Origin of the sequence: Gordonia jinghuaiqii (assembly GCF_014041935.1) — a bacterium.
In the GTDB taxonomy this organism is placed as follows: domain Bacteria; phylum Actinomycetota; class Actinomycetes; order Mycobacteriales; family Mycobacteriaceae; genus Gordonia; species Gordonia jinghuaiqii.
The window spans coordinates 5,118,252-5,175,922 of the sequence record NZ_CP059491.1 but is presented as its reverse complement, the minus strand read 5'-3'; the positions used below and the strand labels follow the sequence as shown (position 1 = coordinate 5,175,922).

47 protein-coding genes and 1 pseudogene (2 of these 48 cut by a window edge) are annotated in these 57,671 nt (G+C 67.1%); 19 read left to right on the top strand and 29 right to left on the bottom strand.

Translation table 11 applies throughout. The features are described from left to right. Both H1R19_RS23050 and H1R19_RS23045 read left to right on the top strand, forming a co-directional pair. A protein-coding gene (locus tag H1R19_RS23050) for a ParB/RepB/Spo0J family partition protein (RefSeq protein ID WP_188330597.1) crosses the window boundary here: on the top strand, positions 1-734 show its 3' portion. 319 nt of this gene lie to the left of the window's left edge; 734 of the gene's 1,053 nt are visible here — the last part of the coding sequence; the start codon falls outside the window, past its left edge; its stop codon occupies positions 732-734. Between the two features lie 147 nt (positions 735-881). Beyond that, positions 882-1,745 (top strand): hypothetical protein, encoded by an 864-nt coding sequence (locus H1R19_RS23045; protein WP_188330596.1) that lies wholly within the window; start codon positions 882-884, stop codon positions 1,743-1,745. Here the strand turns inward: H1R19_RS23045 and H1R19_RS23040 are convergent. The 6 genes from H1R19_RS23040 to H1R19_RS23015 form a co-directional block, all read right to left on the bottom strand. Further along, positions 1,690-2,868, bottom strand: a complete 1,179-nt coding sequence (locus tag H1R19_RS23040) for an N-acetylmuramoyl-L-alanine amidase (RefSeq protein ID WP_188330595.1) — start codon at positions 2,866-2,868, stop codon at positions 1,690-1,692. The genes H1R19_RS23045 and H1R19_RS23040 overlap by 56 nt on opposite strands. 262 nt (positions 2,869-3,130) lie before the next feature. After that, the gene (gene trxA, locus H1R19_RS23035; RefSeq protein ID WP_188330594.1) at positions 3,131-3,469 is read right to left on the bottom strand and encodes a thioredoxin; all 339 of its coding nucleotides are present in this window, start codon (positions 3,467-3,469) and stop codon (positions 3,131-3,133) included. A gap of 54 nt (positions 3,470-3,523) precedes the next feature. Continuing rightward, positions 3,524-4,540, bottom strand: a complete 1,017-nt coding sequence (gene trxB, locus H1R19_RS23030; RefSeq protein ID WP_188330593.1) for a thioredoxin-disulfide reductase — start codon at positions 4,538-4,540, stop codon at positions 3,524-3,526. A 166-nt stretch (positions 4,541-4,706) separates the two neighbouring features. Continuing rightward, a complete protein-coding gene (locus H1R19_RS23025) occupies positions 4,707-5,558 on the bottom strand; it encodes a hypothetical protein (protein ID WP_188330592.1) in 852 nt (283 codons plus the stop codon). Positions 5,559-5,772: 214 nt separating this feature from the next. After that, on the bottom strand, positions 5,773-6,339 hold the full coding sequence (gene sigM, locus H1R19_RS23020; RefSeq protein WP_188330591.1) for an RNA polymerase sigma factor SigM: 567 nt from the start codon (positions 6,337-6,339) through the stop codon (positions 5,773-5,775). 247 nt (positions 6,340-6,586) lie between these two features. Further along, positions 6,587-7,411: a TetR/AcrR family transcriptional regulator gene (locus H1R19_RS23015; protein WP_244970812.1), complete on the bottom strand. Its 825-nt coding sequence runs from the start codon at positions 7,409-7,411 to the stop codon at positions 6,587-6,589. Between the two features lie 115 nt (positions 7,412-7,526). On the opposite strand from H1R19_RS23015, the pseudogene H1R19_RS23010 reads away from it, so the two are divergent. Further along, positions 7,527-8,515: pseudogene (locus tag H1R19_RS23010) on the top strand (sterol desaturase family protein). On the opposite strand, the gene murJ reads toward H1R19_RS23010, so the two are convergent. The 3 genes from murJ to H1R19_RS22995 all read right to left on the bottom strand — a co-directional run bounded on the left by murJ (position 8,499) and on the right by H1R19_RS22995 (position 16,370). Further along, entirely contained in the window at positions 8,499-12,278 is a 3,780-nt protein-coding gene (gene murJ / locus H1R19_RS23005) for a murein biosynthesis integral membrane protein MurJ (protein WP_219851864.1), read from the bottom strand. The pseudogene H1R19_RS23010 and the gene murJ sit on opposite strands and share 17 nt — an antisense overlap. Before the next feature lie 179 nt (positions 12,279-12,457). Next, complete coding sequence (locus H1R19_RS23000) at positions 12,458-15,100, bottom strand: DUF6049 family protein (RefSeq protein ID WP_219851866.1); 2,643 nt, start codon at positions 15,098-15,100, stop codon at positions 12,458-12,460. A 67-nt stretch (positions 15,101-15,167) separates the two neighbouring features. Beyond that, positions 15,168-16,370, bottom strand: a complete 1,203-nt coding sequence (locus tag H1R19_RS22995) for an NUDIX hydrolase (RefSeq protein WP_188330588.1) — start codon at positions 16,368-16,370, stop codon at positions 15,168-15,170. Positions 16,371-16,623: 253 nt separating this feature from the next. Here H1R19_RS22995 and H1R19_RS22990 point away from each other — a divergent pair, with 253 nt between their 5' ends. Then, complete coding sequence (locus tag H1R19_RS22990; RefSeq protein WP_244971024.1) at positions 16,624-18,111, top strand: CCA tRNA nucleotidyltransferase; 1,488 nt, start codon at positions 16,624-16,626, stop codon at positions 18,109-18,111. Between the two features lie 18 nt (positions 18,112-18,129). On the opposite strand, the gene H1R19_RS22985 is transcribed toward H1R19_RS22990, so the two are convergent. After that, a complete protein-coding gene (locus H1R19_RS22985) occupies positions 18,130-19,041 on the bottom strand; it encodes a diacylglycerol/lipid kinase family protein (RefSeq protein WP_219850267.1) in 912 nt (303 codons plus the stop codon). 48 nt (positions 19,042-19,089) lie between these two features. On the opposite strand from H1R19_RS22985, the gene H1R19_RS22980 reads away from it, so the two are divergent. Beyond that, positions 19,090-19,674 (top strand): TetR/AcrR family transcriptional regulator, encoded by a 585-nt coding sequence (locus H1R19_RS22980; protein WP_188330586.1) that lies wholly within the window; start codon positions 19,090-19,092, stop codon positions 19,672-19,674. 45 nt (positions 19,675-19,719) lie between these two features. Then, entirely contained in the window at positions 19,720-21,261 is a 1,542-nt protein-coding gene (locus tag H1R19_RS22975; RefSeq protein ID WP_219850266.1) for a glycerol-3-phosphate dehydrogenase/oxidase, read from the top strand. Positions 21,262-21,294: 33 nt separating this feature from the next. Here the strand turns inward: H1R19_RS22975 and H1R19_RS22970 are convergent, their stop codons facing one another. After that, a complete protein-coding gene (locus H1R19_RS22970; protein ID WP_188330584.1) occupies positions 21,295-22,386 on the bottom strand; it encodes an aminotransferase class V-fold PLP-dependent enzyme in 1,092 nt (363 codons plus the stop codon). Between the two features lie 149 nt (positions 22,387-22,535). Between H1R19_RS22970 and H1R19_RS22965 the strand changes: the two genes are divergently transcribed. Continuing rightward, a complete protein-coding gene (locus H1R19_RS22965; protein ID WP_219850265.1) occupies positions 22,536-23,093 on the top strand; it encodes a hypothetical protein in 558 nt (185 codons plus the stop codon). Here the strand turns inward: H1R19_RS22965 and H1R19_RS22960 are convergent. Then, positions 23,071-24,366 (bottom strand): MFS transporter, encoded by a 1,296-nt coding sequence (locus tag H1R19_RS22960; RefSeq protein ID WP_223205443.1) that lies wholly within the window; start codon positions 24,364-24,366, stop codon positions 23,071-23,073. The two genes, H1R19_RS22965 and H1R19_RS22960, sit on opposite strands and share 23 nt — an antisense overlap. 187 nt (positions 24,367-24,553) lie before the next feature. Between H1R19_RS22960 and H1R19_RS22955 the strand changes: the two genes are divergently transcribed. Together H1R19_RS22955 and H1R19_RS22950 are read left to right on the top strand one after the other, a co-directional pair. Continuing rightward, positions 24,554-25,147, top strand: coding sequence for a YqgE/AlgH family protein (locus H1R19_RS22955; RefSeq protein ID WP_219850264.1), 594 nt, complete (start codon positions 24,554-24,556; stop codon positions 25,145-25,147). A gap of 156 nt (positions 25,148-25,303) precedes the next feature. Further along, positions 25,304-27,355, top strand: coding sequence for a CocE/NonD family hydrolase (locus tag H1R19_RS22950; protein ID WP_219850263.1), 2,052 nt, complete (start codon positions 25,304-25,306; stop codon positions 27,353-27,355). 68 nt (positions 27,356-27,423) lie between these two features. On the opposite strand, the gene H1R19_RS22945 is transcribed toward H1R19_RS22950, so the two are convergent. Beyond that, the gene (locus H1R19_RS22945) at positions 27,424-27,939 is read right to left on the bottom strand and encodes an NmrA family NAD(P)-binding protein (RefSeq protein WP_219850262.1); all 516 of its coding nucleotides are present in this window, start codon (positions 27,937-27,939) and stop codon (positions 27,424-27,426) included. Positions 27,940-27,983: 44 nt separating this feature from the next. On the opposite strand from H1R19_RS22945, the gene H1R19_RS23380 reads away from it, so the two are divergent. Next, the gene (locus H1R19_RS23380; protein ID WP_257865678.1) at positions 27,984-28,106 is read left to right on the top strand and encodes a hypothetical protein; all 123 of its coding nucleotides are present in this window, start codon (positions 27,984-27,986) and stop codon (positions 28,104-28,106) included. A 66-nt stretch (positions 28,107-28,172) separates the two neighbouring features. Here the strand turns inward: H1R19_RS23380 and H1R19_RS22940 are convergent, their stop codons facing one another. After that, on the bottom strand, positions 28,173-29,171 hold the full coding sequence (locus H1R19_RS22940; RefSeq protein ID WP_219850261.1) for a bile acid:sodium symporter family protein: 999 nt from the start codon (positions 29,169-29,171) through the stop codon (positions 28,173-28,175). Between the two features lie 30 nt (positions 29,172-29,201). Then, the gene (locus H1R19_RS22935) at positions 29,202-29,714 is read right to left on the bottom strand and encodes an SdpI family protein (RefSeq protein ID WP_219850260.1); all 513 of its coding nucleotides are present in this window, start codon (positions 29,712-29,714) and stop codon (positions 29,202-29,204) included. 113 nt (positions 29,715-29,827) lie between these two features. Here H1R19_RS22935 and leuS point away from each other — a divergent pair, with 113 nt between their 5' ends. Beyond that, entirely contained in the window at positions 29,828-32,740 is a 2,913-nt protein-coding gene (gene leuS / locus H1R19_RS22930; protein WP_188330577.1) for a leucine--tRNA ligase, read from the top strand. A 39-nt stretch (positions 32,741-32,779) separates the two neighbouring features. On the opposite strand, the gene H1R19_RS22925 is transcribed toward leuS, so the two are convergent. Further along, complete coding sequence (locus H1R19_RS22925; protein ID WP_188330576.1) at positions 32,780-33,109, bottom strand: TfoX/Sxy family protein; 330 nt, start codon at positions 33,107-33,109, stop codon at positions 32,780-32,782. Positions 33,110-33,181: 72 nt separating this feature from the next. On the opposite strand from H1R19_RS22925, the gene H1R19_RS22920 reads away from it, so the two are divergent. Then, positions 33,182-34,375 (top strand): acyl-CoA dehydrogenase family protein, encoded by a 1,194-nt coding sequence (locus tag H1R19_RS22920; protein ID WP_188330575.1) that lies wholly within the window; start codon positions 33,182-33,184, stop codon positions 34,373-34,375. 137 nt (positions 34,376-34,512) lie between these two features. On the opposite strand, the gene H1R19_RS22915 is transcribed toward H1R19_RS22920, so the two are convergent. Then, on the bottom strand, positions 34,513-35,382 hold the full coding sequence (locus tag H1R19_RS22915; protein WP_188330574.1) for an RDD family protein: 870 nt from the start codon (positions 35,380-35,382) through the stop codon (positions 34,513-34,515). A gap of 111 nt (positions 35,383-35,493) precedes the next feature. On the opposite strand from H1R19_RS22915, the gene H1R19_RS22910 reads away from it, so the two are divergent. Then, on the top strand, positions 35,494-36,486 hold the full coding sequence (locus H1R19_RS22910; protein ID WP_219850259.1) for a stage II sporulation protein M: 993 nt from the start codon (positions 35,494-35,496) through the stop codon (positions 36,484-36,486). Between the two features lie 161 nt (positions 36,487-36,647). Here the strand turns inward: H1R19_RS22910 and H1R19_RS22905 are convergent, their stop codons facing one another. The 5 genes from H1R19_RS22905 to H1R19_RS22885 all read right to left on the bottom strand — a co-directional run bounded on the left by H1R19_RS22905 (position 36,648) and on the right by H1R19_RS22885 (position 42,356). Beyond that, positions 36,648-38,231 carry a CotH kinase family protein gene (locus H1R19_RS22905; protein WP_219850258.1) on the bottom strand — a complete coding sequence of 528 codons (1,584 nt, stop codon included), beginning with the start codon at positions 38,229-38,231 and terminating at the stop codon, positions 36,648-36,650. Continuing rightward, positions 38,231-38,908 carry a DUF4956 domain-containing protein gene (locus H1R19_RS22900; protein ID WP_188330571.1) on the bottom strand — a complete coding sequence of 226 codons (678 nt, stop codon included), beginning with the start codon at positions 38,906-38,908 and terminating at the stop codon, positions 38,231-38,233. The genes H1R19_RS22905 and H1R19_RS22900 overlap by 1 nt, the downstream gene beginning before the upstream one ends. Positions 38,909-39,007: 99 nt before the next feature. Continuing rightward, complete coding sequence (locus H1R19_RS22895) at positions 39,008-39,928, bottom strand: polyphosphate polymerase domain-containing protein (RefSeq protein ID WP_219850257.1); 921 nt, start codon at positions 39,926-39,928, stop codon at positions 39,008-39,010. Between the two features lie 245 nt (positions 39,929-40,173). Beyond that, a complete protein-coding gene (locus tag H1R19_RS22890) occupies positions 40,174-41,562 on the bottom strand; it encodes a HAMP domain-containing sensor histidine kinase (protein WP_219850256.1) in 1,389 nt (462 codons plus the stop codon). A gap of 80 nt (positions 41,563-41,642) precedes the next feature. Next, the gene (locus tag H1R19_RS22885; protein ID WP_244970809.1) at positions 41,643-42,356 is read right to left on the bottom strand and encodes a response regulator transcription factor; all 714 of its coding nucleotides are present in this window, start codon (positions 42,354-42,356) and stop codon (positions 41,643-41,645) included. A 321-nt stretch (positions 42,357-42,677) separates the two neighbouring features. Between H1R19_RS22885 and H1R19_RS22880 the strand changes: the two genes are divergently transcribed. Next, complete coding sequence (locus H1R19_RS22880; protein ID WP_188330567.1) at positions 42,678-42,953, top strand: hypothetical protein; 276 nt, start codon at positions 42,678-42,680, stop codon at positions 42,951-42,953. Between the two features lie 27 nt (positions 42,954-42,980). Here H1R19_RS22880 and H1R19_RS22875 read toward each other — a convergent pair whose 3' ends face one another. The 4 genes from H1R19_RS22875 to H1R19_RS22860 are packed head-to-tail and all read right to left on the bottom strand — an operon-like array spanning position 42,981 to position 45,914. Further along, entirely contained in the window at positions 42,981-44,225 is a 1,245-nt protein-coding gene (locus H1R19_RS22875) for an alpha/beta hydrolase (protein WP_219850254.1), read from the bottom strand. Then, positions 44,222-44,467: a hypothetical protein gene (locus H1R19_RS22870; RefSeq protein ID WP_219850253.1), complete on the bottom strand. Its 246-nt coding sequence runs from the start codon at positions 44,465-44,467 to the stop codon at positions 44,222-44,224. The genes H1R19_RS22875 and H1R19_RS22870 overlap by 4 nt, the downstream gene beginning before the upstream one ends. Next, the gene (locus H1R19_RS22865) at positions 44,464-45,126 is read right to left on the bottom strand and encodes a VOC family protein (protein ID WP_219850252.1); all 663 of its coding nucleotides are present in this window, start codon (positions 45,124-45,126) and stop codon (positions 44,464-44,466) included. The genes H1R19_RS22870 and H1R19_RS22865 overlap by 4 nt, the downstream gene beginning before the upstream one ends. Positions 45,127-45,158: 32 nt before the next feature. Continuing rightward, positions 45,159-45,914: a maleate cis-trans isomerase family protein gene (locus H1R19_RS22860; RefSeq protein WP_219850251.1), complete on the bottom strand. Its 756-nt coding sequence runs from the start codon at positions 45,912-45,914 to the stop codon at positions 45,159-45,161. 264 nt (positions 45,915-46,178) lie between these two features. Here H1R19_RS22860 and H1R19_RS22855 point away from each other — a divergent pair, with 264 nt between their 5' ends. From H1R19_RS22855 to H1R19_RS22835, 5 genes are read left to right on the top strand one after another with little or no spacing between them, the layout of a single operon-like run. Beyond that, a complete protein-coding gene (locus H1R19_RS22855; RefSeq protein WP_219850250.1) occupies positions 46,179-48,287 on the top strand; it encodes a hydantoinase/oxoprolinase family protein in 2,109 nt (702 codons plus the stop codon). A 52-nt stretch (positions 48,288-48,339) separates the two neighbouring features. Then, on the top strand, positions 48,340-50,661 hold the full coding sequence (locus H1R19_RS22850; protein ID WP_219850249.1) for a hydantoinase B/oxoprolinase family protein: 2,322 nt from the start codon (positions 48,340-48,342) through the stop codon (positions 50,659-50,661). 11 nt (positions 50,662-50,672) lie between these two features. Continuing rightward, complete coding sequence (locus H1R19_RS22845; protein WP_244971023.1) at positions 50,673-52,418, top strand: (2,3-dihydroxybenzoyl)adenylate synthase; 1,746 nt, start codon at positions 50,673-50,675, stop codon at positions 52,416-52,418. Continuing rightward, a complete protein-coding gene (locus tag H1R19_RS22840) occupies positions 52,415-54,016 on the top strand; it encodes an FAD-dependent monooxygenase (RefSeq protein WP_219850247.1) in 1,602 nt (533 codons plus the stop codon). The genes H1R19_RS22845 and H1R19_RS22840 overlap by 4 nt, the downstream gene beginning before the upstream one ends. Continuing rightward, positions 54,013-54,780: a TetR/AcrR family transcriptional regulator gene (locus tag H1R19_RS22835; RefSeq protein WP_219850246.1), complete on the top strand. Its 768-nt coding sequence runs from the start codon at positions 54,013-54,015 to the stop codon at positions 54,778-54,780. Before H1R19_RS22840 ends, H1R19_RS22835 begins: the two co-directional genes overlap by 4 nt. A 35-nt stretch (positions 54,781-54,815) precedes the next feature. Here the strand turns inward: H1R19_RS22835 and H1R19_RS22830 are convergent, their stop codons facing one another. The 3 genes in view from H1R19_RS22830 to H1R19_RS22820 are tightly spaced (at most 44 nt apart) and all read right to left on the bottom strand, a layout consistent with a single transcriptional unit that may run on beyond the window. Next, positions 54,816-55,574: a MerR family transcriptional regulator gene (locus tag H1R19_RS22830; RefSeq protein WP_188330566.1), complete on the bottom strand. Its 759-nt coding sequence runs from the start codon at positions 55,572-55,574 to the stop codon at positions 54,816-54,818. A gap of 44 nt (positions 55,575-55,618) precedes the next feature. Beyond that, positions 55,619-57,112 carry a flavin-containing monooxygenase gene (locus H1R19_RS22825; protein ID WP_219850245.1) on the bottom strand — a complete coding sequence of 498 codons (1,494 nt, stop codon included), beginning with the start codon at positions 57,110-57,112 and terminating at the stop codon, positions 55,619-55,621. Further along, positions 57,109-57,671: the 3' portion of a ferritin-like domain-containing protein gene (locus H1R19_RS22820; RefSeq protein WP_219850244.1), read on the bottom strand. It continues 358 nt past the right edge of the window; 563 of the gene's 921 nt are visible here — the last part of the coding sequence; its start codon lies beyond the right edge, outside the window; its stop codon occupies positions 57,109-57,111. Before H1R19_RS22820 ends, H1R19_RS22825 begins: the two co-directional genes overlap by 4 nt.

Here is a 57,671-nt window from a genome sequence, read left to right as displayed (position 1 = left end):
AACTGGTGCATTCGATCCGCGAATTCGGGCTCATGCAGCCCATCGTCGTGCGCCGACTCAAGACGCCGACGGCCGACGGGGTCGGCTACCAGATCGTCATGGGAGAGCGCCGCTGGCGTGCCAGCCAGGAGGCCGGGCTCGAGGCGATCCCTGCGATCGTCCGCGAGACGCCCGACGGCGACATGCTCCGAGATGCCCTCCTGGAGAACATCCACCGAGCGCAGCTGAATCCCCTCGAAGAGGCCGCGGCGTACCAGCAGCTCCTCGAAGAGTTCGGCGTGACACACGAAGAGCTCGCGGCTCGACTGGGCCGGTCCCGGCCGCTCATCAGCAACATGATCAGGTTGCTCAAATTGCCGATCCCGGTGCAACGACGTGTCGCTGCGGGCGTACTGTCCGCCGGCCACGCCCGCGCCTTGCTGTCACTCGAAACCGGAAGCGAGGCCCAAGAGGCACTCGCCGCACGGATCGTCGCCGAGGGTCTGTCGGTCCGGGCGACCGAGGAGGCGGTGACGCTGGCCAACCGTGGCGACGGGCCGGACCCCAAGGCGCCCGCGCAGAAGCGGCGGCCGATGCAGATGCCGGGACTGCAGGATCTCGCGGAGAGACTGTCCGACAGTCTGGACACCAGGGTTACAGTCAGTCTAGGGAAGAGAAAAGGGAAGATCGTCGTGGAGTTCGGTTCGGTCGATGACTTGGAACGCATCGTTCAGTTCATCAATCCGAACAAGTGAATTTCACCCCGAGATTCCCTGTGCCGACGATACGCGGAAGTAATGTCACTGTGACGATTGATGCGCCAGATGGGCATGTGATCAGCAGAACCTGTTGGGGTGCATACACTTTCGACGTTTCCAGAGATTGTGCCGGAGCTTGCTGAGATGAGTGTGTCGATCACGCGCTTGGAACTCGGATCTTTCGAGTCACTCCCCCATCACACCCGTCGGTGTGTCTTCTGGGAAGTCGAAACCAGCGGAGAATCGAGTCATACGCGCAGATCCGCGTCGCAGACCTTCGCCGACCACGAACCGTACGAGAGTGAGTTCGACAAGGAAGCGTGGATCTCGGGGCTGCTACTTGAGTGGGGTGCGTGTGGTCAGGTCGCGATAGACTCCGCGACCCATTCGGTCATCGGGACAGCGTTTTACGCGCCCCCCAACCGTGTGCCGCGTTCACAGCACTTCCCCACCTCACCGGTCAGCCACGACGCGGTACTGCTCACGAGTATCCGAACGGAACCGGGACATGAGGAGGTCGCGAGCATCCTGCTCGACGCGGTACTCGGTGATCTGATCCGGCGCGGTGTTCGTGCCGTCGAGTCCTTCGGCATCGTGCGCAACGGCGTCGGCGCCACCCCCTCCGGCGTCGTCGGCACGGGAGGAGCACTGGCTGACGATCTGGAGTTCTGGACCGACGAGGCCATCGTCGAAGTCGCACGCGAGATACTCGACGATCCGCAGTCCGACCTGTGTACCTCGTGCATGATCGATGCGTCGTTCCTCAAGAACTCAGGATTCGACGTGGTGTCGTCTCATCAGCGCTTCCCGCGCTTCCGTCTCGAGCTCGACGAGGGCCTCGGATGGAAGTTCGAAGTGGAGAGCGCCCTGGAGAAGCTCGCCGTGATGGCCGAGATCGATCTGGCCGGACGACAGCGAACAGCGGTCCCGGTGGGACACGGTCAGCAGCGGATCAGCGGGGGCTGTTCTCCGCGGCCAACAGATCGGCGAAAGTGTAAGTGCCCGTAGGCCGATCGTCGCGATCGAGCAGGTACAACCGTTTCACGGCGACCACGATCGCATCGGCGATCACATTGCGCCAATCCGAATCGCCAAGGATCGCAGCGTCATTTGGGTTGGTGATGTAACCGACGTCGATGAGGGCCACCGGCATCCGGGTCAGGCGCAGGACATCCCAGGTCCGCTCATGGGTACGGCAGTCGGTCAGCGGTGTGCGAGCGGCGATCTCGCGCTGGATGAAACCGGCGAGGTTCCGACCGATGGGCGAGAACGAGTTGTGATTGTTCCCGAAGTAGAACGACGCAACACCATTGGCCTGCGGGTTGCGGTAGTGCCCACATCTCAGCGAGATCATCAGATCCGCATCCATGAGGTTGGCCACGCGAGCGCGCTCGTCATCGCCGGGGCGGCCACGACCGTCGTGTGACAGAAATGTCTGCATGCCGGCAGCGGCCATCCGACCCTCGAGGCGTGCACCGAGATCCCACAACAATTCCGACTCGCGCTCGGCGAGGTCTCCGGTGGACATGGGGTGGAGTCCACCGGAACCCGGATCGATGAGGATCCGCTTCCCCGAGAGCTGAGGACCGGAGCGTCGAACGTGCTCCTCCTGCCGGATGGCATAGGGCGAACCACCGGTGACGCGTGTGCCGAGCCGCTCGAGCGAGCGGAGCGTCGCCGGACCGCAGATGCCGTCGGAGGCGAGGCCGTACTCGCTCTGGTACAGGCAGACCGCATTGTGCGTAGTCAGCCCGAAGATGCCGTCGACCAGCGAGGTGTAGTAGCCGAGGTTGTGCAGGCGGTGCTGCAGGGTGGCCACGTCGTCACCGACCATCGGGGCCGACAGCTGATAGGACAGCACTCGCGCGCCGAGCCGGTACGACGCCTCACGGAGAACGCGGTAGGTCGCGGGTCCGACGATGCCGTCGACGATGAGCCCCCGCTCCTGTTGGAATGCGCGGACCGCACGGTCACAGGCCTCGTCGAAGACGGCTTCGGATGGATTCCAGCCGTTGCCGGAATTCTCGTGATCGGGCGTCGGAGCGTCGTCGGGGAGGAGACCGCGACCGGCCAGGATGGACCGGATCTCGGCAACAGCCGATCCGTGATCCCCAAGCCGGAACAATGGCATCTCGTCACCCCTCGTACGGATTACGGCAGGACCTCGCCTTGCCCGAGTACCCGGTGCGCACCATGTGGAAGCACCGGCAAATGATCAGCCTGCATTCTCTCAGCTGAGCTGCACTACACCAAACCCGTCGGTGGTCCAGACGCGTCAGACGGTCTCTGGCCGAGACCAGCGACGAGACCATCAACGCAGAGAAGTCCGCAGGTGGACGCGTATGCCGTTCACCCGCGGACTGTCCCGCGTTTCGGGGTGTAGATGCTGGTGATCAGGCCGACTGGCCGACCACCGAATCGAGCTCGCGCAGCAGCGCCGCCTTGCCCTTGGCACCGACGATCGTCTTGACCGGCTGACCCTTGTCGAACAGGATCATCGTCGGAATCGACATGATCTGGAAGTCACGGGCGGTCGCGGGGCTCTCGTCGACATCGAGTTTGGCGACGGTGAGCTTGTCACCGTGATCGCGGGCGATCTCCTCGAGGACCGGGGCGACCATGCGGCAGGGACCGCACCAGGTGGCCCAGAAGTCCACGAGGACCGGCTTGTCGGCGCCGAGTACGGCGTCCTTGAAGGTGGTGTCGTTGACGGCAACGGTATTGGCACCCATTGTTGTGTCCTCCTCAGATGGACCGGATGAAGTGGTGGGGTCGGGCGGAACTGCTCAGGCAGGTGCCTGAGCAGCCTCGATCTCGGAAACAGCAGAAGCTTCGGTGTCGCCGACGGTGAAGTCGGCGGCCTCGCCCTGCTCGGCGAGCCATCGCTCGGCGTCGATCGCGGCCGAACAGCCGCTACCGGCCGCGGTGATGGCCTGGCGGTAGGTGTGGTCGACCAGATCGCCGGCGGCGAAGACACCGGGCAGCGAGGTGTGGGTGGTGCGGCCCTGGACCCGAACGTAACCCTCGTCGTCGAGGTCGACCTGACCGCGAACCAGTTCGCTGCGCGGGTCGTGTCCGATGGCCACGAACATGCCGGTCACGTCGAGCGTGCTGACCTCACCTGTCCGCGTGTCCTCGATCTTCAGACCGGAGACGGATCCGTCGCCGAGCACCGACTGGACCGCGGCATTGGTCACGAAGCGGATCTTGTCGTTCGCGCGGGCGCGCTCGAGCATGATCTTCGACGCCCGGAACTCGTCCCGGCGGTGGACCAGCGAGACGCTGCGCGCGAACTTTGTGAGGAAGGTCGCCTCTTCCATGGCCGAGTCGCCACCGCCGACGACGGCGATGTCCTGGTCCTTGAAGAAGAAGCCGTCACACGTCGCGCAGGCGGAGACGCCGCGTCCGAGGAGCTGCTGCTCCCCCTCGACGCCGAGGTAGCGGGCGGCGGCGCCCATGGCGAGGATGACCGCGCGGGCGCGGAACACCTCACCACCGACCTCGACCTCCTTGATCGGGCCGGTCAGGCGGACGGTGTCCACGTCCTCCATGCGGAGGTCGGCGCCGAACCGAAGCGCCTGCTCGCGCATTTCGTCCATCAGAGCCGGGCCCTGGATACCGGTCTGGAAACCGGGGAAGTTCTCGACCTCGGTGGTCGTCATCAGGGCGCCACCGAACTGGGTGCCCTCGAAGACGATCGGAGACAGCTCGGCGCGCGCGGCGTAGATCGCCGCGGTGTACCCGGCAGGTCCGGATCCGATGATGATCACGTCATGGATCTGCTGGGTCTCTTGCTGGCTCATCCGTCCTCCGTGCTGTGGGTGTCGCGTGGTCCGCCGGGTGGTGCCGGCGGTGTCACGGGTGCTTCAACACAAGGGTAGGCGGAGATGTTCCCGGTGTGGTCGGTGGTGGTGACCGGTTTCTCCGGTCTCGGCGGGACCGGGGCGGCCGGCGCATGTCCGCTGCGGGTCAGCCGCCGATGATTGCTCGCGAGATCAGAGCCGGGTTGCCGATGTCACAGTCGAGTCCGACGATCAGGGCGTCGAAACGCCCGGCGACACCGGTCGACAGCAGGATCGCCGCGGCGGGTTCACCGTCGACCATGATCTGCCCGGATCCGACGATGACGACCTGTACCGGGATGAGGTGGGCGGCGGTGCAGCGCCGGAGAGCGGCGACCGATCCGAACGGCGCTCCATCGGTTCTGCCGAGTACCGACAGCGCGGCGACAGAACCGCCGGGAGCCAGGGTGGATCGGCTCGATGTGGGCAAGCTCGATGTGGGTTGGGCCTGCGGGGGCGCGGGCTGGTCTGCGGGCGAGCCGGTGAGGCGCAGCACCCCGAAGGAACCGACCGCGATCAGGACGACAGCCGCGGCGGCGAGCAGGATGCCGACCGCGGGTGTGCGACGGGTTCGACTGCGTCGCGCGGCGTGCAGGTCGGTCGGCGAAACCGGACCGCCCGGCGTGGAGTCATCAGGCGCGTGCTCGGGTGTGGCCGCGGTGTGGAACGGTGCGGTGTGGAACGGTGCGGTGGCGTGGGTACGGTCTCCGCCGAGCATGGCGAGGGTGGCGTCGACGTCGGCACGAACAGAATCGGGAGTCGGCACGATCTCCGGCCGCGCGCCGCGCAGGTCCTCGGCGGTCCGGTCCAGTGCGGACAGGATCTCCTGTGCCGCAGCATCATCGACGATCCGGGCCCGGATGTGTGCGGTCGTGCGTCCGGACAGCACCCCGGCGTGGAAGTCGGCGAGCATTTCCACCGAGTACGGCGGATCGGGTAGATCCCCGGACTCGTTGTCGTCTGGTCCCCGCGGGGTCATGGTGTCAGTCTTCCATTCCGGTGCTCAGGCGTCTTCTGCGGTGGGTCTCGTGTGGTGGGTGGGCCGAAGGCGGTTGCCGTGGTCAACCCGGCTGTCGGTGGTCGTCGGATACTTGGACGCGCCTCGGACCGATTCGGTTCCGCCCTTTCGGAGCGGCGCGTAACTGCTTGGTGCAGAGCGGTTTCACGTCATGGTCTTGCACTGTCCGACCCTCTCAGTGTTCCCGGAGATGGCCGAGGACCTGTGCCAGTTTCAGACGGCCACGCGCACACCGGCTCTTGATGGTGCCCTCGGCGACCCCCAGGATCGTCGCGGCCTCCGCCACGGAGTAACCCTCGATGTCGACGGCGACGATGGCGGCGCGCTGACCGGCCGGCAGCACGTGCAGGGCACGACCGATGGACACCGAGAGGTCGACGGCGGCAATGTCGTCGGCGGTGTCGGCGATGGGCAGTACGTCCCATTCGGGGAGGGGAACGGTCTTGCGGACCTTGTTGCGCCGAATCCGGTCGAGACAGGCGTTGACGACTATCCGGTGCAGCCAGCTCGTCAGCTTGGCGTCGGACCGGAAGTCCTGGGCTGTCCGATGAGCGGCGAACAACGCGTCCTGCAAGGCGTCCGCGGCGTCCTCGGGATTGTTGCTGGTACGCAGGGCGACCGACCACAGATAGTCGACGTGGCGGTTGATCAGGTCGGCGAACGCATGCGGGTCGCCGGCGAGATGGGCGCGCAGGAGTTGCTCGTCGGTACGCATGTCGGTTGCGTCATTCCCCCCGGGCATGCGCTGAGAGTAGTGGAGACCCGAGACCACCATCGGGTCTCGCGCCGAAGTGTGTACAGGCCCTTCGCCTCCCACGGAGTGTGCAGGGATCGGGCGCGGTGTGCTCAGGGTGTGCGCAAGGGCGACGAGCTGATTCTCCGGGGGCGGATCGGCGCCGCGGCGTTCGACGCCGCGGTATTCGATGACGTCGAGTGCCGCGGACACGTGCGCGTGGTGTTCCCGCTGCGCGAACGAATTCGACGCGGCGTCAGGTCAACAGCCGTTCGTATGCCGCGACAAAGAGTTCGACGCACACGTCGAGGATCTCCGGGAGGGTCTCGCGTTGCGTCGGCTGCTGGTGGGCGGGATCGACGTTTTCCTCGCCGGCGACGTACCAGTCGACGAGTAGCTGGGTCACGGCGCCGACCAGTCCGACGGAGGCCAGGCGCTGCCGGTGCGACGGCGGACGGGACCCACGCGCGAGTGTCAGGATCAGCTCCGCCCATCCGTGGATGGCGCGCATACGGACCTGTTCGATCTCCGGGGTCACCCCGACGACCTCCACGAGCATCACGCGCGCACGTCGGGGATCTTCGGAGAGCGACGACATGAAAGCACCCAGTGCTGCGCGGGCGGCGTCCGGAACATGCTCCGGCGCAATGCCTTCGGGATCGAACTCATGGGGATTGGGGCCGTCGGGGTCGGTGCTGCCGGTCTGTGATCGGGTGGCGTTCTCCGGGGTCTCCGCGGTCGCGTCCCCGGCACTTGTGGTGGCGAGCCGGTGGTCGAGGAACTGCGCGACCGCGCCGACCGTCGCCGAGCGTACGAAGGCGACACAATCGTCGTACACCGCGACGAGCAGATCCGCACGGTCGGAGAACGACTCGTAGAAGTAGCGCTGGGTCAGTCCGGCGCTCTCGCAGACGCTCTTCACCGATGCTTTGGCGTAGCCCTCGGTGCCGAAGACGTCGAGGCCGGCCGCGATCAGTGCAGCTCGACGACGGTCCCGCCTCTCGGTGGGATCGGCTCCCCCATAGCGACGTCCGGGCGCGGCACCGTCGTCGGATCCCGCGGCTTCGGCTGTTCCGGACACCCGTCGACTCCCCCTCATGATTCCCAAGGTCTTTACACGCAACTTCTGACACGATACCTTGTCAGAATCAAAGTGACATGTAGGCGTGTCAGATGATGCAGTAGGGAGTTGTGCGGTGTTGGAGTTCTTGCCGGAGCCCATGCGTGAGCCGACTGTGCTCGCGATCCCGTTCTTCGTCACGATGCTCGCCATCGAGTGGTTCGCCGCCGCGAAACTCGAGCACGATCACAGCAACGAGAACACGCCGGACAACGAGAACACGCGAGACGATGCGCCGCGGGCGACCGACCGGCAGTTCCCGGCCGGCGCGTACGAGTCGCGCGACGCGCGTTCCAGCGTGCTGATGGGGCTGGTCTCGATCGCTACCAGTGCCTTCTGGAAATCCCTCGGGTTGCTCGCCTACACAGCGCTTTTCGCCTACGTGGCTCCCTGGCAACTCCCCACCGACAAGTGGTACACGTGGGTGATCGCACTCGTCGGAGTGGACTTCCTCTTCTACTGGAGTCACCGGACCTCCCACCGTGTGCGCCTCGTCTGGGCCACGCATCAAGCCCATCACTCCAGCGAGTACTTCAACTTCGCCACCGCGCTGCGCCAGAAGTGGAACATCAGTGCCGCGGTGCTGATGTGGCTGCCGCTGCCCCTCCTCGGGGTGCCACCGGCCCTGGTGTTCTTCGCGTATTCGCTCAGCCTGATCTACCAGTTCTGGATCCACACCGAGCGCATCGGAACCATGTGGGCGCCCTTCGAGCTCGTGTTCAACACCCCCTCGCACCACCGAGTGCATCACGGCCGCGACCCGGAGTACCTCGACCGCAACTACGGTGGCGTGCTCATCATCTGGGACCGCCTGTTCGGCTCGTTCGCGCCCGAGGTACGACGCCCGCGTTACGGACTCACCAAACCGGTTGACACCTACAACATCTGGCGTCTGCAAACCCACGAGTATGCGGCCATCGCGCGTGATGTGCGGCCATCGCGCGTGATGTGCGGTCGACGACGAGCTGGCGGGCACGCCTGGGCTACATCTTCGGGCCACCCGGGTGGGCTCCCCGGGCCACGGCGCAGACCGCGGAGTCGCCCGAGCTCAGCCGGCCATCGTGACGCGCGAGATCTCGGCCTGATAACCGCCGGGCGCACTCGGGAGGCTCGTGATCCACACCATCACGTAGCGGCCGCGTTGCGGCACGGGGATCTCGATGGTCGTCGAACGCTCGACCCGTCCGGCGGCCACCGGAGTGGTCCGGGTGAACGCGGGCTTCGCGCCCGGCGAGGTGCGGATCTCCACATCGATGCCGGGAGTGGGGCTCTCGATCGTCACCGTCTTCACCGCCCGCTCGCTGCCGAGATCGAACATCAGGCCCAGCCCGGACTTGAGACCGCCGAAGTCGGGTTTGCCCCGATAGTTGTCCGTCTGCCACGGAGGGGCGGCTCCGGTGATCACGTTGCCGACATTGGCCGAGTTGTCCGGCGGCTGTGAGGAGAAGTCCACCACGCTCACCGCGGTCAGCGGGATCGGCTGCGGGGCGGCGTCGGCCGGCGGACTGTTCGGTGGGCCCGCGGTCGGGGTGGGGGCAGGCTCGCTGGTGGTGATGATCGAGTCGATGTCGCTGGATCCGTCGCTTCCGCCGAAGATGTTGGTGGCGCTCAGGATCAGTGCGATGACGATGAACAGCGCCAGCAGACCGGCACCGATCAGCAGCGCCACATTCCGACGCGGAGGCTTGTCCTCACCGCTGCCCAACCGAGGAGTGACCGTCACCGGTGGCGGCGCATCGGCGTCGGTGATCGCCGGGAGCATGTCGGTGTTGAGGTCGAGAACAGTCGCCTGATCCAGGACGTGCTGCACCGTGGCGGCCGTCCGGATACCTCGGGACCCGTCGAGTGCACGGGCGGCGACGGCGGAGATCTCGAACGGGATGTCGGGATCGGCGGCGCGCGGTTCGAGGGGTTGTCCGTCATCCCCCGGCACGGCCATCGGGATCCCGCCCACGGGTTCGGTGACGTCGGCGGTGGTCGCCAGGCGGGAACCGGTCTCGGGATCGAGCGCCCAGCGGTTGAGCAGCAAGGCGTACAGCACGGCACCGAGTCCCCGGACGTCGGAGGCCTTGTCGTCGCCGGCGAGGGTGCCGGGGAAGGCGAGGACGGCGTTGCCGTCGTGGCTGATCCGGATGCGATCGGGATGGTCGATGGACAGCGCACCGCCGGAGCGGTGGGCGATCTCGGCCGCGGCGGCCAGCGAACGTACTGCTCGTGCGGCACCGATCGGCGACGGATGTGACCGTGCGACGTCGGCGAGCGACGACCCCGGCACCCATTCGGCGACGACGATCCCGCCCGAGGATCCGCGCACGACGTCGAGGACGCGGGCCACGCCGTCGGAGTTGATCTGTCCGAGTCGGAGGGTGCGCGACAACACCGCCTGCGGTCCCTGGTCAGAGATCTTCGCGGTCTGACCGCGCTCCGGTGGCGGGGCGAGCTGCTCGGCGTCGACGAAGGTCAGTCCGACCTCGCGGTCGAGATTGATGTCCTGGGCACGCCAGAACTGCAGCCCGCGCGTGCCACCGTGCTGCTCGAGGAGCCGGTAGCGGCCCCCCGCGACCGCCGCGCCGGGGATCAGGCGCGGTCCGCGCCGCCTGGGTGCGGCGTCGGGTCCGGGCGCCCCGGCGGGCGTCCCGCCGGCAGCGGTTCCCCCGGCAGCGGTGTCGGCGGCACCCGGAGCGGCTCCCGTGGTGTTCGGGACGGCCTGTGATGTCGGTGGAGTCCGGGTGTCGCCGGCGTCGGATTCGACGGGCGGCCCGGTGGGAGCAGTGGTGTCGACCTCACTGTCACTCACGCGACGGGCTCCTCTCCTGCGGTATCTGATGTCTCGCGGCACCGGCGCGTGTTCGGGGATGGGACGCACGTCCCGACCGGCGCCGATCGCGCCACCGGTGTGCACGGAGTACGACTGCCAGGTCGCGGTTCCCCTGTCGAAGCGGCGGAGCACCTGTACCTGACCAGAGTACGGGAGCGATTCGTCCGCAGTGACCCGCGGAAACTGAACTGTGATCGCCGGGGACTGTTCACGTTCGGGCTGCGGGGGCGGCGCGAGCGCCGGGATGAACCGGCCCAGGAGACGCCGGACCGACATGCCGATCGCGACGACATCCGGCACGCGGGCCGCGGCCAGACCGGCGTAGGTCACCGCGAGCACCACCACGGCCGTCAGACCGAGGTACAGCACGGACCCGACCTTGCCGAGCCAGCCGATCATCTCGTCGAGGCCGGTCATCTTCGCGACGGCCCACACCGTCGCCGAGACCCCGAGCGAGACGGCGATGCTGACCAGCGTCGTGCGTGTGACGTTGCTGAGTCGGGCTCCGTGCAACCGGCGGCGCAGCAGGTGATGACCGACGATGGCGCCGACCAGGTAGCCGAGTCCGTTGGAGAGCGCGAGCCAGCGCACGACGAGTTCCGGGTCGTCGAACAGGACCGGACCCAGGTACGACGACGCGACCTTGACCACGGTGATCCCGAGCGCGATCAAGGTTGGTGTCCACGCGTCCTCACGGGCGTAGAAGACGCGGAGCTGGACCAGGGTCATCGAATACGGGATCAGGGTGAACGCGCCCCACGACAGCACCGAACCGAGCTGGGAGGCGGTGGCCGCGTCGAACTTGCCGAAATTGAACACGGCGATGGCGATGGCCGGGCCGAAGAAGGTCATGAACGACACGATGGGGACAAGGGCGACCATCGTGAGGCGGGTGGCCAGGGACAGGTCGTCGACCACCGCCTTGGTGTCGTCGGCGGCGGCGTTGCGCGACAGCCGCGGCATGATCGCGGTCAGGATCGTGACGCCGAGCACCCCGTAGGGCAGCTGCAGCAACTGCCAGTGGGTGAAGTAGATGCTGACGCCCGACGCGTCGGCCGATGAGGCGATCCGGTAGGTCGCGATGAGACCCACCTGAAGCAGTGCGACGTAGCCGACGATGGCCACGGCCATGTTGCCGAACTGGCGCAGCCGCGCGTCGATCCCCCACTGCAGACGCAGGCGGATCCCTGCCTTGCGCAGGAACGGCACCAGGATCATCGCCTGCAGGACCACGCCGAGCGTGCAGCCGATACCGAGGACCAGGAGCTGCGGGTCGCTCATCCGGACCGGGTTGAGCGTGATCTCGCCGGGGACCACCGCGTAGAGGACGAGCGTCGTGATCTGGACGACGTTGTTGAGCACCGGCGCCCACGCACCGGGCTTGAACAGTCCCCGCAGGTTCAGGATCGCGATGAACAGCGCCGAGAGTCCGTAGAACAGGATCTCCGGCAACAGCAGGTAGGCGAGCGCCGTCGCGAGGTCCCGGTCGACCTGCCCGTCACCGAGATTGAGATAGGTGAGCAGCGGGGCCGCGATGACGGCGATGACGGTCGCCGAGCCCAGCACCACGACGGTGATCGTGAAGATGCGGTTGATGAAACCCTCGCCGCCGTCGGGATCCTCGGCTTCGGCGCGGGCGAGCAGCGGGATGACGATCGCGGTGAGCACGGCACCGAGGACGACCTCGGCGATCATGTTCGGCAGCACGTCGGCGGCCTGGAACGCCGAGGCGATCGCCGGTCCGAGCATCGCGAGGATGAGCACGGTCCGGAGGAACCCGGTGATCCGGCTGAAGAGGGTGGCGATCGCGATGGAGCCGCTCGTGCGCAGGATGCTCGAGTCCGAGTCGCGGGCCAGGCCGGTCGAGGACGGCGCCTCGTCGGGGGCGCCCGCATCGGCGCGGCGCTTCTCGAGCACGCTCGACCCCGGGGACGTTGCGGGCGGTACGGGGCGTCCGCCGGGGGCGGGTCGTGGGCCCGGCCGGTGTGCGGGGGGCGGCGTCGGAGGCATGGGCCGGCCGGTCCCGGGCCCGGCCGGTGCACCGGCCGAGCCGGACGGGATCCGACGGGGCGCGGCGCGCTCGGGACGCTGGGGCGGCACCGCGCCGGGTTGCCCCGATCGCGGTGCGCGCGGCACATCGTTCCAGCTCACGTCGTTATTGCCGCCGTCCTCGGGTCGTCTGATATCGGTCATGAAGGTTCGTCGCCCACGTCGTCGACGGGTGGCCGGCCCTCGCTCTGCAGGGTACGACGCCGCTCCTGATAGCCGCTTCCGGCGAGCAATCGCTCCAGTTCGTCGGGCTCGGGACGGTCCGCGTCGGCGGGGTCGGGCTGGCCGCGGAATCGATGCCACAGACGGCGGGCGGTCAGCAGGATGAGTGCGGCCGCGGCGATGATCGTGATGTAGAAGAGCGGCTTGCCGTAGGCGTTGGTGTACACCGACAGGCTGATCGGCTGACCGAGCTGGACCCCGGTGGCCGTGGACAGCCGGATGTCGACGGTGATGGACTCGGAGGCCTCCCCCTGCGTGGGCAGCTGGATCTGCCGGGTCCCCCGAGCCGGGATCTCGACGATGCCCGGGTCGTCGATCTCGATGCCCTCCGGAGCCGATGTGGTGAGCCGGGCGCGCACGGGCAGGGCCAGGTCGTTGCCGACCACGAGGAGCAGCGGGCTGCGTTCGGAGGCGAGCGTGTAGCGCCCGCCGGGATCGCGGATCGTCACCGACTGCCCCATCCGGTGCAGGGTCGAGGCCACTGCCTCGATGCGTTCCTCCTGCGTCCGGCGGAGATGGGTGTACACCGCCGATCCGTAGGAGTCCGGTGATCTGATCGCGCGCAGCTGGTCCTCGCGCAGCGGCTCGACGTAGCGCTCGGGCGTGGCCGCGACGTCGGCGGACCGCACCAGCGCGCCTTGGAACTGCCAGCTGTCCTCGACGTTGCGTCGTATGGCGGTGGTGGCGCCCGCGGTGAGCACCGATCCGATGCGGCCGACCGGATCCACGCCCGGCGGGTTGGTCAGGCGTGCCTCTTCCCGCGCCGACGCGAGCTCGGCGACGAGGGTCGGCAGCGGTGCGGGGGTTGCCGCACCTGACTCGAGAAGGAGGCGGGCGGTCGCGAAGAGCGCATCGGAGTCGTCGGCGGTCGGCGACCAGTACGTCGGCGGCACCAGGAATGACGAGCGACCGACGACCGGGTCGCGGGAGGCGGTGCCGGATCCCCCGGGCGTGGGCTGGGGAGCGGCGATCGCCGGGTAGGCGAGTGCGCCGATGGCGGTCTGCCGGCGGCTGCCCGCCGACTCGTCGGAGAGGTCGACACGCTGGTCGGCGGGGGTCAGCGCCGGAGTCGACGGCGCTGTACCGATCGCGGCGAACGACGCCGAGATCGGTGCGGCGTAGGTCTGCGCGGCGAGGCCACCGATCCGGTAGCGGCCCGCATCGTCACGGCGGCCGGTGGGCGTGATCGAGTTCGACGCCACCGCCGTCGAGGCGAGACCGGCCTGCGCCAGCGCGGCCGCACCGTCGGCGTTGATCGCGCCCAGAGCGGGGATGGAGAGGCCGCGAACGCTGCGGACGCCGAGCACCAGGTCGACGACGTCGGCGGGGCTACGCAGTGCCGCCTCGGTGAGATCGCTGTTGCCGATGCGGGTGAGCGAACTCAGATCGGCCTGCGCGAACGGCAACGCGACCACGCACATCCGGCTCGCTGTCCAGCGCAGTGTCCGCAGCCAGCGGTCGGCCACCTCCGCGCCGCTGCCCGGGCGCGTCGCCGCCGTCGGGTCGGCCGGATTGGTGGTCACCTCATAGCCCAGCGCCATCGCACGCACCGTCACCACGAGATCCGGGTCGATCGCCAGGCACATGCTCTCGGCGAGCTTCCCCGAGCCGGGCATGGCGTCGGTCTCGGCGCCCGCGGGGGTCTCGGAGACCGGCGCATCTGACACCCCGGAGCCGGACTGCGCGGGGGGCGGTTCGCCGACGACACTCTGCAAGGCCTTCAGCAGTTCGTGAAGCCTGCCACCGGAATTGAGCGAGCGCGCCATGTCCTCGCTGATGAGGCGGACCGGCTCGGTGTTTCCGCCCAGGACGCCGGGCGCCAGCTGTGGCGGAGCCGCGAGCGGCCACAACATGGTCATCCGGGCCGGACTGGACAAGTTCGCCGAGACCGAGCCGTCGGGGCCGAGACCGGGGACGGGGTCGGTGTCGGAGTATCCGGTGGTCGGGTCGACGTAGTCGAGGGCGCGCGCATCGTCGGGGGGCAGGGACAGCACCGGCAGGAGCATCCGTGAACCCGCGACCTGAGCGGCGTCGCCGTACTCCGGCGTGCCGTTGACGTTGACCTGCATCGGATACACACCGGTCTCGGAGATCGCGAGACCCTGCCCGTCGGGACCGGTGGTCGCCGACAACGACATCGACATCCGGAAGCCGACGCTCTCGCCGGGCGCCAGGGAATCGGTCAGCGCCTCGAACGGACCGGCGACCGCGACGGCCGGGTCGTCGTCGGCGAGGTCGGTGCGCAACCCCGCCGCGGTGGCGACCGGGTCACCTCGCTCCAACCGGATCGTGAGGGCGTTGATGGAACGGTCCCCCACGTTGTCGACACGCCCGCTCACGGTCACCACCGGCCGGCTCGTCGTGGTGACGATGTTCGGGGTCATCGAGTCGATGACTATCCGCGCGAACCGGCTCGTGTTCTGGGCGTCGTCGCCGGATCGTGGGCTCGCCGACCCGGCGCTGCTCGTCTCCGGGACCGCCGCGGCCCGCGGCATCGCACCCGGCATGGCCAGCAGCCCGACGACCGCCAGCACCGCGGCCAGTGCCGTGGCGATGTGCAGCCGAGAACCACGCACACGACGGGAGGTACGAGAGGACAGAACGGGCTCAGCAGACGTCGGGCGGGGCTCAGCCATCGCCGCTTGCGGACCGACGGGGACGGCGTCGGCGCCGACGAGGACGAGCCGCGGGTGGCGGCTCGTTGCGGCGCTGGTTGCGCGCGGCGGCGGCTTTCTCATAAGCGTTGGGTTCGGTACGAATGCTCTCGGCCTCGGACTGGGCCAGCCGGGTGGGGTCGGCGGCGAGATCGGCGATCACGCCGCGGGCCATCCGGGCGAGTCGTCGCTCGTCAGAATACGTGAGCCGACGTGGCAACTCATGCAACGGCACCCACGCCACCTCGCTGACCTCGTAGTCCTCGTCGGACAGTTCTCCGCCGGTGCAGCGCAGCAGGTAGTGGTGCACGGTCTTGTGGATGCGTCGGCCCTCGCTGACGAACCAGTAGTCGATCTTGCCCAGCGGAGCCACCACGGTGCCCTGGATGCCGGTCTCTTCCTCGACCTCGCGGATCGCGGTCTGCTCGGCGGTCTCACCGGTCTCGATGTGGCCCTTGGGCAGCGACCACATCGTCCGGCCGCGCCGGTCGACCCGACCGATGAGTGCTGCGGACAGCTCGTCGATGGGCAGACCGAGGTCGGAGATGACGAGGCCGCCGGCCGAGGTCTCCCGGACGGTCCGCAGCTTCTCGGTGGTCGCCCGGTCGGCACCCGCGCGATCGGGGTTGACCCGCTCGGCGCGGGGCGATCGCCGACGGTTCTTGCCCGGCTTGCTGCCGGGCTGGCTCAGACCCTTCTTGGTCAGCTTCGCCGAGACAGCGACCATGTCCGATGGTTTCGGCGGCGTGACCTGCGGCCGCGCGCGATCGGGATCGACGGGCAGTTTCTCCACCGACTCCGACTCGACCGGGTCCGCACGTGCCGGATCGGCCGCGCGGGCGCGGGCGAGGTCGTTGGGCGTCGGGTGATGTGTCGTCGGCGCCGGCTCGGCGGCGGGATTGGGCCCGTTCTGCCGGTGGCCGTGCTTGGTGGTGTGACCCGGCTGCTTGTGACCGGAACCGGGCTGTGAGTGGCCCGGCTGCTTGTGCGAGGCGGGGCTGTGGGCGGGTGCGGCGGTGCGGGCCTCACCCTTGCGCCGTCCGCGGCGCCGGCGGCCACGACGAGCACGACGACCCTGGGCGGGCGGGTTCTGGTTGCCCTGTCCGCCGTCCTCACCACGCGGACCCGACGAGACGCCGCTCACGTCTGAAGGGTTGGTTGAGGAATCGGTGGACACTCCACGATGCTAGCCGCTGGTCACCTGCAGTTTGTCCCGACGCCTCGTAGTGCGCAAAGGCTGTGGACTCCGGTGTCGGACGGGTGGCGGATGTGCACACCGGCTCCCACCACCGCTCCCGCCGAAGTCCGCGGCGTCGTCGGTGCGGGTCACGACGGTAGGGTGGCAAGCCGTGAGTGACTCATCGTCGTCGGAATTGGCCGGGTCGGGGTTGGCCGGGTCGGGAACGGCGCCGTCCGGTGGGCAGCCGACGCTGTCCGATCCGGATCGACGCACCCGCCTCCTCGCCGGGGCCGCGATCGCGCTGCGCGAGCTCGACGATGTCCTCGCTCCCCTGGGGGAGCTGTTCACCGCGGCGGGGCACGAGTTGTACCTGGTCGGCGGATCGGTCCGCGATGCGGTTCTCGGCCGGCTGGGCAACGACCTGGATTTCACCACCGATGCGCGACCGGAAGAGGTGTCGCGTCTGCTCAGAGGTTGGGCCGACGCCTTCTGGGACGTCGGGATCGACTTCGGCACGGTCGGCGTCCGCAAGGGCGAACACCATATCGAGATCACCACCTACCGCGCCGACTCCTATGACCAGGTGAGCCGCAATCCCGAGGTCACCTTCGGCGAGACGCTCGACGACGACCTCGTCCGGCGTGACTTCACCATCAACGCGATGGCCGTACGCATCGGCGCCAAGGGTGCCGAGGACTTCTGCGACCCCCTCGACGGCATGACCGCCCTGCTCGCAGGTGTCATCGACACCCCGGCCACACCCGAGCAGTCCTTCGGCGACGACCCGCTCCGGATGTTGCGGGCCGTCCGGTTCATGTCCCAGCTCGGCTTCGGACTCGCACCCCGTGTGTGGCAGGCCATCACCGAGATGAACGGTGAGATCGATCGCATCACCGCCGAACGCGTCCGCACCGAACTCGACAAACTGATCTGTGGGGAGTTCCCGATCGACGCGATCGACGCGATGGTCGAGACCGGGCTGGCAGAGCGGGTCCTGCCCGAGGTGCCGGGCATGAAACTCACCATCGACGAACATCACCAGCACAAGGACGTCTACCAGCATTCGCTGACGGTCCTCAAACAGGCCATCGACCTCGAGGACGGTGATCCGGACCTGGTCTTGCGTTGGGCGGCGCTGCTCCACGACATCGGGAAGCCCGAGACGCGCAGGCACGAGCCGGGTGGCGGCGTCAGTTTCCATCACCACGAGGTGGTGGGGGCGAAGATGGTGCGCAAACGGATGCGGGCGCTGAAGTACCCCAAGGCCGTGGTGTCCGACGTCGCCGACCTGGTGTTCCTGCACCTGCGCTTCCATGGCTACGGCGACGGCGCATGGACCGATTCCGCGGTTCGCCGCTACGTCACCGACGCCGGTCCCCTGCTCGACCGGCTCAACAAGCTGGTCCGGGCCGACTGCACGACCCGTAACAAACGACGCGCACGGCGACTGCAGCAGAACTACGACGATCTCGAACAGCGCATCGCCGATCTGCAGGCCGCGGAGAACCTCCAGAAGGTCCGACCCGACCTCGACGGCAACGCGATCATGGAGATGCTCGGCGTGCCGCCCGGCCCGATCGTCGGACAGGCGTGGCGGTATCTCAAGGAACTCCGTCTCGACCGCGGCCCACTCACGCCCGACGAGGCCGAAGCGGCTCTGCGGGAATGGTGGGCCGGGCGCAACAAGACCGGGGACGACGAGACCGGCGGCAACCGGACCGGGAAAACCGCGGAGTAGCGTCGCGCGAGCAGACGCTCAGGCCGGCACGGGCGCGAACACCTCGATCGCGCGGGGCACCGCCTCGAAGACCGCGGGCAGCGCACCGACGAGGTCGCCGTCGACGGAGACCAGGGCGGGCGGGTCGCAGTAGAGCTCGATCTCCTCGCCACGCATCGACGTCACCAGCGGATGGCCGATGTGCTTGCCCGAGAACACCTTCGGGAACACACGTGCGATGGTCCAGCGCGGGAGGCGAGGCGGATTGGCCGCCATGGAGATGTCGAGCAGGCCGTCGCTCACCGATGCCTCCGGCGTGATCTGCATCCCGCCGCCGTACGACGTGGTGTTGCCGATCGCGGCGAAGATCAGATCCGATTCGACGCATTCGTCGTCGACGCGCACCTGATAGTGCCGGGAACGCAGTCCGATGAGCTCGAGGAACGCGGCGATCGTGTATCGCGCCTGCCCCCTGGGCCACTTGATGTCCATCGCTCGCGCGGTGACCGCGGCGTCGAAGCCGGTGGCGGCGACGGTGCTGAACAGTGCGGTCTGGCCGTCGGGAAAGCTCACGCGCCCGAGGTCGATGGGTCGCCGGTGTCCGGCGAGGATCACCTCGATGGCCTCGGCGGTGCCGAGCGGGATACCGAGGTTGCGCGCGAAGTCGTTGCCACTGCCCGCCGGGATCACCGCCAGGGGCTTACCCGAGCCGATGCTGGCCTCGACGGTGAGACGCACGGTGCCGTCGCCCCCGACCACGACGAGGACGTCGGTGTCTCCCCTTGCGGCCTTGCCGGTGAGGTCTGCGGCGTCGGCGATGTCCTCGCCGACGATGACCTCCACCTCCACGTCGTGTGCGCGCAGAAGATCTGCGGCCTGATGTGCGACGCGCAGACCTGTCCCGTGGCGTGCATACGGACTGGCCACGAGTGTGGCGTGTTGGATATTCATCTGGTCGGCCCCCCGCCGATTAAGTGATCCGTTACAGTGTTACACATCATGTCAATCCGTAACGAGGAGATCGGGGATCTCGTTCTGGATGCAGCGCGGAGCTGCCTGCTGCGCAGCGGCGGCCGCAAGGTGACTGTGTCCGAGGTCGCCCGGCAAGCAGGTGTGAGCCGACCGACGGTGTACCGACGCTGGCCCGACATCACCGAGATCATCCGCGGTCTGCTCACCCGCGAGGTGCTGGGCATCGTCGAGGAGGCCGTCGGCAGGTCCGGCGATCCCGCGGATCTCGACTCGCTCGCCGGCCAGGTGGTCTCGGTGGTCGGTGCGCTCCGCGACAGCGACCTGATCGCATCGTTGTGGCGCGAACAGCGAGATCTCATGTCGCCGTACGTCTTCGAACGTCTCGGCACGAGCCAGCAGGGCGTCCTCGCACTCCTTGCAGACATGCTCGCGCAGGGTCAGGAACGCGGTCAGGTCCGGTCCGGCGACGCCAAGCGGATGGCCGCGATGGTGTTGCTGATCGCGCAGTCCTTCCTGCAGTCGGGCGCTCTGGTGTCCGACATCCTCGCCGAGGGCTGGAGTACCGAACTGCACGGTGTGCTCGTGGGCTATCTCCGTCCGGTCGGTAGGTGACACCGTGACGCTTCCGGCGCCGCTCGGCGCGACGGTGCCGGGCTGATGGCGACGCTGTCTCCGTCGACGCGTCGCCGGTCTCTCGAATATCTGGCATCCCGGGCAGAGCCCGTCGACCTGCTCGTCGTCGGAGGTGGAATCACCGGGGTCGGCGTCGCGCTGGACGCGGCGACCCGCGGTCTGAGCGTTGCGCTCGTCGAGAAAGGTGACCTCGCCGCCGGTACGTCGCGGTGGAGCAGCAAGCTCGTCCACGGCGGACTCCGGTACCTCGCGAAAGGTGACATCCGGATCGCGCGCGAGAGCGCGGTCGAGCGGCATCATCTGATGACCGCGGTAGCCCCCCACCTGATCGCCCCCCTTCGGCAGATTCTTCCCGACCGCGGAGGCCGGCAGGCGCCGGTCATCCGTTTCGGTCTGCGTGCAGGCGACATGCTCCGCCGCAACGCAGGTACCCCCGCTTCATTGTTACCACCGCCGTCGGGGCTGTCGCTCATCGAGACGCTCGCGAGGTGCCCGACGCTCTCGCCGACGGCCCTGCGCGGCGGGATCTCGACCACCGACGGCCAGCTGATCGACGACGCGCGTCTCGTCGTGGCCGTCGCGCGGACCGCGGCGGGCTATGGGGCGTCGATCTGCACCCACACCCGCGCGGACCGCGTGGACGGGCGCGGCGCCACGCTCACCGACACATGCACCGGTGAGAGCTTCGACATCGGTGCCCGGATGGTCGTGAACGCCACCGGCGTCTGGTCCGGCGAGGTAGACCAGGCGATAGCCGTAACACCCAGTCGCGGAACCCATCTCGTCCTCGATGCAGCGACGATGGGCAATCCGACTGCAGCCCTGACCATCCCGCTGGGCGGTTCGGTGTCGCGATTCGTGTTCACGATGCCGGCGCAGCTGGGACGCGTCTATGTCGGCATCACCGACGTCGCCGCCCCCGGGCCCATCCCCGATGTGCCGACGCCCGACTCCTCCGAGATCGACTTCTTGCTCGACGCGCTCAACCCGGCCCTCGTGCGTCCGATCGACCGGACCGACATCATCGGTACGTTCTCGGGGCTGCGGCCGCTCGTCGACCGCCGTGCCGGGGCGGGTGACGGCGGCCCGGGCACGTCGACCGGGCTCGCCGACGTCTCGCGCCGGCACCACATCCGGGTCCGCGGTGACGGCCTGGTCAGCGTGCTGGGCGGCAAGCTGACCACCTACCGGCGGATGGCGCAGGATGCGGTCGACGCCGCACTGGCCACCGCCGGACTCGCCGCCGGGGACTGCGTCACCACCACGACGCCGCTGGTCGGGGCCCTGCGTGATCCGCGTGAACAAGGTCTGCCGACCTCACTGGTGCAACGCTTCGGCGGCGAGGCCCCGACCGTCGTCGACACCTCTACCGTCGACCGGCCGCTGGACCTCATCACCCCCGGCATCGACGTCACCCGCGCCGAGATCGAGTTCGCGGTCACCCACGAGGGGGCGCTCGACGTCGAGGACGTGCTGCATCGGCGCACGCGGATCGGGCTGGTCGACCGGGACGCCGAGGCGGCCCGTCCGGAGGTCGAGAAGATCCTCGGGTACGTACTGGGCTGAGCGCTCGACCGCCCGGTCGTCGCCAGGGGTGAGTCAGTAACCCATCGTGCGCAGGGCGTCCGCCACGCGGTCGAGTTCGTCGCGCTGTACGTCGAGGTGCGGACTCAGGCGCAGGACCGGCTGTTCCGACGCCAGGGGCGCCCGCCACGTGTCGGCCGCGGTCACCAGGATGCCGAGGGAGAGCAGCTTCTCGCGGGCGGCCGCGACGTCGCCGAACTGCCATCCGGGTGGCGGTGCCAGCGTGACGATGGCCGATGGCTCGTCGATCGGCTCGAGCACCTCCCAGCTGGCGATCCCGTGTAGCCGTTCGCGGGTGACCCTGCCGATCTTCGCGAGTTCCCGGAATACACGCTGCTGGCCGATCTCGAGGAGTTCGCGGACCGCTCCCCCGAGTCCGATGCGTCCGGCGACGAAGGCCTCGGAACCGTCGATCTGCACCGGCCGCAACGAGTCCCGTCGAATCGCGATGAATCCGACACCGCGCGGACCGGTCAGCCACTTGCGGCTGGTGCCGTAGACCACGTCGGCGCCGGTGACGGTGGGCACGTGACCCACCGACTGGGCCATGTCGACCACGACCGGCACGCCGGCGCGGTGTGCGAGTTCGACGACCCGCGTGACCGGCTGCACCGCACCGGACATCGAGCCGATGTGGCAGATGTGGATGAAGTCGGGTTGCTCGAACTGGAGCATGTTCTCGAGGGCGTCGGTGTCGACATGGCCGTAGACGTCGCCGTCGGGCATCGTCCGCACGGCGTAGCCGCGGCGCTCGAACTCCTCGAGGTTCGGCCCGAACTCGTTCCTGGCGACCCAGACCGTCGACGTGACCGGCAGACTCCAGTTGGTGAGAAGTGCGCGCAGGGCCGCGCGGGCACTCTCGCGGAAGATGACCTCGTCGTTCGTGTGACCGATGAGAGCTGCGAGATTCCTTGTGTCGCGGGCAATTTCTTCAGCGCGGTCCTCGGCGGCCAGGTAGGAGCCGCGTTCGGTCTCGCGCCACAGGTGGGCGGTCATCGCGCCGATCACGGCATACGATGAGCGTCCTGCGGAGGCGGAGTCGAGATGCGTCAGGGATGGATTCAGCCGCGCCGCATGCCACTGTTCGCCGAGAGCGCTGACGTACATAGGGCCTCAACCTACCGGGTCCGGTGTGGGCGTGGTCACGCGACAGGGGTCTTCGGTCCGTCGAGGTGGGCGCGGACGCGGTGGAAGTGGATCGCCGGGACTTTCCGGCGGAGGGAACCGGCCGGGGGTGTCGCTGCGTCCAAGGAGCCATGGACCCGGTCATCGAGTATTGCTTCGGGCCCGGCGACGGGTCGACGACCCGCTGGTCCAGCCCTGCCGACCTCGCGATCGGTGGCGATGCACCCGACGCCGTCGGACTCGACTTCGACGGCGACGGCCGTCGCGACGACGCGATGTGGGACACCGACGCGGACGGGGTCGCCGATGTGGCCGCTCTCGACACCGACGACGACGGCGCATCCGACGCCTTCTACCGCGATTCGGGGGCGGGGTTGTGGGACCGGCCGGTGTCGCGGGAGGAGATCGGCGGCGGGAGTGGGGCCCGGCCCGACGAGTCCGAGTCCGCAGAGCGCCCGGGGCCGCCGTCGGCGCGGGTTCTGCGCCTCGATCTCGACGACGACGGCGACGTCGATGCCGAGATCGTCGGTGCGGAGAAGGGCGGGCGCATCGTCGGCGAGCGGCTGTATGTGGACTCCGACGGAGACGGCGAGCCCGATGTGGTCCTGGTCGACCTCGACGGCGACGGGATCGCCGACGCCGTCTACGACAAACGGGATCCGAGGTTCACGACGAGGAGGGGTCGCTGACGGGGTGTTGCGTCGGAGCGGTGTCTTTCATGGTGTGAGTGCGGGGGTGCAGCATGCGTACCGCGACGATGCCGAGGAGGTACAGCACGACACCGAGGACGACGAGCACGGTCGCCCGTCCGTCGGCGGGGATCGCGAGTGCGGCGACGGTGACCGCGCAGACGTAGGCGATGTTGAACACGGCGTCCTGCACGGAGAAGACCTGCCCGCGGACCGCGTCGCCGACGTCGACCTGCATGGCGACGTCGCCGCACAGCTTGGCGACCTGGCCGATCAGGCCCAGGACGAACGCCGAACCGCAGATCACCACGAAGTCGAAGGTGAGGACGGTGAGTTCGGCGACCGCACCGGCGGCCAGGGCGCACAGCAACGTCGCGTACCGCCCGGCGCGGGCGACCGCGATCGGCGTCACCAGGGCGGCCAGGAGAGCGCCGGCACCGGTGAATCCGACCACCAGGCTGACCCGGTCGAGGCCGTCACCGGGACCCATCTGCCGGGTCAGCACCAGGATCATCAGGGTGTTCATGCCGAACACGAGGCGGTGGGCGCCGATCGCGGACAGCGCGCCGGCGACCGTCTTGTGGTGCACGACCGCCCGGGCACCGTGCCACAACCCCACCGACACCGCGTGCAGCGCCGAGCGTCCCGGATCGTCGGGCTCGTCGGGGCCCAGTTGAAGCGGTCGGAAACCGTGGGCGAGACCGCCGGAGACGACGGCCAGCACGATGCCGGCGAGCATGGTCAGGGCGCTGCCGGTGTTGTCGTCGCCGAAGAGGGCCCGCAGACCCAGCGTGACGCCGAGCCCGACGCTGAGCATCGCGCCACCGAGCGTGGTGAACAGCGCGTTGGTCGCCACGAGGACCTCGCGGCGCGCCACATGCGGGAGACCTGCGGACAGACCGGCGGCCACGAAGCGGCTCGCACCCGTCGCGGCGAGCGCCGAGACCAGGACGACCACATCCGGGGCGCCGGAGGCGACCGCCGCGGCGACCAGTCCGATGATCAGGCCACGCAGCAGGTTGGCGTACAGCAGGACGTTGCGGCGGTCCCAGTGATCGAGGAGCGCGCCGGCGAACGGTCCGATGAGCGAATACGGCAGAAGCAGCACCGCGAGACCGCCGGCCACCGCGAGCGGATCCGCGTGGCGTTCCGGGTTGAACAGGATGCTGCCGACCAGCGCGGCCTGGAAGATGCCGTCGGTGATCTGGCTCGACAGCCGAACCGAGAGCAGGCGTCCGAGGCCGGGTGAGTGTCGGAGGGAGTGGACGAACAGCGACACGCCGCGCGGGCCGCGGGTCTCCCGGGAGCTACTCACCGATCAAGCCTACCGACCTGAGGGTGGGTGTCGGTGGGGACGGGCGTGCGATGATGGTCGGGTGGCCGGAGGTGACGACGCAGACGATCCCACACCGGAATTCCGTCCCGGGGAGTACCCGACGGGTAGCGGTGGTGGTGGTCGTATGCCAGGAGTTCCGTGGGACGCGGACCCGACGCCGCGTGTGCGTCCCGGCAGTGTGCTGATCGCCTCCACCGACCTCACCGAACCGACCTTCGCGCGGACCGTCATCTACGTCATCGAGCACAACGAGGTCGGCAGTATCGGCGTCGTCCTCAACCGGATGAGTCAGACCGCGGTGCACAACCTGTTGCCGCAGTGGAACGACCTGGCGGCGTCGCCTCGCGCATTGTTCGTGGGCGGGCCGGTCAACCAGGACGCGGCACTGTGTCTGGGCGTGGTGAAGCCAGGCGTCGACGTCACCGCTGCTCCCGCCCTGCGTCCGGTCGACGGCCGGGTGGTCCTCGTCGACCTCGACGCCGACCCCGAACAGCTCGTCGACCACCTCGAAGGCGTGCGGATCTTCGCCGGGTACAGCGGCTGGGGAATCGGCCAGCTCGACGACGAGCTCGACCAGTTCAGCTGGATGGTCGCATCGGCCCTCCCCCGCGACCTACTGGCACCGCCCGCGTCGGACGTCTGGTTCGACGTACTGCGCCGGCAGCCGTGGCCCAAGCCGTTGCTCGCCACGCATCCGATCGACGTCAGCCTGAACTGACCGGGCCCCTGCTCCCTGAGTAGCCCCGGAGCTTGCGGAGGGGCGTATCGAAGGGACCCGTGACCCGCGTCACCCTGGGTGCTAGGTTATGGACGCTCGATCAGGTTCTCGCCGGACGACGCCCCGTCGCACGGCGCATGACACACGGGGATGTGCATGAGCTCGACGTTGAGAAGTGTCCGGTTGATGGTGGGAGCGATCGCGGTGATCACCGCGCTGGTGGCGCCTTCGGCGGTCGCGGGTGCGGCTCCGGTCGGACCCACCGGGGGTGCCGCAGCCGCGCAGTGGCAGGCGAGCCACGACGGTCCGCAACCGTATGCCGGGGTCAACGTCGCCTGGGACGTACCGATCCGTATGAGTGACGGAACGGTGTTGCGCGCCAACGTCTATCGTCCCGCCGACGCCCGTGAGCGCCCGACGTCGACCAAGACGCCGGTCATCGTGAACATGACGCCCTACACCAAATTGATCACCACCGTCGGTTCGGCGGTGATGCAGAATCCCGTCCTGGAGCCGTACCTGCTGCAGCTCGCTCGTGCCATCAATCTGTCGGGTACGCCGATCGACGGCATCACCGACATCGCGCACACCATCCGCGACGGGGGCGCCAAGACCTTCCTGGTCGACTTCGACCTCGTGCGCAGCGGTTACACACAGGTGGTGGTCGACGTCCGTGGGACCGGTTTCGCGCAGGGGAAGTGGGACGTCTTCCAGTCCCGTGAACAGCGCGACACCACCGAGGTGATCGACTGGGCGTCCAAGCAGCGGTGGTCCAACGGCAAGGTCGGCATGTCGGGCGTCTCGTACTCGGCGATCAACCAGATCCAGGCCGCCAACAAGAACCCGAAGGCGCTCAAGGCCATCTTCCCGGTCGAGCCCGGCGGCGACCTGATCCGCGACATCGTCGCTCCCGGTGGATCATTGGGCGTCGGATTCCTCCCGCTGTGGCTGACGCTGGTCAACACCACCAAGATGATCCCGAACGTGGCGTCGATGCTCGACGGCACCTTCGACTGGAAGTGGCTGGCCGACCGGATCTCCGATCCCCTGACCTTCTATCCGCAGCTCTTCTCGGCGCTGCTCACCCCGGACATCCCCTCGGTGCCCCCGCATCTGAAGGCGTTGCTGGAGAACGGTTCCGAACCGAGGTCGTCGTGGCAGGATCATGCGGAGCGCATCTCGACGCCGACGATGATCTATGGCGGCTGGTTCGACCTGTTCACCAACTCCGAAGTCCGCATGTACAACAAGATCCCGTTGCCCCCGGGTGAGAAGCAGCTGATCATGGGCGACGGCTACCACCTGACCATCGGGGGTGGACAGGAGGGTCGTCGTGGAACCCCGCCCCGTCTGGACGTCCTGCAGAAGGCGTGGTTCGACAAGTGGCTCAAGGGAATCGACAACGGGGTCGACTCCTACGGTCCGGTGAACCTCAAGCAGGTCGGCGACTCGTGGATCACCGCGCAGCAGTTCCCGCGCTCCGGTATGAATCGTCAGCGGCTGTATCTGAGTGATCGCCGCAGCGGCACCGCCGCGCATGCGGTGCGTGACGGAAGCCTGACAACCGCCCTTCCGTCGTCGCGCGCACGCATGACCGTCGCTCCCGGGCTCGCGACCATGTGTTCGCGTGATGCCGCCCAGCAGTTGGCCGGTGCCCTTGCGATCTTCCCGTTCTGCGCCGACGACGCCCGGATCTCTGAACGTGCCGCACTGTCGTTCACCACTCCCCCGATGACGACGACGCGCAGTGTGTCCGGGTACAGCAACGTCCGCCTCAACACTGTGCTCGACGCTCCCGACGGCTACTGGACCGCAACCCTCAACGATGTGGCGCCCGACGGCACGTCGAAGGTGATCAGCTCGGGTCAGGTGATGGCGTCGCTACGTGGATACGACAAGGCCGCTTCGCAATTCGCGCCCAATGGCGACGTGATCGACCCGTTCTACACGCTGACCCTGGCGTCGCGGCAGCGTGTGGCGCCGGGCCGTCCGGTCAGTGTCGACATCGGGTTGCTGCCGACCGAGGCGATCGTCAAGCCGGGCCATCGCCTGCGCGTCGACGTCTTCGCGATGAACTTCCCGCGCGGCCTGCCCCTGCGGCCCTTGCTGAACGAGTCCGGGCTGAAGCTGCAGCACATCCAGCTCGATCCGAACCGACCGAGCTTCGTGAACCTGCCGTTGTCGACGCCGCTCCCCACCGCGGGCTGAGCCGTCCTCCCATCTGCTGGAGCGCACGCACCCATTCGTCGCGGTGGACGCGGTCCGTGAGGCCGACGTCAGTGGTCAGCTGATGTCGAGAGGTGCTCGCGGGCCCAATCAGCGAATCTGGTGACTGAGATACCAAGTGCTGTTGCGTATTCCGGACGGGCGGGCTGGATGGCGTAGTTCATCCAATCGTGGCCGATGCCCGCCGGAGGTAGTCCTCTCGGTGTAGTTCGCAACACCCGAGACGGCCGAATAGATGAACTGGGGACCTCAGCTCTCATCGCTGCCGCAATGAGGTTCTTGCCCTGGGCCAGCTCGCCGTTGAAGGCTCGGCCAGTGAAGTCGGGCATCTGCACGGAGAAGACGGCGCGAGCGCCTTCGGCTGCATCGGTCAGGGAGTCGAGATCGTCGAGGTTGCCGACGAAGAGCGCAGCACCGAGTGCTTCGATCGCTTGCGCGCGTGGGGATTCCGGGTCGCGGACCAGCGCGCGGACAGGGATGCCCGCAGCGAGCAGGGCACGGGCCGCGGACCCGCCCTGGCGTCCGGTGGCGCCGGTGACAAGGACGGGTGCAGATGTCGTGGTCATTGGTTCCACAGGGTTGTGAGAGGGCCGCCGACCTGGTGACATTCGTGACAGGGATTGCGTTGGCCACCGAACATCTCGCGGATGCCACCTCGGAGGCGCACCGGTTGCTCGATCTGACCATCGTGGGGATCTGCCCCGCTGCGATGGCTGTGTCCACTCCCAGCTGAGCTGTTCGAATCGCGCTTTCAGAACGTACTCGTAAGCCGCCGATCGATCCGGCCAGTCCCGAATGGCTACGCCGCGGTCTCCGCGTCGTCGGCCTCGCGGCCGTACCGCGTGGCCAGCCACGAGCAGATGATGAGCTGGATCTGGTGGAAGATCATCAGCGGCAGCACGATCAGGCCGACGGTGCTGCCGGCGAAGAGCACGGTCGCCATGGGCAGTCCGGTGGCGAGACTTTTCTTGGTGCCGCAGAACTGGATGGCGATGGTGTCGGCGCGGTCGAAGCCGAGGCGTTTCGGTAGCCAGCCGGTGATCACGAGCATCACGATGACCAGCACCAGCGAGATCACCGACACGGCGATGACCTGCCCCACCCCCACCGCCGACCAGATGCCGCTGTTGACGCCCTCGCTGAAGGCGACGTAGACGACGAGCACGATCGCGCCGCGATCGGCGAGCTTGGTGACGCCGGCGTGGCGGGCGAAGAACGGGCCCACCCACGGTCGGGCGAGCTGTCCGAGGAGGAACGGCACCAGGATCTGCGCCACGATCTTGAGCACAGATGTCGCGTCGATACTCACGTCACCGGTGCTCTGCATCAGCGCCACGACCAGCAGCGGTGTCAGGAAGACGCCGAGGATGTTCGACGTCGAGGCGCTGACGATCGCGCCGGCGATGTTGCCGCGGGCCATCGAGGTGAATGCGATCGAGGACTGCACGGTCGACGGCACGAGGCACATGAACAGCAGCCCGGCGTAGAGGTCGTCCCCGATCAGCGGTTCGACAACCGGCTTGAGTGCCAGGCCGATGAGCGGGAAGGCGACGAAGGTGAACGCGAGGATCGTGACGTGCAGACGCCAGTGCTTGAGACCTTCGAGGGCTTCGCGCGGGTGCAACCGTGTGCCGTAGAGGAAGAACAGCGCCGCGATCGCGACGACGACGACCCAGTCGAGCACCTCGGCGGCGGATCCGCGGACCGGCAGCAGTGCCGCGACGACGACGGCGACCACGATCGCCAGGATGAAGCCGTCGATCGGCGAACGGGCGAGAAGGTTCCGGAGTGTGCGCATGCGGAAGGAGTCTCTCGAGCCGGGGCCGGCTCAGGCCTGCGCGGTGTCGCCGGCGCAGACACCCCGCAGCGAGCACGCGCCACAGCTGCTGGTCCCGCAGTCGGCGGCCGGGTTCGACGCGTCCTCGCCTGCCGAGGCGTGATCGTGCGCCTCTCCACCCGAGCAGCACGAACAACCGTCGTCGTCGGCGGGCACGGTCATGGCCGCACGTACGCCGATGCCGCTGACCAGGCCGATGACCACGAGCGCGACCACCAGGGCGACCAGGCCGAATGCCACTGCCCAGCCGCCGGGGACGGCGAAGGTGGCAACGGCACCGAAGAGGAGGATGACGCCGGCACCGAGGGTGCCGGGTCCGGCCACACGGTTGGCGACGCGGAATGTCTCCTCCGAGCGCATCGTCTCGCCGGAACGGACGCCCAGCCAGCGATTACGTGGCAGCGTGCCGCGCATCCCGCGAACTCCGACCACGGCCCAGAGTGCGCCGAGTGCGAGGAGCAGGACGGCGACGGCGACGGACAGGGCATTCACGACCCACAGCATACGACCGGCCGTCGTACGAGACCCAATCGAGGTGCCGTCGCCGCGCCTGCGACCGGGCCGCCGAGGCCGAGGGGGATTTCAGGCTGCACCCGGGCAGGATTTACCCTGGTCGCGTGACTTCAGCTGACACGACGAGCCCCGGCACCGCCGACACGACCGCGCACCGCTACACGGCCGCGGTGGCCGGCGAGATCGAGCAGCGCTGGCAGCAGACCTGGTCCGACGAGCACGCCTATGAGGCTCCCAACCCCGTCGGGCCGCTCGCCGGTGACCTGAGCGTCTTCGGCAGCGGCGCTCCCGGCGACGCGTCCTCGTCGAGTGACGTGACCCAGTCCCCCGACAAGCTCTTCGTCCAGGACATGTTCCCGTACCCGTCGGGTGCGGGCCTGCACGTCGGCCATCCCCTGGGCTTCATCGCCAGCGACGTCTACGCCCGCTACCACCGGATGACCGGCAAGAACGTGCTGCACACGATGGGCTTCGACTCCTTCGGCCTGCCCGCCGAGCAGTACGCGGTGCAGACCGGCACGCATCCGCGCACCACCACCGAGCAGAACATCGAGCGCTACCTCGGACAGATCCGGCGCCTGGGACTCGGTCACGACGAACGGCGCCGCGTGGCCACCACCGACGTCGACTTCTATCGCTGGACGCAGTGGATCTTCCTGCAGATCTACAACGCCTGGTACGACGCCGACCAGGGCAAGGCCCGTCGAGTTTCCGAACTCGTCGACGAGTTCGCCTCCGGCACACGAGCATTGACCGGAAAACACGAGGGACGCTCATGGGCCGACCTCTCCCCCACCGAGCGCACCGAGGTCATCGACGACCACCGCCTGGTGTACCTGAGTGATTCGCTGGTCAACTGGTGCCCCGGATTGGGCACCGTGCTGGCCAACGAGGAGGTCACCGCCGACGGTCGCAGCGATCGGGGCAACTTCCCGGTCTTCCGGAAACACCTGCGCCAGTGGATGATGCGGATCACCGCCTACTCCGACCGCCTGCTCGACGACCTGGACCTGCTGGACTGGCCGGACAAGGTCAAGACCATGCAGCGCAACTGGATCGGCCGCTCGCGCGGCGCGCAGGTCACCTTCGCGGTGCCCGGAATCGGCGACATCGAGGTCTTCACCACCCGACCGGACACCCTGTTCGGCGCCACCTACATGGTCCTCGCGCCCGAGCATGCGCTTGTCGATGCGCTGATCACCGACGCGTGGCCGGCCGACACGGACGAACGCTGGACGCGTGGGGCACCGACTCCGGCGGCCGCGATCGCGGAGTACCGCGCATCGATCGCGGCGAAGTCCGATCTGGAGCGTCAGGAGAACAAGGACAAGACCGGTGTCTTCACCGGCAGTTTCGCGGTCAATCCGGTCAACGGCGAACAGGTTCCGGTGTTCGTCGCCGACTACGTCCTGATGGGCTACGGCACCGGCGCGATCATGGCCGTGCCCGCGCACGACGCCCGCGACCACGAGTTCGCGACCGTGTTCGGCCTGCCGATCCGTGAGGTCATCGGATCCGACACCGACGTGCAGGCGCAGGCCTACGTGGGTGACGGACCGCTGGTGAACTCCGACTTCCTCGATGGTCTCCGGGTCGACGACGCGAAGGCCGCCATCATCGAGCGCCTCGAGGCCGACGGCCGGGGCACCGGCAAGATCCAGTACAAGCTGCGCGACTGGCTCTTCGCACGCCAGCGCTACTGGGGCGAGCCCTTCCCCATTGTCTACGACGCCGACGGTCAGCCGCACGCGCTGCCCGAATCGATGCTGCCGGTTGAGCTTCCGGAGGTCGAGGACTACGCGCCGGTGTCCTTCGACCCCGATGACGCCGACAGCGAGCCCTCTCCCCCGCTGGCCAAGGCCACCGACTGGATGACCGTCGAACTCGATCTGGGCGACGGCGTCAAGACCTACACGCGTGACGCCAACGTCATGCCGCAGTGGGCGGGCAGCTCGTGGTACCAGCTGCGGTACATCGATCCGACCAACTCGGAAACGCTGTGCGCCAAGGAGAACGAGGCCTACTGGATGGGTCCGCGTCCGGCGCAGCACGGCGCGGACGACCCGGGCGGCCTGGACCTGTACATCGGTGGCGTGGAGCACGCGGTGCTGCACCTGCTGTATTCACGTTTCTGGCACAAGGTCCTGTTCGACCTGGGGTACGTCACCAGTCGCGAACCGTACCGAAAGCTGTTCAACCAGGGCATGATCCAGGCGTACGCCTACACCGACTCGCGCGGCATCTATGTGCCGGCCGAAGAGGTCACCGAGGAGAACGGCACGTTCTTCTACAACGGTGAACAGGTGAACCAGGAGTACGGCAAGATGGGCAAGTCGCTGAAGAACTCGGTGACCCCCGATGACATCTGTCGCGACTACGGCGCCGACACACTTCGCGTCTACGAGATGTTCATGGGTCCGCTCGACCAGTCGCGGCCGTGGGCGACCAAGGACGTCGTCGGCTCGCAGCGGTTCCTGCAGCGCATCTGGCGCCTCGTCGTCGACGAGGAGTCCGGTGCCGTCCGTGTGGCCGACACCGAGCTGGACGAGGAGACCAAGCGCCTGCTGCACAAGACGATTGCCGGTGTGCGCGAGGATTACGATGCGCTGCGCAACAACACGGCGGTCGCCAAGCTCACGGTGCTGACCAACCACCTCACCAAGAACTTCGAGAAGACCGGCGCCCCGAGGGAAGCCGTCGAATCGCTGATCATCATGCTCGCACCGTTGGCTCCGCACGTCGCCGAGGAGCTGTGGCACCGTCTGGGCCACGACACCCTCGTCGTGCGGACGTCGTTCCCGGTGGCCGACGAGGCGTGGCTGGTGGAGGACACCGTCGAGATCCCCGTCCAGGTGAAGGGCAAGGTCCGTAGCCGCATCACGGTGGCGGCCGACGCCGACGAAGAGACCCTGCGCAGCACCGCACTGGCCGACGAGAAGATCGTCGCGCTGCTCGACGGTGCGGAGCCCCGCAAGGTGATCGTCGTACCCGGACGCATGGTGAACGTCGTTCCCTGACGCGTGAGGCGTCCGACCTCGCCGGCTACCGCCGTCGAACTACTTCGGCGGTAGCTTGCGGGCGTAGTCGGCGCCGATGGCGACCCAGCGGCTGAGCTGACGGTCGCTGGCGATGCCGTCCTCGCAGACCCGGAGCCAACCGCGGATCTCGCGTCCCGACATCACGACCGGTTCTGTATGCGGGTACTCGAGTAGGTCGGCGGTCTGCTCCGGCGGGACGCGGACCATGATGTCGTCCTGCCCCCCGGCGACCACCATGTTGCCCTGGATCAGGAACGCCAGCCCGCCGAACATCGGCTTCTCCTCGACGCGGCACTCAGTCGCGAGCAGGGCGCGGATGCGGTAGGCGAGTTCCTCGTCGTAGGCCACGGGTCCAGGCTATTCGGACGCCGAATCGGTGAGAGACTTGGCAACCAACTTACTGGGCAGTAAGGTATCGCCATGGCGATCAACCTGGAGCTCCCGAAGAAGTTCGATTCGACGGTGGAGCGCACCCATATGGCTGCCGAGCACCTGTTCCGGCCGATCTCCCGCAAATACGACAAGGCCGAGCACGAATATCCCGTCGAGCTCGATGAGCTGGCGAAACTTGCCAAACAGGGGCGAGGCGCGGAGAAGACCGCCGACACCGACAAGACCGCCGACGACGCACCGTCGGTGAACGGCGCCAACATGCGCGGCCTGCTCTCCGCTCTGGAAATGAGCTGGGGCGACGTCGGTCTGCTGCTCTCGATCCCCGGACAGGGTCTGGGCAATGCCGCGATCGCGGCCGTGGCCACTCCGGAGCAGCTCGAGCGATTCGGCGATGTGTGGGCGGCCATGGCCATCACCGAACCGAGCTTCGGATCGGATTCCGCCGCGGTCACCACGACCGCGACGCTCGACGGCGAGGACTATGTCCTCAACGGCGAGAAGATCTTCGTGACCGCGGGTTCGCGGGCCGACCATGTGGTCGTGTGGGCCACCATCGACAAGTCGGTCGGGCGGGCGGCGATCAAGAGTTTCGTCGTGCCGATGACCACCGAGGGTGTGACGGTTGCCCGCCTCGAACACAAGCTCGGCATCAAGGCCTCCGACACCGCGGTCATCCGGTTCGAAAATGCGCGCGTCCCGGCCGAGAACTTGCTCGGTTCGCCGGAGATCGACACCAAGAAGGCTTTCGGCGGGGTCATGCAGACCTTCGACAACACGCGCCCGGTGGTCGCGGCGATGGCGGTGGGCCTCGGTCGTGCGGCGCTCGAGGAGCTGCGGCGGATGCTCGAAGAGGCCGGCCACGAGATCGATTACGACCGGCCGGCCGCCTCCCAGCACGCGACGGTCGCCGAGTTCATCCGGCTCGAATCGGATTGGGAGGCCTCGTGGTTGCACACGCTGCGGGCGGCGTGGATGGCCGACAACTCGCAACCGAACTCGTCCGAGGCGTCGATGTCGAAGGCCAAGGCCGGGCGCACGGTCACCGACATCACCAACAAGGCCGTCGAAGTTGCTGCGACAGCGGGCTTCTCGGAGACCTCGCTGCTGGAGAAGTGGGCGCGTGACTCGAAGATCCTCGACATCTTCGAGGGAACTCAGCAGATTCAGCAGTTGATCATCGCTCGTCGTGTGCTCGGGAAATCCAGCGCCGACCTCAAGTAAGTCGGCGCGTCGGCGACATACTTCAATTCGGACAGACTTCAATTCGACTGTGCGACCTCGATCGACGTCGCACAGTCGAAACGAGGTCGCGGACGACTTCGTTTCGGAAGGGCCCGACCGCAGTGTGAGGCGTGATCTCAGCGCAGCAGACGTTCCCGCAGCCGCGCCTCACGCGCCAACCGGGCGGTGTCGCGGCGGCGTCGTTCGGCCATGATCGCCGACAACACGTCTTCGAACGGGGCGCCCGGCGGGGGAGCGGGGGCGACGAAAGGCGCGACGTCGAACACGATTCGACGCGCCGCGAACGCCCGTGGCTCGGGTTTCATGTCGTGCCGTCCGTGGAGGAACTGGCGGATGACCACGGCGAGATGATCGGGGAGCGCGGCGATGTCGGCCGATACCGCCCATGCCTCGAGTTGCGGCGGCATCTCGATGGGGTACTGCTCGACGATGCGGTGCCGGTCCCGGATCACATAGGTTCCGGCGAGCAGGTCGCCGAGTCGTTTGTTCTTGCGCGAGATCGCCGCGGAGATCAGTGCCGGCAGCCCCAGGCACGCGTAGAGCTCGATGAACCCGACCAGCGCGCGGGTGACGGAGTGTCGAAAACCGGTGGGGCCCGCATCATCCCGGAGGGTACGCAGACCGACCACGAGGTGACCGACGGTCTTGCCGCGGGTCAGCGTCTCCACGACGGTCGGTAGCGCCACGACGCTCACTATGGGGAGCAGGGTGTTGATCGAACCGCGCCATGCCTGGTTGACGTCGATCGCCACCTTGTACGACAACCACCACAGAAACAGCCAGAGGGCGACGCCGAGAACGACATCGATGGCACCGGACAGGATCCGATAACCGAGGTGGGCCGGCGGAAGGGCCAGCGCGACCGCCTCTCCGGAGACGAGATCGTCGCGTCCCACGCCGACGGTCGCCGACGCCCCGGTGCCCCACGCGCTCGGAGGCGCACCACCGGGAAACCCTGGTGGCCGGGGCGGCGGAGGAGGCGACATCACGCCCCACCATACGACGCGGCGCGGCGGTGCGGCCCGATCACCGCACAGGCACGACGCCGCATGAATGACACCTGCCGACTCGGCGGTGGAGCCGGTTACGCTGGCCGGGTGGATCTCGACGCCTATGTGTCCGCGCATCGCGCGACGTGGGAGCGCCTCGACGCACTCTCGCGTCAACGTCGACTGAGCGGGGCCGAGGCCGACGAGATGATCGACACCTATCAGCGCGTGGCCACACATCTCTCGGTCATCCGATCCACGGTCCCCGACGCCTCGCTGGTCGCCTATCTGTCGTCGCTTCTCGCCCGTGCGCGTGGCCGCGCGTCGGGCACCCGCGTCAGCACGGCCTCGACGGTGATCGAGTTCTTCACCCGCTCGTTTCCGGCGGCGCTGTACCGGATGCGCTGGTGGTGGCTCACGGTGATGGGGGTGTCGCTGCTGGCTGCGGTGATCATGACGTGGTGGGTGCTGGAGCATCCGGGAATCGAGAGTTCGTTCGCCTCGCCGGGGGAGATCGAGCGACTGGTCACCAACGACTTCGAGAGCTATTACAGCGAATACGAGGCGACGTCATTCGCCGCGCGGGTCTGGACCAACAACTTCTGGCTCTCCGCGATGTGCATCGTCGTGGGCGTGTTCGGGTTCCCGGTGATCTGGATGCTCTACAGCAACGTGCTGAACCTGGTGGTGGTCGCCTCGATCATGATCCGCCACGGTCGGGGCGACCTGTTCTTCGGGCTGATCCTGCCGCACGGGATGCTCGAGCTGACCTGTCTGTTCGTCGCTGCCGGGGTCGGTCTGCGGATCTTCTGGGCCTGGGTGTCACCGGGAGCTCGAACGCGCGCAACAGCTCTCGGCGAGGAGGGCCGTGCAGCCATCGGTGTGGCACTCGGCCTGGTCGTCGTGCTGCTGTTGTGCGGTGTGATCGAGGCGTTCGTGACGCCGTCACCGTTGCCCACGTGGGCGCGGATCGGCATCGGGGTGACTGCATGGGGGTTGTTCATGGCCTACGTGTTCATCGCCGGACGCCGGGCGTATGCACACGGCGACACCGGCGATCTCGACGAGGCCGAACGCGGGCTCACCGCGTCGACGGCATAGTCCCCCGCACACAGCATTCCGACCCCGCCTGGGCGGATCCCCGCGGCCAGTACTGCGGCGGTGAGGAAAATGCACCACAGCGGTACGGACTAATCGTCCTGATAGCCCGCGGACGACGAGCGCCAGGACGACGATGCCCGTTGTTTTCGCTGTCTTGCATCCTACGTCTGGCGAAGCGCGCCGAGACTGGTGGTGCGCTGCTCGACCCACGACCGCATCGAGTCGACGCTGGTTCTCAGTGATTCCGCCGAGAGTTCGTCGGATCTGGGGACGGTGGTGGACAACTCGTCGAGAATGCGCAGTGCCGTTTGGTTGCCGTAGATCTGGTCATAGAGCTCCCAGTAGGTTTCGTCGTACAGGTCGGTGAAGGCGTCGGACTCGAGGAAGCGTTCCTTGAGTTTGTTCCCTATCCGGGGTGCCTTGCCGCCGGGGCCTCCCGGCGCGCCGTCGCCGAATGCCGGGCCGCCTGCCTCGCCGCCGGGGCCTCCCGGCGCTCCGCCGCCGAATGCCGGGCCGCCTGCCTTGCCGCCGGGGCCTCCCGGCGCGCCGCCGCCGAATGCCGGGCCGCCTGCCTCGCCGTCGGGTTTTCTGCCCGGCCCCATCGAGGCGCTCTCCTCAGGGCCGAGGGTCGCGTCGCCGATCATGGCCAGGTTCAGGTCCCAGGACACCACGGAGAACTTCTTGGTCTCGAGGTCGTACCACAGGTAGTAGTTCTGGCCGGGGCCGCTCATATCGTCGGCGTTGACGAGGAGGTTCTGCGTCGCTAAATATTTCGCGAGGGACTTGACGTCGACATGTTCGGTGAGGAGCGTGTTGAACTCCTCGTTGTCGGCGGAGTCGAGCCACCTCAGAAAGTCGATGAGCGGCTGCAGGTTTCCGGTGTCGACTGCATTGATCTGTTTGAACTGGTCAGCGTAGGCGGACTGGTCGTCGCCGCGGTACTCCAACCGGGAGGACGCATCGGCCTTGTACAGGTAGCCGTCCGAGTCGAACAGCGAGTTGGCGTAGGTGTCGTCGGGATGCTCGAGCACCAACCGAGTTGCAGTGGGGCTGTCGTTCACCGAATACACCATGTACGCGTACCGCTGGGTCGGCTGATTCGTTGCGGCAGTGAGCGACAGTGCCATCGACTCGTTGAGTACCGGCGAACCAGGACGTACCGACAGCTCGGTCATGCCCTGGTAGGCGCGTCCGTCGGCGTTCTCGTCGAAACTGATCAGCAGGGGGAGCGACGTCGGGTCGTCTGCCGACGCCTGTGTCAGGGTATCCATTCCTGGAGGCGGCCCGCCGTGTCCTGCGCCGGCACCTTCGGGGGGTCCGTCCGGCATGCTGATGCCCCTGACGCCCATGAGCGTCGAGTTGCCTTTCAACCGGACCGATATGTCGTTGATCCGCGTGTCGTCGATGACCACGTCAGCGGTGATCCACTTTTTGTCGCCACCTTTCTGAAACGACGTGATCATGTCGTTGTACTCGGCGTCGCTCATCTCGACAGAGAGTTCGTGGGTCACCGAGGTGTCGAACAGATCGACTGTGCCGGTGATGTTGTCGGTGATCTCGGAGGCGATGATGTCAGCGTCTCCGGTGATGTACGGACGGATTGTGGTGGCACCGAAGACCGATGCCACGATGACCACGAACAGCACGAAGACCACGGGCAGCTTCCAGTGTTGGCGAAGTGATTTGGGAATCCGGTGCCGCCACCGTCGTTTGGGCGGCACCGGCACCGCGGTCGGGTTGGTCATCAGAGATCGGTCTGGTCGTATCCGGTCAGGACAGTCACCCGCTGGCCGGTGTTGACTCCGCTGAGCTCGGAGATCAACTGGCTCGAGGAGACGCCCTTTTTCATCGTGGCGGTGTAGTACAGCTCGGTCAGCGCGCCGGCGCGTATCGACTCGGTGGACACCAACTCGTACTCCTTGCAGTTCTTGATGAGAACATCCTCGACGCGAGAGGTGTATTCCGGCTCCGGCGGCACCTGGACCTTGACGACCTGGCGGCTGACATCGAGCTTGAACCAGTTGAACTTGTTCATGATCAGCAGCACGAGGCAGATCGCGACGGTGGCGGCGATCGCGAGCACATAGAAACGTGTGCCGGTGGTCATGCCGATCGCCATCACCAGGAAGATGAATCCGACGTCGCGGGTTTCCTTTATCGCGTTGCGGAATCGGATCACCGACAGCGCACCGACCAGGGCGAACGCGCGAGCAATGTTCGAACCGACCACGAGCATGATCAGTGCGATGATCATGCCGCACAACACAAGTGTCTGCGCGTAGGACTGGCTGTAGGACACATTCTTGTGGGTATAGCGGTAGACCCAGGCGATGATCGCCGAGAGCACGAAGGACAACGACAGGGACACAACGATGTCGAACGCCGTGAACGTGCCACTCAGGTCTTGGAAATCGAAGTTCATGACAATCCTGCTATCTGTTTCGGGACGAAAGGACGGACCGCTGGCACCTGGGCGTGCGGAGGACACCGACTCCGCGGTCAGTGCGATCTGGGGGTTAGGTCAGCCCGCGAGCGTCGATCCGGTCGGCGATGTGGCGAACAGGTCGGGCGGAACCCGCGTGTCGGAACCCTCAGGGAGGACCAGTTCGGGTGCGCCCATGCGGGACCGGGGTGCGAGGCCGAACGCCTCGACCGACTGACAGTACTTCGAGACACGGACGACCGACATGTCGAGTCGCGCGGTCAGGTCGGTGGCCCAGTAGGGCACGCGTTCGTTCGCCTTGAGTTCCACGATGGCCAGTTTCGGCGGAATGATGAAGCGGTTCGGCGCACCCGAGGCGAAGTGGAAGTCGCGGTCGCGGCCGTGGACCTTGTGGTCGATCGTCATGCGCAGACCGAGATCGGCCTCCCGTCCGACGAACGCCTCCCGTAGATATCCGGTCGTCACGATCGGACGTAGATCCAGGTTTCCGATCAGTGTGGAGACCTCGTTGACGAAGGGCCGCTGCGAGTCTTCGCAGTCGATCTCCTCGCGCCCGTTCAACCATCGTTGCGCAACCCGGTAGGGCATCGCGGTACGTCTCTTCTGGGTGACCCGATTGACGCGCTGCTTGATCTCGATCTGCACAGGGGTGTCGTCGGTGCACTCGGCCGGGTCGCCGTACAAACGAACGCGTAGCTTGCGCCGGAACCTCAGGCCCTCGATCTTCTCCCAGTAGAACCGCAGGTCGGGAGTGTCGTAATAGAGCGAGGTCACCGGGTAACCGCCGTGCGGGGAGAACGGGTCTGTGTCCATACGCGCCGCCAGCTCGCGCCGCAGCTCGGGTACTTTCAGTTCGTCGACGAAGTACTTGATCTCGTAACGGTTGAACGCGTGCAGTTTGCTCGCGGTTTGCTGATAGCCGACCGGTTCGGTCGGTGTGTCCTCTGCTTCAGCCCGCTCTACGCGGGATCGCCTGCCCCATCTGTCGAACACACCCATAGGGGCCTCACCCGTTCCTCTCGTTCGCAATCTCGTTCGCAATGCCGCCACCAGTTGTTCCGTCCGCCCACCTCACACCGTTTCACCTTCGGGCAGCACAGGCCGATGCGGAGGCGCCGCGGCACCAGCGGCAGCCGCCCGTCGCACCCAGGCGCCTCCGCGCGTCGGCGGTACCGCAACCACCACTGAAACAAGTAAAGATGATGAACCTTCGGAGACTGTTCGGCGAGCCTTGGAGTTTGCTGTCAGCCGTACGGCAGAACGATCCGGAAAGTCGTCCCGCGGTGTGTGTCGAGCAACTCGATACGACCGCCATGGGCATCGAGGATGGTGGTCACGATGGCCAGGCCCAGGCCAGACCCGGCGCCGCGCTCGCGCGAGTCGTCCTCCTGGTAGAAGCGCTCGAAGACATACGAGGATTTCTCCACAGGAATACCTGGTCCGTCGTCACTGACGTATATCTTCACGCCGTCGGCGACGTACCCTTGCGTGCCGGCGCGGGCCCGCACCGGCACCTGGGCGAATCGGTCGAACTCGCCCGGCAAGGCGATCGCGACGTGGATTGCGTCATCAGTATGGATGAGCGCGTTTGCGATCAGGTTGCTGAAGACCCGTCGCAACGCCGCGTCGTCGCCGCGAACGACCACGGGCTCCTCGGCCCCGGAGATCGTCAGGTCACGGCCCGGAGCCCCGGAGCGCGCCTCATCGACCGCGTCGCGGGCTGTCTGTGCGATATCCATGTCGGCAAAGCTGAGAGCAGGTCGGGCGTCGTACTCAGCGAGTTCCATCAGGTCGTCGACCAGTCGGCCCATTCTCACCGCAGCCGTCTCGATCTGCGCGACGAGCGCGGTGCGCGTTGCTTCATCAGGAGCGCCATACCGATAGAGTTCGGCGTACCCGCGGATCGCTGTCAGAGGTGTCCGAAGATCATGCGATGCATCGGCGATGAAGGTCCTCATCCGCTCTTCGGAGCCCGCCAGTTGTTGCATGGCGTCGGCCAAGCGATCCAGCATGGTGTTGAACGCGGCCCCGAGACGGGCGACCTCGGTTCCTCCGTCGAGAGAAACCCGCCGTTCCAAGTCGCCACCTTCGGCGATCGATGTCGCCGCGAGTTCGATACTTTTCAGCGGGCGGAGTCCGATCCGTACCACCACAGTGGCCACCAGCGTCATCCCGATGAGCAGAACAGCTCCCACGATGAGTGCGATCGACCGCAGCCAGGCGATCGTGCCGTCCGCGGTCTCCATCGAGATGGCCACTGCCGCGGTCCCGGCCGAGTTTTCCGTCGTGGATGCCGGAAGCACGAATGTGCGTACCCGCCACCGCACGCCGGATTGCTCGTCGCGAACGGTGAACACCGTTGGGCCTTGATCCCGAACGGCGTCGATGTTCATGTCCGGTAACCGAGGATATGTACTCTTCCCCACCGGCGCACCGAGGCGGCTCACAACTCTGCCATCGCTGTCGAAGTACATGAGGCGGAACTCCGAGGGAGCCTGATCTTCATCCGGTAGCGACCTCGGTAGTGGTTGTTCGGAACCACTGATGTCGTTGGCTATCACGTTGAGTTGGCTGTCGATTCGAACAACCTGGATCTGCTCCAATATCAGGCTGTTGATCGTCCCGAAGGTCACGAACCCGACGACCGTGACGGCCGTGAGGACAGCGACCAGCCGGGACCGGATGCTCCAATCCGATGGTCTATGAAGCACTCTCACAACCGTGTGGGCTCAGTGCGGATCGTGTATCCGATGCCCCGGACCGTGTGGATGAGTGGAGACCGGGCATGGTCGACTTTCCGTCGGAGTTGGCTGACAAAGGTCTGTACCACTCGCTCGTTCTGACCGTCGCCGTGTCCCCACACGTATTCGAAGATCTGGTTCTTGCTCATGACCTTCTCCACGTTGCGGGTCAGGCACTCGAGGACATTGAATTCTGTTGCCGAAAGCCATATCTCATCCCCGCCGCGGAACACCCGATGGGCATCGAGATCGATCTCGAGATCGTGGTACACGAGTCGAGAGCTCGATGTGTCCTCACCGCGGGTTCGCCGCAAGATGGCCCGTATGCGCAGGACGACCTCCGCGATGCTGAAGGGCTTGACGACGAAATCATCGCCACCGGACTCGAGCCCTTCGATGCGATCCTGCTGGGTACCCCGTGCTGTCAGGAACAGGATCGGGACGTCGTTTCCGCCGGCACGCAGCGCCTTCGCCAGCGAGAAACCGTCGAGATCGGGCAACCTGACGTCCAGGACGAGCAGGTCCGGGGCGGCCCTGGCCGCCAGGCCGAGTGCGGTTCTCCCGTCGGACGCTTCGATCACCTGAAAACCACTCATCCGCAGGGCCATGCGCAACAAGTTGCGGATGGACTGTTCATCGTCGACGACGAGAATCGTGGGGAGCGGCTGAGTCGCGTCTTTACGCACATGTCGAGGATAAGTCGTCATGCACTGATACCACGCGTGCACCACGCGTGCCCCTCCGGCACCAAGCCGAGACCTGCGTCAGGTCGCTCCGAGTCCACGGTCAAGCAGCGCTTGTGCGACTGGGTAATGTGCCCTACGTGGCTCGACGATGCCGACCGCATGCGTCGACGAGCTGCCCATAACTCGGAGTGTCGATTACCGTCGCATGAACTTCGCGTAGGCGGCCACTGGTGTTGACGAGCGTTCGATCCCGATGCCACCCTCGACCGGTCGCATACGATCACCCCGACGCACCGAAACCTCAACGAAGGGAACACCGGAATGGCCGCTCGCACAGGATCGCTGGACATCGTCTCGCTCGTGGGAGGTGGACTCGCCGCAGTAGGTCTGACGCACTTCGCCAAGCCCGAGCTGTTCGCGCCGATCACGGCCCCGATCTTCCCCGACGACACCACCTCCTGGACCTACCGCAACGGTGCGTGCGAGACCGCGATCGGGTTGGCGTTGGTGTCGCCGCGCACCCGCAAGTTCGGGCTGGTCGGGCTCGGGGGCTACCTCGGTTTCCTCAGCTACCGTGCGGTGCTCGCGAAGAGCTGACCGCCCGAGCAGAATCGCTGACGCGCCTTACGAGAAGCGATCCGCGATCCACCCGCCGATCTCGGCTGCGGCCAGACTCGCCCCGGTCGGGGCACCGTGCCGGATCGGGCCGCCGAAGTGGGTCCCCTCGACGCGGACGTGGGTCACATCGTCCGCGCCGAGGGCGTTCACCATCGCCATGGCGTCCTCGGGGAAACACGCCTGATCGCCGGTTAACTCGACAAAGAGAGCGGGCACGCGAACCCCCGGCGCGCAGCGGAGAAAGCCGGCATTGCTCGAAAGACCCGACCACGTCGACAACCACGCGTCGGGGGTCGCCAATCGACCGAAGCCGACCAGACCGTAGTCAGTGAGGTCGGGTCGCCGGCCGAACAGGGATCCGTAGGGGCGGTCGTTGGGACTCAGCGACAGGTCCACGAAGCGCAGGTCGGCATCGGTGCGGTACACCGTCATCACCCGGGGAGCGAGCGCGGCCCGACGATCAGTCGGGTCGTGGCTCTCGGCGAATCGGGCACGGGCAGCGGCGGTCTGGGCGACGTGAGCCCGCGCGATCGCGTCGAGGCGTTCCACCCGCGCACGTTGTGCCGCGCGGTATCGGCCGACGAATTCCGCAGAGTACGAGGCTGATTCGGGTGGTTCGGCGAAACCGTTGGCGGGATCGAAGGGATTCAGGGTCGGATCGGCGCTGAGCGGGTCGTTCTCATCGGTCACCGACGGATCGATGAGCCGCAGAAGCAGTTCACCCTGACCTGGGTGCGGGGCCAGGAAGATCGTGCCGTCGGGAACCGGCATGTCGGCGCCGGCCAGGTCGACCGGCCGGCCCGCGGGTGTCTGAGTCAAGCGGTCGTCGGGCGACCGGCCCGCCTGCTCGTGGTAGAACGCGAACAGCGTGCCGCCCCCGGAGTGGCCGAGCGTGATGACTGCGCCGAAGGCTTTGTCGCGCAGAAACACCTGGCCCGCGGCGACGTCGAGGATCGCCTGTTCGTGGACGAGGTTGACATCGTTGTTGACCGACCGAGTGCCCTGCGTCCACACGTCGAAGCCACGTGCGAGCAGTTCGGGTACCAGCACGTGGTGGGTCAGGTCCTGTCGGGGGTGCATGAGTGCGACCACCGTGGTGGCACCCGGGACCTTCCGGAGCACGCCGGTGACCTTTGCACCGTCGGCGGTCGACAGTTCGTGGACCGACGTGGTGGTCTCGGTGGGTTGTTCGGCGGCCTCGATGTAGCGTCCCGCGCCAAGACTGTCGGTACCGGGGGTGGTCACGCTCATCGCGGTTCGACCTTCAGTGCGTCCTTGTCCCACTGGGTGATCCGGGAGTCGGCGAGGCCGGCGACGCTGCTGTACCAGACGGCGTGGCGGCAGCCGGTCGACCGTCGGTCGATGACGATGGCCGCATCGGAGGTGATCCGGAAGTATGGTCCGAGGTGGTCGACGGAAACGCCGGGATCCTCGCCCGCGACGGCGGCGACCGGCTTGTTCTCGGGAACGTCGAGGATGAACAGGGTGGTCATCGGGCCGCCACCGCCTCAGCGGCCCGGGCTTGGCCGCCGTCCTGTGCCAGCTGCCACGCAGCGGCCCGTTCGACGATCCGCTCCGCCTTGCGGGCGAGTAGTGCATCCATGCTCGGATTCGGTTGCGACACCACGTCTATCAAGGCCTCGATGGTGAGGTTGGCGTCGAGGTCCTCCTGTGGGGTGACCGGTCGCATCGCGCGGGTGATCTCGATCATGTAGCCGTTGGGGTCGTGGGTGTAGATCGATTCGATCGTCTCGTGCTGGATCTGCATCTCCACGGGCCATTCGCTGGCATCCAGCCGGCGCCGGTACTCCAGCAGGTCGGCCTCGTCGTCGACGTGGATGGCCAGGTGTCGGGACCGGATGAACCAGATCGGCACGTCCTCGGCGAAGCGGGAGTACGAATCACCCTGTGGTCCTCCGGCGTAGGGTTCTAGGCCGAAGTAGTAGAAGAACGCCAGCCGGTCGTCGTTGCCGATGTCGAAGAAGAAGTGGATGAAGTCGGGATGTTTGTCGGGCCCCCAGCCGGCGGCGCAGATCGAGTGCACCACCGGAAATCCGAGTACGTCGCGGTAGAAGCGGACGGTGCCGCCCGGATCGAACGTGGGGTAGGCGACGTGATCGACGCCCCGAACCTTGTGGGGGAGTTGACTCATGGTGTGTCTCCAGTTGATCGATGAAAGAGCTTTCAGGCGGGGACGGTGGCGAGGTCGGCACGCAGGAGGCTGCCGGCTCCCTCGATGGCGGCCGTGAGGCCGAGGCCGCGGAGGATGCTGTAGGCGCCGGCCGTCGCTGCCGACAGAACGGGCAGGCCGAATTCGCGCTCGGCGTCGTCGATCAACCCGAGCGACGGCATCTGGACGCAGCAGGAGAGCACGAGGGCATCGACGCCGGTGAGGTCGAGAGACCGCGCGGCAGCCATGACGCGCTCACCGGGGATGCAGCCCACCTCGGCGTTGTCGGCGACCTCGAGGGCTCGCCAGTCCATGACCTCGAATCCCTCGGCGTCGAGATACTCGACGACCTTCTCGGCGAGCGGCCGTAGGTAGGGCGTGACGAGCGCGATCCGCGTGGCTCCGAGCGCCCGGAGGGCCTCGGTGAGCGCGCCCGCGCTCGACCGGATGATCGCCTCCGAGCCGCCGGTCGCAAGTTGCTCGGCGACGGCACTCTCGACGCGCTGATGCTCCCCGGGCCCGCCGACCATCAGGGCGACCAGACACGCATAGAGGATCGCGTCGGGGGACGCGTCGGCGATCTCGAGAACGCAGCGCTCACGCTGGGCGTTCATCGCCGCGAGCTGCTCGGGGGAGACCGTGTGCATTCTCATCCGGGTCGAGTGAAACGAGAACTCCGAAGCCGGATGCCGGTTGAGCAGTGCCGGCATCTCGGTTTCGACAGTGACGTTCGAGCTCGGCACCACGAGGCCGATGCGGTGGACACCCATGTGTGCGGTCCTTTCGATTTCGGCCGCAGTGGCTGGCCGATCCACGCCGAGTTGACGCTGACGACGATTATTCGACGTGGACGACGATTAGTCAAGAAGTCGCCTGAGGGCACGCTGAGCTGGGCAGATGTCGCAGAAGGTGGGATCATTCGGTGACTGACATCACAGAACATGCTTGACACCTGGTCATCGACGTCGAATACTCAACGCCAACGTAAACACGTGGTGGGCTTCGCGGCCCGGACAACAAAGGAGTACCTGGCCATGGCATACGTGATCGGCGTGGACGTCGGCGGGACGTTCACCGACGCCGTCCTCGATGACGGCAAGGGTTTGGTGGTCGCGGGGAAAGCGCCCTCGACTCCACCGGACTATTCAGAAGGCGTGATGGACGTCCTGGCCGTGCTCGCCGAGCAACTCGGGCGCCCGCTCGACGACATGCTCGCCGACACACACCACATCGCTCACGGCACCACGTCCTCGTTGAACGCCCTGGTGATGGGCCGTGTGCCCGACGTCGGGTTCATCACCACCAAGGGGCACCGGGACTCGATCTTCATCATGAACGTCGAGGGCCGTTACCTCGGTCGTTCACCTGAGCAACTGCAGAACGTGATGGCGCAGAGCAAGTCTCACGGACTGATCCACAAACGACACGCACTCGAGGTCACCGAGCGGGTCGATCGCGACGGACGTGTGGTCGTCGAGCTCGACGAGGACGAGGTGCGCACGGCGGTCCGCACGCTTCTCGACGAGGGCATCTCGGCCATCGCCGTGTCGCTGCTGTGGTCGTTCCGCAACCCGTCCCACGAGCAACGCATTCGCGAGATCGTGCAGGAAATCGACCCATCGGTGTTCGTCTCGCTGTCGAGCGAGGTCAGCCCCCGCATCCGGGAGTTCGCGCGCAACGCGACGACCATCATGAGCACCCAGATCGGGCCCGGTCTCCGCGACTACCTGGGTGAACTCGAAGGCCGACTGCGCGAGCACCGCTTGTCCGGGCCGCTTTTGGTGATGCAGAGCAACGGGGGAGCGGTTGCCGCCGCCGAGGCGCCGGGCAATGCGATCTCCACGGTGGGCTCGGTCCTCACCGGTGGTGTGGTCGGATCAGTGTCCCTGGGCCGCCAGCTGGGCCACGACAACATCATCGCCACCGACGCCGGCGGCACGACGTTCCTCGTCGGCCTGATCGTCGATGGCGAACCGGTGCGCTCCTCCACCACGATCATCAACCACCACCCCATCAACGTTCCCAGTCTCGAGGTCCACGCGATCGGCGCCGGCGGTGGCGCGATCGCCTGGCTCGACGCCGGTGGGAACCTCCAGATCGGTCCCCACAGTGCACAGGCCGTACCGGGACCGGCGTGTTACGGACAGGGCGGCACCGAGCCCACCAACACCGACGCGAACCTGGTGCTCGGGATTCTCCCTGAGCGCGGATTGCTGGGTGGCCGCAAGGCACTCAACCTCCACCTGGCGCGGGAGGCCATCCGAACACGGATCGCCGACCCGTTGGGTCTGTCGGTGGAGGACGCCGCCGCGGCGATCTTCGCGGTGCAGAACGCCCAGACCGGGGACCTGCTGCGCAAGACCGTCGTCGAGGCCGGGCACGACCCCCGCAATTTCATCGTCTACGCCTTCGGTGGTTCGGGACCGGCGCACTGCGGCCTCTACGCGCAGGAGATCGGGGTCTCACGCGTCGTCGTACCGCTGGGACAGGTGGCCTCCGCGTTCTCTGCCTACGGCCTCGCGTCGTCGAACATCGTTCTCGCCAAGGAACTCTCCGACCCGGCTGCCATGCCGCTCGACCCGGCCCGGGTGGAGGAGAACTTCAAGATCCTCGAGGAGCAGGTGCGCGGCCAGCTCGATCGTCAGGGGTTGCACTTCGCCTCGGTCGAGATCGAGCGCGAGATCGACATGCGCTACACCATGCAGTTGGCCGAGGTCGCGACACCGCTGCCGGAAGGATCGCTGACCTCTACCGAGATCGTCGGTGCTGCAGCGGCTTTCGAAGCGCGGTATGCCGATCTGTACGGTAAGGACAGCGGATTCCGGGAGGCCGGCATCCAGGCGATCACCTACCGCGTGCGCGGGACCGGCGTGCTGCCCTTCTCCCCGGGGCTGCCGGAACTGGCAACTGCGGACTCCGCGGATCCGAGTTCGGCGCATGTCGGTGTCCGCAAGGTCTGTCTAGACGGACGCCGCGGATTCGTCGACACCGACATCTACGACTACGCGGGTCTGCGGGCCGGTCACATCATCCGCGGCCCCGCCGTCATCGAGGTGCCGACCACGACCGTCGTCGTGCCGCATGACACCACCGGCGAGATCGATCGTCTCGGCAACCTGACCATCACCGTCGACGCGTCGTGACGCACCGACATCTCCCGACCGACCATCAGCAAGCGCCACAGGAGCTGCACTCATGACCGCACCCATCCCCGGCTCGGAGGTCTTCTCCAGCCGCCCGACGGATCTCGACGCCCTCGCCCGGTCGTTGCCGCCATCGCTACCCGTCCACACCGTCTCTCAGGAGCAGATCGACGCCCTCGACCCGCTGACCTACGAGGTCATCCGGCATCGCCTCTGGTCGGTCACCGACGAGATGGGTGAGGCGCTCAAGCGCATGTCCGGTTCGCCGATCGTCACCGACGCCAACGATTTCGACTTCGCCATCAGCGACGAGATCGGCCAGGAGGTCCAGGTCGGGCTCTACAACACGATGCTCGTGGGTGCGGTCGACCTCGCGATCTACTGGACCCTGCAGAACCGATCGCTCAACCCCGGGATCGCCGAGGGCGACATGTTCCTGTGCAATGACCCCTGGGTCGGCGGCGGCCTGCACCAGAGCGACGTGATCGTCTACCAGCCGGTCTTCCACGAGGGCAAGCTGTTCGCCTGGACCAGTGCGATCTGCCACGAACCCGACCTCGGTGGGTCGGGCCTGGGCTCCTTCGACCCGGCCGCCAAAGATGTTTTCTCCGAGTCACTTCCGACGCCCCCGATCAAGGTGGTGCGCGATTTCGAGCTGCAGCGCGACGTGGCCGACGTCTGGGTTCGGCGCAGCCGGGTCCCCATGCTCGTCGGACTGGACCTGCGGGCCAAGATCGGCGCCAACAGTGTCGGCCGCGATCGCCTGCTCGCGGTCATCGAGCAGTACGGCGCCGACACGGTCAAGGCCGTGATGAAGCGGATGATGTCCGACGCCGAGGGCCGGTTGCGCGCCAAGCTCAGTGATCTGCCGAATGGCACGTGGCATGCGACCGGCTATCAGGACCAGGCCCAGACGGGCGACCGCGAGGTGCACAAGATCACGGTCGCGATGACCAAGAGGGACGACCATCTGGAGTTCGACTTCACCGGCACCGACGCGCAGACCGGCGTCATCAACTGCACCTACGCCGGTATGCGTGGCGGCGTGATGCTCGCGCTGCTGCCCATCCTCGCCGGCGACATCCCGTGGTCCGCCGGCGGCCTGATGCGATGCTTCGACCTCATCGCCGAGGAAGGGACTATCAACAACGCCACCTTCCCGGCAGCGGTGAGCCGCGGGCCGATCGGTCCGGCGTGGCTGACCGGCAATCTGATCGCCGAATGTCTGGCCCAGATGCTCGACCGTCACCTCGAGTTCGGCAAGAACGTCGCGGCGTCGTGCTGTGGTACCTGGGACACCGCCGTCGTCGCCGGCCTCGACGAACGCGGCGAACAACCGGTGCCGTTCCTCAACATCATGATGGAGCCGATGGCGGGTGGCTACGGGGCGCGTCCCGTCGCCGACGGCATGGACACCGGCGGGTTGTTCTGCATCCCGATGGGCCGCATCCCCGACACCGAGATGACTGAGTTCCTCTATCCTCTGCTCACCCTGTGGCGACGCGAGGAACCCGACTCCGGCGGCCCCGGACGCCACCGGGGAGGTGTGTCGGCGTCGCTGGCGGTCACCCCGTACGGCACCAGCCTGCCGATGGGACTCGTGTTCGCCTCGGCCGGTAAGGCCGTCGCGCAGAACTCCGGCCTGGCCGGCGGCCTGCCCGGCAACACGGGTCTGGAGATCCTGGCCCGCGACTCGGGCGTGCAGGACCTGTTGGCGCAGGGGAAGATTCCCGGAGACCTCGACGATCTCGCGGGCTCGAAGGAGATCGGTGCCTGCTACGCGGAGAGCTACCTCGCGCCCGGCGAGGTGCTCTACATGCACTGGCAGGGCGGCGGGGGTTACGGTGACCCGCTGCGTCGCGAGCCCGAGGCCGTCGCGGCCGATGTGCGCAACGGCAAGGTGACCATGGCCGGGGCGAGCGAGGGGTACGGAGTGGTGCTCGCCGGCGGGGAGGTCGACGACGCCCGCACCGAGGCCAAACGAACGGAACTGCGCGAGCTGCGCCGCAGCAGGTCCGAGATCCCCGCAAGCCAAGAGGCGACCATCGACCTCGAACGCGCGCGGCGGCTCGACGACAACCTCGTCGAGGCCACCATCGGCGACTCACGCGTCGTCGGATGCGCCCACTGCGGAAGGCTTCTGGGCGACAGCAAGTCCGGACGACTGGATCTCGCGCGGTACGACGGTCCGTCGAGTGACGCCGGCCCGCAGGTCACGTCCGCCCCCGGCGAGTACGTAGACACCGAGATCGTGTTCCGTCAGCAGTGTTGCCCCGGGTGCTTCACCGCGATCTACTCGGGCATCGTGCCCGTCGACCATCCCGACCGTGTCGCCGAACTCGCCCAGCTGCTCCCGGCGGTGGCAGGTCGATGACCGTGTCGTCCATGTGCACACCTACGTCGCCGGAGTCGGTTGCGCGGACTCCACTGACCGGCCGTTCCCGGTGGGGTGATCGGCTGGTCGGGTACCCCGGTGACCGGGCGGAGACGTACCGCCGGTCGGGGGAGTGGACCGACCGGCCGTTGGCCACACGGTTGCAGGACACCGTCGAGCTCCATCCCGAGCGTCCCGCGGTCGTCACGGATGTGGCGGCGGTGACTTACGGCGAGTTGGGGGTTCGGACGGATCAGATGGCCGTCGCCCTGCTCGACCAAGGACTGGCGCCCGGGGATCCGGTGCTCTTCCAGGCGACCAATCGGTTGGAGACGGTCCTCGTCTGGTACGCGTGTCTCAAAGCAGGTTTGGTGCCGGTGGCGACGCTCGCAGCTCATCGGGGTCACGAGATCGGGCACATCTCCCGGGTGGTCGGCGCGGTCGGCCATGTCGTCGAGGCGGGTCTGTCGTTCGACCTCGTCGACTTCGCGCGAACACAGGCACAGGGGCACCCGACGCTGCGCACGATCCTGACCATCGGCATGCCGCACGGTGCCGGCGAGGTGGCCGGAGGTGGGACCGCGGCGGTGAAGACACTGGGGACAGACATCGCGCCGGACGTGGCGCGGGAGCGGGTCGTGCAGGTTCAGGCGGGGATCGACCCGCTGGACGTGTGTGTCTTCCAGCTCTCCGGGGGGACAACCGGTGTGCCCAAGGTGATCCCACGACTCCACGTCGAGTACTGGGACAACGCGCGGCTGTATGCGCGCCGGCTCGGCTGGACAGCGGACACGCGCGTCGCCCACCTGATCCCGATCATCCACAACGCGGGCATCAGTTGCGGCCTCCACGCCGCGCACTCGGTGGGTGCATGCCTGATCCTCGCCACGGCTGACGTCTCGAGCGCCTTCCCGCTCATGGCACGTGAGCGGGCGACCGACGTCCTGATCGGTCACGGCCACTATCAGGCGGTGACGAGCCCGGCGTTCGACGAACCGCGCCCGTACCTGCGCAACGTGATCCTCTCCGGTGCCAAGGTCGGCAGCGAGCTGTTCGATCGGGCCGACGACGGTGACAACCGCTGGGCCGGGCAGTTGTTCGGGATGTCGGAGGGATTGTTCACCGTGTCCCCGCACGACGCGCCGACGCGCGCCCGCCTCGCCACCGTCGGGACACCGATCGCCGGTGGAGACGAAATCCGCATCCTCGAACCCGGGAGCGAGACCGAGGTCGACGACGGCGAGGTCGGAGAACTGTCCTGCCGCGGCCCGTACACGATCCCGGGCTATTTCGATGCAGCGGAGCACAACCAGACCGCTTTCACCTCCGACGGCTTCTATCGAACCGGGGATCTGGCGACGATGGTGAGCATCGCCGGCGTGCGGTACCTGTCGATCGAGGGCCGGATCAAGGACCTCATCAACCGCGGCGGGGAGAAGATCAACGCCGAAGAGGTGGAACAGCTGCTCGTCGCACATCCGAAGGTCGCCAACGCGGCGGTCGTGGCGATGCCCGACCCGCGCCTCGGTGAGCGGACATGCGCCTATCTGGTGACCGTCGACGGGGAACCGTTGGCCATGACCACAATCCAGGACCATCTCGATGCGCTCGGCGTGGCCAAGTTCAAGTGGCCCGAACGGCTCGAACATGTGCGGGAACTCCCGCAGACGAACGTCGGGAAGATCGACAAGAAGCGGCTTCGCGCAGACATCGTCGGCAAGCTCGAGCGATCCTGGCCAGTGAGGAAGAAACGATGAAACTCAGTCGTATCGCCGTGCTCGGCGGCGGGCCCGGCGGGTTGTACGCCGCTCGTCTGCTCAAGCGCAGCTACCCCACCGCCGAGGTGACCGTGTATGAACAGGGTTCGCCGGACACCACTTTCGGCTTCGGCGTCGGACTCGCATCCCGGACCCAGCGCAATCTGCGTGACGCCGACCCCGCTTCGCTCGACGCCATCGTCGCGGTGTCCCATCCGCATGAGATGTCGATGAAGGTCGGCGGCGTCGTCGCCCGGCTGTCGCACGGGGAGCTGCTCGCCATCGCCCGCACGACACTCCTCGACGTTCTCCAGCACCACGCCGCCGCAGCCGGTGTCCGGCTCGAGTTCGACTGCCGAGCCACGGTGGCAGACCTCGACGCCGACCTGATCATCGCCGCGGACGGCGTGAACAGTGCGACGCGCGCCGCGTTCGCGGACGCGTTCCAACCGCACATCACCACGGGCGAGGGTCTGTACCTCTGGTGTGGAACGGATTTCGCACTGCCGAGTGCGATCTTCACGCCGGTGTCGACCCAACACGGGACGTTTGTCGCACATGCCTACCCGTACGCCCCGGATCGCAGCACCTTCCTGATCGAGACCGATGAGAAGACCTGGCGCGCAGCAGGCTTCGATCTGTCGACAGAGCTCACCGCTCCTGCGGACAGCGACGAGAAGGCGCTGGACTACCTGCAGGAGGCGTTCGCCGACACCCTCGAGGGCCACCGGTTGATCGGCAACCGGACGCGGTGGCTGAGGTTCCGGACCGTGACATGCGAACGGTGGCATGTCGGGAACGTCGTGCTTCTCGGCGACGCCGCCCACACCGCCCACTACTCGATCGGGTCGGGCACCAAGCTGGCGATGGAGGACGCGATCGCGCTCGACCGCGCGGTGAGCGATGCGTCGACGCTCGAGGAGGCTCTGTCGGCCTACGAGGCGGCCCGCCGCCCGGGTGTCGAGTATCTGCAGTCGATCGCCGCCCGTAGCGAGCAGTGGTGGGAGTCGTTCCCCGAACGGAGCGACATACCGGTCGACCAACTGATGATCGCCTACATGACCCGCGCGGGAAAGGTGGGTCTGGAGCGGTTCATGTCCTCCGCGCCGGAAGTCGCCAAGCGGGGCCTGGCCGACTATGCCGGAGTGGAGTCCGCCGATGTCCCGGACACCGACGTCGCGCGGTGGGCACTGGAACGTCCGGTCACCCGGCGCGGCCGCACCTTCGCGGGCCGCGTCGCGCCTGAGGCGCTGCGTCGAGCTCCGGGAACGGTGGTCGTCGACGTGGATCTGATCTCTGCGTGGGGGGAGGACGCCGACCGTCTCGTCGCCGACGCTAGCGGTTGCTCCGTGCTGTGGCTGACCGGCGCCGGCGACCGCGATTCAGTGTTGACACGACTCGATCTCGGCGAGCGCGCGCGCCGCGAGACCGGCGCCGTCGTCGTCGTGGAGGCACCTCGCACAGCCCACGACGACCTGGTCGCCGGCCTCGTGAGCCTGCGGACCGATCTGGTGTACATCGCCGACGACGCGGCGATCGGCGGCGTGCCCGAGGTCGCGCGCACCGCCGGGGTGGAACGCACTATTCTTCGCTTATGACCAGCTCGACGCCGGAGCAGCCGACTGCCAGTGCCAAGAGCGGACGCAGCAACTCGCGGCGTGAGCTGGTCGAGCGCGAGATCATGGAACAGGCGACCCGCCTGTTCGCCGAGCGCGGTCTCGCCAGCACCACTCTCCAGGACATCGCCGACGCCACCGGCCTCACCCGCCCGGCGCTCTACCACTACGTGGCCAACAAGGACGAGTTGTTCGCCCGGCTCGTCAGCGAGATCGCCGAAGAACCCGCTGTGCTCCTCCACGAGATCAATCAGCGCAGCGACCTCGACCCGGTCGGAAAGATCCACGAGATGGCGATGTCCATCGCGCTTCACCAGACGCAAACTCTGGACCGGTTCCGGCTCCTGATCCGTTCCGAGGCCGAACTCCCGCCGGAGCTCGCCGAGACCTACCGGCAAAGCCGTCGACGGGTGCTCAAGGAACTGGTCGCGGTGATGGAGGAGGGGATCGCCGCGGGCCGATTCCGCGCCGCCGACCCGCGGGTCTCGGCGCTGGGCATCGTCGGAATGCTGAACTGGCTCGCGTGGTGGCACCATCCTGGGGATGCCGAGTCCGATCGACGAGTGGCACGCCAGCTCGCCGACATGGCGGTCAGCGCGGTCCTCGACCCGGATGCCGACAGTCTGGTGTCGGGTCCCGAGCGGGTCATCGCCCAGATGCGGCAGGGTCTGGAGTATCTCGAGAGGGAGATGCGAGGAGACGGACCTTCTCGGTCAGGGCCTGCGGGGCGAGGTGATCCGGCGTAGAACCGACGCCGCGCGCCGTGCTTGGTGCCCCGCCGTCAGGCGGAGTTGCGGCCCGAACGTCTCGAGTTGTCGATGGCGACCTGGAGGTATTCGCCCAGCTGTTCCTGGAGGTTCTGGTCCAGCGTGCGACCGAGGATCGAGTTCACCGAGTCCACCGCGAGAGTTCGCATGATCTGCAACATCTCGGTGGTGCGCTGGATGTCGTCGTTCTCCGGGATCCAGCCTTGGCCGTGACTGCTCTCGATGTGCTGTTTGACAGTCGAGATCATGTCTTTGGAAATGGTGTTGATGGCCGAGTACAACCGCTCGTGAATGGTCATCAGTGCATCGACACCGAAGCCGTATCCGGCCAGGGAGACAAAGCCCTGTAACAGTTTCGGATCGGTGAACGTGCATTGGTCACCGTCCACGCGCGCGAGACCGTAGGTGACCAGGCGGGACAGTTGCACGCCATCGGGGTCGTCGAGCATCGCACGCGCGTCGGAAACCGACACCGTGGTGCCCTCATCGGAGCTGGACCACGGCTCGGTGACGGCCTGTTGCAGTCCGAGCACCTCCGTGAGGTTCTTCCCGCTCTCCCATCCTTCGATGAAATCCGCGATGTGGGAGGTGGTGTACCCGCGCTGGAGCAGGATGTCGATCAGCCGGAGCCGGGCCAGGTGGGCGTCGGTGTAGATGCCCACCCGCCCGCGTTTGTCCGGAGGCGGGAGCAGACCCCGTTCACGGTAGGCCCGGACGTTTCGTGTCGTCGTTCCGGCGGCGCGGGCGAGCTCGTCGATGCGGTACTCGGTCACTGTGGCTCCCTCCCGCAACGTTCATCCAGCGGCGCCCGGCCAGATTAGCGCACCTCGGCGAGTGCGTCGGCGGTGGTCGGCGCTGCCGCGGTGACCGCGTAGTCCGGCAGCGCAACCGTCTGCAACTGTTTGACGTACTGCGTCGCGAAGCCGGGGAACATCGTGGCGTTGAAGCCGTCGTCGGTGAGATACCAGCTCGAGCACCCGGAGTTCCAGGTCGTCTTCGTCAGACGACGCTGCAGTTCGGCGTTGTACTCGGCTTGCACGGACGCGCGCACATCGAGTACGAAGTCCTGGTTCACCGCCGTGGCGATCGCATCGACGAGATAGTCGATCTGCGCCTCCATGTACACCAGTGCGGAGCTGTGCCCGGGACCGGAGTTGGGCCCGAACGTGAAGTACATGTTGGGGTAGCCCGATACGGCGATGGACTTATAGGCGTACGCCCCTGAGCTCCATTCGTCGGCGAGCACCCGCCCGTCGCGTCCGGTGATCGGGATCGGCGAGCCCGCCTTGGACACGTCGAAACCCGTCGCGAACACGATGGCGTCGAACCGATGCTCGATTCCTTCGACGGTCCGGATGCCCTTCTCGGAGATACTCGCAATCGGCCAGGTGACCAGTTTGCAGTTGTCCTGTTGCAGCGCAGGGTAATACGAGCTGGTCATCAGAAGCCGTTTGCATCCGGCACGGAACTCCGGCGTCAGTTGGCGACGCAACCACGGGTCGGACACCTGCCGACGGAGATGGAGCTTCGACACACCCTCGACCACCCTGGTCAACGGGGTGTTCCAGACCACCCCCAGGGCGACCGATTCGTGGCCCCAGAACCACGCCGTGCGGGCGAGATCCTGGCTGAAGGGAACTCGCCGGTAGATCTCGCTGGTGATGGCTCGCGTGCGCATATTGGTGCGGGGGAGCACCCACCCGGGCGTCCGCTGAAAGACCTTGACCGATTTGGCGACCTTCACCAGTTCCGGCACGATTTGCACGCCGCTGGCACCGGTGCCCACCACGGCCACCTTCTTGCCGGTGAAGTCGTAGTCGTGATCCCATTTGGCGCTGTGTATCTTGGCGCCCTCGAACTTCTCGATCCCCGGGATCTGAGGGAGACTGACGTTCGCCAGAGGTCCCGACGCCATCACGACGGTCCGGGCGAGCACTGGGGAACGATCGGCAATGGTGATCTCCCACAACGACCGGGACTCATGCCAGGTGATGTCGACGACCGTGTGATCGAATCGCACGTACTTCGTCAACTCGAACTTGTCGACCATCGAGTCGATGTACGCCAGGATCTCGTCGCTGCCCGAGTACGTGCGTGACCAGTCGGGGTTGGGCGCGAAGCTGTAGGAGTACAGGCGCGAGGGAATGTCGCACGCTGCGCCGGGGTAGGTGTTGTCGCGCCACGTACCTCCCACCCGGACTCCGCGTTCGAAGATGGCGAAGTCGCGAATACCTCGCTGCTGCAGCCGGATGGCGGCGCCGATACCGGCGAATCCCGCTCCGATGATCGCGGTCGAGACGATCTCGCTCATGCGACGGGCTCGTAGGTGAGTTCCTTGGACCAGGTGGGTTGCGGGCGTAGCAACCGGGTGGGGTACTTGGCGGTCAGCTTCACCATGCCGTCGGCGAACAGGTGATACGGGTGCTTCCGATTGACCACCACACCTCCGTGCCAGCTGATGAATCGGTACATCGGCAACCGCTTCGGGAACTCGCTACGCTCGCCGACCTTCTTGAAACGCTTCATCGCCGAGTAGAGGCGTTCCTCGTCGACGCCCATGTCGACGATGTTGTCGCGCATCTTGTTCAGCAGCGGGATGTAGCGCAGCGTGCCGACGATCAGCGAGGGATTCAGCCATGCTCCGATCGTCTCGACAAGAATCCGGCGCATCTTCGCGTGTCCGAGTAACTCGATGACCTCGAAATCCACTGCCAGATGACGGGATTCGTCGGCGTTGATGCGCTTGAACACCTCCTGGCACACCGGATCCTCGATCTCGTCCACGATGAACTTGACCAGCGCACCGTCGAGTGCGACCTCGAGCATCGGGATCACGGTGCCGAGCACGGCGAGCGGTGTCTCGTCGGAGT

Bases quoted from the DNA above. Each gene is read 5' to 3' on its own strand.
- H1R19_RS22920 (WP_188330575.1), top strand. From the start codon at position 33,182: ATGGCGATCAACCTGGAGCTCCCGAAGAAGTTCGATTCGACGGTGGAG.
- H1R19_RS22875 (WP_219850254.1), bottom strand. From the start codon at position 44,225: ATGAGCGTGACCACCCCCGGTACCGACAGTCTTGGCGCGGGACGCTAC.
- sigM (WP_188330591.1), bottom strand. From the start codon at position 6,339: ATGCCCGGGGGGAATGACGCAACCGACATGCGTACCGACGAGCAACTC.
- H1R19_RS22985 (WP_219850267.1), bottom strand. From the start codon at position 19,041: ATGAATATCCAACACGCCACACTCGTGGCCAGTCCGTATGCACGCCAC.
- H1R19_RS22900 (WP_188330571.1), bottom strand. From the start codon at position 38,908: ATGAACTTCGATTTCCAAGACCTGAGTGGCACGTTCACGGCGTTCGAC.
- H1R19_RS22895 (WP_219850257.1), bottom strand. From the start codon at position 39,928: ATGGGTGTGTTCGACAGATGGGGCAGGCGATCCCGCGTAGAGCGGGCT.
- H1R19_RS22955 (WP_219850264.1), top strand. From the start codon at position 24,554: ATGCCAGGAGTTCCGTGGGACGCGGACCCGACGCCGCGTGTGCGTCCC.
- H1R19_RS22915 (WP_188330574.1), bottom strand. From the start codon at position 35,382: ATGTCGCCTCCTCCGCCGCCCCGGCCACCAGGGTTTCCCGGTGGTGCG.
- H1R19_RS22860 (WP_219850251.1), bottom strand. From the start codon at position 45,914: ATGGGTGTCCACCGCATCGGCCTCGTGGTGCCGAGCTCGAACGTCACT.
- H1R19_RS22850 (WP_219850249.1), top strand. From the start codon at position 48,340: ATGACCGCACCCATCCCCGGCTCGGAGGTCTTCTCCAGCCGCCCGACG.
- H1R19_RS22945 (WP_219850262.1), bottom strand. From the start codon at position 27,939: ATGACCACGACATCTGCACCCGTCCTTGTCACCGGCGCCACCGGACGC.
- H1R19_RS22940 (WP_219850261.1), bottom strand. From the start codon at position 29,171: ATGCGCACACTCCGGAACCTTCTCGCCCGTTCGCCGATCGACGGCTTC.
- trxA (WP_188330594.1), bottom strand. From the start codon at position 3,469: ATGGGTGCCAATACCGTTGCCGTCAACGACACCACCTTCAAGGACGCC.
- H1R19_RS22825 (WP_219850245.1), bottom strand. From the start codon at position 57,112: ATGAGCGAGATCGTCTCGACCGCGATCATCGGAGCGGGATTCGCCGGT.
- H1R19_RS22870 (WP_219850253.1), bottom strand. From the start codon at position 44,467: ATGACCACCCTGTTCATCCTCGACGTTCCCGAGAACAAGCCGGTCGCC.
- H1R19_RS22865 (WP_219850252.1), bottom strand. From the start codon at position 45,126: ATGAGTCAACTCCCCCACAAGGTTCGGGGCGTCGATCACGTCGCCTAC.
- H1R19_RS22935 (WP_219850260.1), bottom strand. From the start codon at position 29,714: ATGCTGTGGGTCGTGAATGCCCTGTCCGTCGCCGTCGCCGTCCTGCTC.
- H1R19_RS23045 (WP_188330596.1), top strand. From the start codon at position 882: ATGAGTGTGTCGATCACGCGCTTGGAACTCGGATCTTTCGAGTCACTC.
- H1R19_RS22855 (WP_219850250.1), top strand. From the start codon at position 46,179: ATGGCATACGTGATCGGCGTGGACGTCGGCGGGACGTTCACCGACGCC.
- H1R19_RS23025 (WP_188330592.1), bottom strand. From the start codon at position 5,558: ATGACCCCGCGGGGACCAGACGACAACGAGTCCGGGGATCTACCCGAT.
- H1R19_RS22880 (WP_188330567.1), top strand. From the start codon at position 42,678: ATGGCCGCTCGCACAGGATCGCTGGACATCGTCTCGCTCGTGGGAGGT.
- H1R19_RS22965 (WP_219850265.1), top strand. From the start codon at position 22,536: ATGGACCCGGTCATCGAGTATTGCTTCGGGCCCGGCGACGGGTCGACG.
- H1R19_RS22845 (WP_244971023.1), top strand. From the start codon at position 50,673: ATGTGCACACCTACGTCGCCGGAGTCGGTTGCGCGGACTCCACTGACC.
- H1R19_RS22980 (WP_188330586.1), top strand. From the start codon at position 19,090: ATGTCAATCCGTAACGAGGAGATCGGGGATCTCGTTCTGGATGCAGCG.
- trxB (WP_188330593.1), bottom strand. From the start codon at position 4,540: ATGAGCCAGCAAGAGACCCAGCAGATCCATGACGTGATCATCATCGGA.
- murJ (WP_219851864.1), bottom strand. From the start codon at position 12,278: ATGCCTCCGACGCCGCCCCCCGCACACCGGCCGGGCCCACGACCCGCC.
- H1R19_RS22950 (WP_219850263.1), top strand. From the start codon at position 25,304: ATGAGCTCGACGTTGAGAAGTGTCCGGTTGATGGTGGGAGCGATCGCG.
- H1R19_RS23040 (WP_188330595.1), bottom strand. From the start codon at position 2,868: ATGCCATTGTTCCGGCTTGGGGATCACGGATCGGCTGTTGCCGAGATC.
- H1R19_RS22970 (WP_188330584.1), bottom strand. From the start codon at position 22,386: ATGTACGTCAGCGCTCTCGGCGAACAGTGGCATGCGGCGCGGCTGAAT.
- H1R19_RS22975 (WP_219850266.1), top strand. From the start codon at position 19,720: ATGGCGACGCTGTCTCCGTCGACGCGTCGCCGGTCTCTCGAATATCTG.
- H1R19_RS22840 (WP_219850247.1), top strand. From the start codon at position 52,415: ATGAAACTCAGTCGTATCGCCGTGCTCGGCGGCGGGCCCGGCGGGTTG.
- H1R19_RS22835 (WP_219850246.1), top strand. From the start codon at position 54,013: ATGACCAGCTCGACGCCGGAGCAGCCGACTGCCAGTGCCAAGAGCGGA.
- H1R19_RS22905 (WP_219850258.1), bottom strand. From the start codon at position 38,231: ATGACCAACCCGACCGCGGTGCCGGTGCCGCCCAAACGACGGTGGCGG.